The 57,671-nt window shown below is 54.8% G+C and carries 51 protein-coding genes and 1 pseudogene (2 of these 52 only partly in view); 28 read left to right on the forward strand and 24 right to left on the reverse strand.

Annotated elements, in window-relative coordinates; translation table 11 throughout:
- The 3 genes from R3C20_11215 to R3C20_11225 form a co-directional block, all read right to left on the reverse strand.
- Positions 1-1,660, reverse strand: partial view of a helicase C-terminal domain-containing protein gene (locus R3C20_11215; protein MEZ6041069.1) — the 5' portion only. It extends 356 nt beyond the left edge of the window; only the first 1,660 of its 2,016 coding nucleotides appear in the window; it begins with the start codon at positions 1,658-1,660; its stop codon lies beyond the left edge, outside the window.
- On the reverse strand, positions 1,657-3,411 hold the full coding sequence (locus R3C20_11220) for an FHA domain-containing protein (GenBank protein MEZ6041070.1): 1,755 nt from the start codon (positions 3,409-3,411) through the stop codon (positions 1,657-1,659). Before R3C20_11220 ends, R3C20_11215 begins: the two co-directional genes overlap by 4 nt.
- A gap of 68 nt (positions 3,412-3,479) precedes the next feature.
- Complete coding sequence (locus R3C20_11225; protein MEZ6041071.1) at positions 3,480-5,150, reverse strand: sulfatase; 1,671 nt, start codon at positions 5,148-5,150, stop codon at positions 3,480-3,482.
- Positions 5,151-5,458: 308 nt separating this feature from the next.
- Between R3C20_11225 and R3C20_11230 the strand changes: the two genes are divergently transcribed.
- Positions 5,459-5,848, forward strand: a complete 390-nt coding sequence (locus R3C20_11230) for a hypothetical protein (GenBank protein ID MEZ6041072.1) — start codon at positions 5,459-5,461, stop codon at positions 5,846-5,848.
- 213 nt (positions 5,849-6,061) lie between these two features.
- The gene (locus R3C20_11235) at positions 6,062-6,988 is read left to right on the forward strand and encodes a hypothetical protein (GenBank protein MEZ6041073.1); all 927 of its coding nucleotides are present in this window, start codon (positions 6,062-6,064) and stop codon (positions 6,986-6,988) included.
- Between the two features lie 62 nt (positions 6,989-7,050).
- Here the strand turns inward: R3C20_11235 and rfbA are convergent, their stop codons facing one another.
- Entirely contained in the window at positions 7,051-7,926 is an 876-nt protein-coding gene (gene rfbA / locus R3C20_11240; GenBank protein ID MEZ6041074.1) for a glucose-1-phosphate thymidylyltransferase RfbA, read from the reverse strand.
- 414 nt (positions 7,927-8,340) lie between these two features.
- Here rfbA and R3C20_11245 point away from each other — a divergent pair, with 414 nt between their 5' ends.
- The 5 genes from R3C20_11245 to R3C20_11265 all read left to right on the forward strand — a co-directional run bounded on the left by R3C20_11245 (position 8,341) and on the right by R3C20_11265 (position 17,291).
- Complete coding sequence (locus R3C20_11245; protein MEZ6041075.1) at positions 8,341-9,546, forward strand: hypothetical protein; 1,206 nt, start codon at positions 8,341-8,343, stop codon at positions 9,544-9,546.
- Positions 9,547-9,608: 62 nt separating this feature from the next.
- The gene (locus tag R3C20_11250; protein ID MEZ6041076.1) at positions 9,609-13,019 is read left to right on the forward strand and encodes a DUF4332 domain-containing protein; all 3,411 of its coding nucleotides are present in this window, start codon (positions 9,609-9,611) and stop codon (positions 13,017-13,019) included.
- Between the two features lie 218 nt (positions 13,020-13,237).
- Entirely contained in the window at positions 13,238-14,401 is a 1,164-nt protein-coding gene (locus R3C20_11255; GenBank protein ID MEZ6041077.1) for a hypothetical protein, read from the forward strand.
- Positions 14,402-14,432: 31 nt separating this feature from the next.
- Positions 14,433-15,551, forward strand: coding sequence for a hypothetical protein (locus tag R3C20_11260; protein ID MEZ6041078.1), 1,119 nt, complete (start codon positions 14,433-14,435; stop codon positions 15,549-15,551).
- Between the two features lie 54 nt (positions 15,552-15,605).
- Positions 15,606-17,291, forward strand: a complete 1,686-nt coding sequence (locus R3C20_11265; protein MEZ6041079.1) for a cation:proton antiporter — start codon at positions 15,606-15,608, stop codon at positions 17,289-17,291.
- A 264-nt stretch (positions 17,292-17,555) separates the two neighbouring features.
- On the opposite strand, the gene R3C20_11270 is transcribed toward R3C20_11265, so the two are convergent.
- Complete coding sequence (locus tag R3C20_11270) at positions 17,556-19,130, reverse strand: DUF1501 domain-containing protein (protein ID MEZ6041080.1); 1,575 nt, start codon at positions 19,128-19,130, stop codon at positions 17,556-17,558.
- A 202-nt stretch (positions 19,131-19,332) separates the two neighbouring features.
- Here R3C20_11270 and R3C20_11275 point away from each other — a divergent pair, with 202 nt between their 5' ends.
- Positions 19,333-19,557: an RNA-binding S4 domain-containing protein gene (locus R3C20_11275; GenBank protein MEZ6041081.1), complete on the forward strand. Its 225-nt coding sequence runs from the start codon at positions 19,333-19,335 to the stop codon at positions 19,555-19,557.
- Positions 19,558-19,639: 82 nt separating this feature from the next.
- Here the strand turns inward: R3C20_11275 and R3C20_11280 are convergent, their stop codons facing one another.
- From R3C20_11280 to fhcD, 12 genes and pseudogenes are all read right to left on the reverse strand, one after another.
- The gene (locus tag R3C20_11280; protein ID MEZ6041082.1) at positions 19,640-20,926 is read right to left on the reverse strand and encodes an A/G-specific adenine glycosylase; all 1,287 of its coding nucleotides are present in this window, start codon (positions 20,924-20,926) and stop codon (positions 19,640-19,642) included.
- A 9-nt stretch (positions 20,927-20,935) separates the two neighbouring features.
- The gene (locus tag R3C20_11285; protein MEZ6041083.1) at positions 20,936-21,979 is read right to left on the reverse strand and encodes a Gfo/Idh/MocA family oxidoreductase; all 1,044 of its coding nucleotides are present in this window, start codon (positions 21,977-21,979) and stop codon (positions 20,936-20,938) included.
- A 135-nt stretch (positions 21,980-22,114) separates the two neighbouring features.
- A complete protein-coding gene (locus R3C20_11290; GenBank protein MEZ6041084.1) occupies positions 22,115-23,212 on the reverse strand; it encodes an RluA family pseudouridine synthase in 1,098 nt (365 codons plus the stop codon).
- Positions 23,213-23,287: 75 nt separating this feature from the next.
- A complete protein-coding gene (gene nrfD, locus R3C20_11295; GenBank protein MEZ6041085.1) occupies positions 23,288-24,451 on the reverse strand; it encodes an NrfD/PsrC family molybdoenzyme membrane anchor subunit in 1,164 nt (387 codons plus the stop codon).
- Between the two features lie 155 nt (positions 24,452-24,606).
- Positions 24,607-25,584 carry a 4Fe-4S dicluster domain-containing protein gene (locus R3C20_11300; GenBank protein ID MEZ6041086.1) on the reverse strand — a complete coding sequence of 326 codons (978 nt, stop codon included), beginning with the start codon at positions 25,582-25,584 and terminating at the stop codon, positions 24,607-24,609.
- Positions 25,585-25,622: 38 nt separating this feature from the next.
- Positions 25,623-26,183, reverse strand: coding sequence for a hypothetical protein (locus R3C20_11305; GenBank protein MEZ6041087.1), 561 nt, complete (start codon positions 26,181-26,183; stop codon positions 25,623-25,625).
- A 225-nt stretch (positions 26,184-26,408) separates the two neighbouring features.
- Positions 26,409-27,350 carry a nucleoside triphosphate pyrophosphohydrolase gene (gene mazG / locus R3C20_11310; GenBank protein MEZ6041088.1) on the reverse strand — a complete coding sequence of 314 codons (942 nt, stop codon included), beginning with the start codon at positions 27,348-27,350 and terminating at the stop codon, positions 26,409-26,411.
- A gap of 215 nt (positions 27,351-27,565) precedes the next feature.
- Positions 27,566-28,546: pseudogene (locus tag R3C20_11315) on the reverse strand (formylmethanofuran dehydrogenase subunit B).
- Between the two features lie 12 nt (positions 28,547-28,558).
- Positions 28,559-28,906, reverse strand: coding sequence for a hypothetical protein (locus R3C20_11320; GenBank protein ID MEZ6041089.1), 348 nt, complete (start codon positions 28,904-28,906; stop codon positions 28,559-28,561).
- Between the two features lie 114 nt (positions 28,907-29,020).
- The gene (locus R3C20_11325; protein ID MEZ6041090.1) at positions 29,021-29,185 is read right to left on the reverse strand and encodes a hypothetical protein; all 165 of its coding nucleotides are present in this window, start codon (positions 29,183-29,185) and stop codon (positions 29,021-29,023) included.
- A gap of 446 nt (positions 29,186-29,631) precedes the next feature.
- Complete coding sequence (locus R3C20_11330; GenBank protein MEZ6041091.1) at positions 29,632-29,967, reverse strand: molybdopterin dinucleotide binding domain-containing protein; 336 nt, start codon at positions 29,965-29,967, stop codon at positions 29,632-29,634.
- 133 nt (positions 29,968-30,100) lie between these two features.
- Complete coding sequence (gene fhcD / locus R3C20_11335; GenBank protein MEZ6041092.1) at positions 30,101-30,994, reverse strand: formylmethanofuran--tetrahydromethanopterin N-formyltransferase; 894 nt, start codon at positions 30,992-30,994, stop codon at positions 30,101-30,103.
- A gap of 599 nt (positions 30,995-31,593) precedes the next feature.
- Here fhcD and R3C20_11340 point away from each other — a divergent pair.
- The 3 genes from R3C20_11340 (at position 31,594) to R3C20_11350 (ending at position 35,991) form a co-directional block, all read left to right on the forward strand.
- Entirely contained in the window at positions 31,594-33,183 is a 1,590-nt protein-coding gene (locus R3C20_11340) for a TolC family protein (protein ID MEZ6041093.1), read from the forward strand.
- Positions 33,184-33,304: 121 nt separating this feature from the next.
- A complete protein-coding gene (locus R3C20_11345) occupies positions 33,305-34,396 on the forward strand; it encodes a serine/threonine-protein kinase (protein MEZ6041094.1) in 1,092 nt (363 codons plus the stop codon).
- Positions 34,397-34,602: 206 nt separating this feature from the next.
- Positions 34,603-35,991, forward strand: coding sequence for a hypothetical protein (locus R3C20_11350; GenBank protein ID MEZ6041095.1), 1,389 nt, complete (start codon positions 34,603-34,605; stop codon positions 35,989-35,991).
- A gap of 73 nt (positions 35,992-36,064) precedes the next feature.
- Here R3C20_11350 and R3C20_11355 read toward each other — a convergent pair whose 3' ends face one another.
- Complete coding sequence (locus tag R3C20_11355; GenBank protein ID MEZ6041096.1) at positions 36,065-36,685, reverse strand: hypothetical protein; 621 nt, start codon at positions 36,683-36,685, stop codon at positions 36,065-36,067.
- A gap of 116 nt (positions 36,686-36,801) precedes the next feature.
- Between R3C20_11355 and R3C20_11360 the strand changes: the two genes are divergently transcribed.
- The 9 genes from R3C20_11360 to R3C20_11400 all read left to right on the forward strand — a co-directional run bounded on the left by R3C20_11360 (position 36,802) and on the right by R3C20_11400 (position 43,201).
- On the forward strand, positions 36,802-36,954 hold the full coding sequence (locus tag R3C20_11360) for a hypothetical protein (GenBank protein MEZ6041097.1): 153 nt from the start codon (positions 36,802-36,804) through the stop codon (positions 36,952-36,954).
- Positions 36,955-37,140: 186 nt separating this feature from the next.
- Positions 37,141-38,049, forward strand: a complete 909-nt coding sequence (locus tag R3C20_11365; protein ID MEZ6041098.1) for a hypothetical protein — start codon at positions 37,141-37,143, stop codon at positions 38,047-38,049.
- Between the two features lie 121 nt (positions 38,050-38,170).
- Entirely contained in the window at positions 38,171-39,175 is a 1,005-nt protein-coding gene (locus R3C20_11370; protein ID MEZ6041099.1) for a hypothetical protein, read from the forward strand.
- A 118-nt stretch (positions 39,176-39,293) separates the two neighbouring features.
- Positions 39,294-39,758 (forward strand): NADAR family protein, encoded by a 465-nt coding sequence (locus R3C20_11375; GenBank protein MEZ6041100.1) that lies wholly within the window; start codon positions 39,294-39,296, stop codon positions 39,756-39,758.
- A gap of 98 nt (positions 39,759-39,856) precedes the next feature.
- Positions 39,857-40,414: a hypothetical protein gene (locus R3C20_11380; protein MEZ6041101.1), complete on the forward strand. Its 558-nt coding sequence runs from the start codon at positions 39,857-39,859 to the stop codon at positions 40,412-40,414.
- 94 nt (positions 40,415-40,508) lie between these two features.
- Positions 40,509-40,871 (forward strand): hypothetical protein, encoded by a 363-nt coding sequence (locus tag R3C20_11385; protein ID MEZ6041102.1) that lies wholly within the window; start codon positions 40,509-40,511, stop codon positions 40,869-40,871.
- Between the two features lie 97 nt (positions 40,872-40,968).
- Positions 40,969-41,415 carry a hypothetical protein gene (locus tag R3C20_11390; GenBank protein MEZ6041103.1) on the forward strand — a complete coding sequence of 149 codons (447 nt, stop codon included), beginning with the start codon at positions 40,969-40,971 and terminating at the stop codon, positions 41,413-41,415.
- Between the two features lie 205 nt (positions 41,416-41,620).
- Positions 41,621-42,109: a hypothetical protein gene (locus R3C20_11395; GenBank protein ID MEZ6041104.1), complete on the forward strand. Its 489-nt coding sequence runs from the start codon at positions 41,621-41,623 to the stop codon at positions 42,107-42,109.
- A 624-nt stretch (positions 42,110-42,733) separates the two neighbouring features.
- Entirely contained in the window at positions 42,734-43,201 is a 468-nt protein-coding gene (locus tag R3C20_11400; GenBank protein ID MEZ6041105.1) for a hypothetical protein, read from the forward strand.
- Between the two features lie 222 nt (positions 43,202-43,423).
- On the opposite strand, the gene R3C20_11405 is transcribed toward R3C20_11400, so the two are convergent.
- Complete coding sequence (locus R3C20_11405; GenBank protein MEZ6041106.1) at positions 43,424-43,630, reverse strand: hypothetical protein; 207 nt, start codon at positions 43,628-43,630, stop codon at positions 43,424-43,426.
- 327 nt (positions 43,631-43,957) lie between these two features.
- Between R3C20_11405 and R3C20_11410 the strand changes: the two genes are divergently transcribed.
- Complete coding sequence (locus R3C20_11410; protein ID MEZ6041107.1) at positions 43,958-44,659, forward strand: hypothetical protein; 702 nt, start codon at positions 43,958-43,960, stop codon at positions 44,657-44,659.
- 203 nt (positions 44,660-44,862) lie between these two features.
- Here R3C20_11410 and R3C20_11415 read toward each other — a convergent pair whose 3' ends face one another.
- Complete coding sequence (locus R3C20_11415) at positions 44,863-45,021, reverse strand: hypothetical protein (GenBank protein ID MEZ6041108.1); 159 nt, start codon at positions 45,019-45,021, stop codon at positions 44,863-44,865.
- A 1,175-nt stretch (positions 45,022-46,196) separates the two neighbouring features.
- Between R3C20_11415 and R3C20_11420 the strand changes: the two genes are divergently transcribed.
- The 5 genes from R3C20_11420 (at position 46,197) to R3C20_11440 (ending at position 50,598) form a co-directional block, all read left to right on the forward strand.
- Positions 46,197-46,718 carry a hypothetical protein gene (locus R3C20_11420; GenBank protein MEZ6041109.1) on the forward strand — a complete coding sequence of 174 codons (522 nt, stop codon included), beginning with the start codon at positions 46,197-46,199 and terminating at the stop codon, positions 46,716-46,718.
- Between the two features lie 119 nt (positions 46,719-46,837).
- On the forward strand, positions 46,838-47,485 hold the full coding sequence (locus R3C20_11425; GenBank protein MEZ6041110.1) for an RNA ligase family protein: 648 nt from the start codon (positions 46,838-46,840) through the stop codon (positions 47,483-47,485).
- A 283-nt stretch (positions 47,486-47,768) separates the two neighbouring features.
- Positions 47,769-48,308, forward strand: a complete 540-nt coding sequence (locus R3C20_11430; protein MEZ6041111.1) for an RNA 2'-phosphotransferase — start codon at positions 47,769-47,771, stop codon at positions 48,306-48,308.
- Between the two features lie 493 nt (positions 48,309-48,801).
- A complete protein-coding gene (locus R3C20_11435) occupies positions 48,802-49,083 on the forward strand; it encodes a hypothetical protein (GenBank protein ID MEZ6041112.1) in 282 nt (93 codons plus the stop codon).
- 177 nt (positions 49,084-49,260) lie between these two features.
- Positions 49,261-50,598 (forward strand): sulfatase-like hydrolase/transferase, encoded by a 1,338-nt coding sequence (locus tag R3C20_11440; GenBank protein ID MEZ6041113.1) that lies wholly within the window; start codon positions 49,261-49,263, stop codon positions 50,596-50,598.
- Between the two features lie 56 nt (positions 50,599-50,654).
- On the opposite strand, the gene asnB is transcribed toward R3C20_11440, so the two are convergent.
- The 4 genes from asnB to R3C20_11460 all read right to left on the reverse strand — a co-directional run bounded on the left by asnB (position 50,655) and on the right by R3C20_11460 (position 55,734).
- Positions 50,655-52,607, reverse strand: a complete 1,953-nt coding sequence (gene asnB, locus R3C20_11445; GenBank protein MEZ6041114.1) for an asparagine synthase (glutamine-hydrolyzing) — start codon at positions 52,605-52,607, stop codon at positions 50,655-50,657.
- A 20-nt stretch (positions 52,608-52,627) separates the two neighbouring features.
- Positions 52,628-53,734: a glycosyltransferase gene (locus R3C20_11450; GenBank protein ID MEZ6041115.1), complete on the reverse strand. Its 1,107-nt coding sequence runs from the start codon at positions 53,732-53,734 to the stop codon at positions 52,628-52,630.
- Positions 53,735-53,787: 53 nt separating this feature from the next.
- Positions 53,788-54,621, reverse strand: a complete 834-nt coding sequence (locus R3C20_11455) for a phosphoribosylformylglycinamidine synthase subunit PurQ (GenBank protein ID MEZ6041116.1) — start codon at positions 54,619-54,621, stop codon at positions 53,788-53,790.
- 192 nt (positions 54,622-54,813) lie between these two features.
- The gene (locus R3C20_11460; protein MEZ6041117.1) at positions 54,814-55,734 is read right to left on the reverse strand and encodes an alpha/beta hydrolase-fold protein; all 921 of its coding nucleotides are present in this window, start codon (positions 55,732-55,734) and stop codon (positions 54,814-54,816) included.
- 296 nt (positions 55,735-56,030) lie between these two features.
- On the opposite strand from R3C20_11460, the gene R3C20_11465 reads away from it, so the two are divergent.
- On the forward strand, positions 56,031-57,029 hold the full coding sequence (locus tag R3C20_11465) for a PepSY domain-containing protein (GenBank protein MEZ6041118.1): 999 nt from the start codon (positions 56,031-56,033) through the stop codon (positions 57,027-57,029).
- A gap of 306 nt (positions 57,030-57,335) precedes the next feature.
- Positions 57,336-57,671: the beginning of a hypothetical protein gene (locus R3C20_11470; protein MEZ6041119.1), read on the forward strand. The gene runs 753 nt beyond the window's last position; only the first 336 of its 1,089 coding nucleotides appear in the window; its start codon is at positions 57,336-57,338; the stop codon falls past the right edge of the window.

The following is a 57,671-nucleotide window of genomic DNA, read 5'->3' on the forward strand; positions in this document are numbered from 1 at the left end:
CGAAAAGTACGGCTCGCGGATCGTTTCGAAAGCGGTCCAGCATGGCTGATCGTTGCAAACCCCTGCCCTGACAATAAAGGGTCATGTCGTTGTCAGCGAACCAGCCCGCCAGTCGCTCGGCACAGAACTGCATCATGGAATAGCTGGTAAAAAGGACAAATGCCCGGCCATTCGTTTCCTTTAGATGTCGCTGCATCCGCCGGCAGCACTCCTGTTCGAATGCTTTGGCGTGGGTTGCAGGGTCCGGCATGCCGGACGAGAGGATCAATCTGGCCTGGTGACGATAATCGAAGGGGCTTCCCAGGCGGATGTCATTGCCATCGGTCAGTCCAATGCGGGACCGGAAGAATCGGAAATCTTTCGAACCGGTGGCCAGGGTCGCACTGGCAAGGATCACCGACGGAACTTCATTAAACAGCTGATCCCGGAGAATCGCACCCACTTCAACCGGCGCGCTCATCAGCGTAATGCGTTGTTTGGTGGTCCCTGACCGATCGACCCAGTAAACGCTGTCGGTGGTACGTTGCTGTGCCCATGCCGCAATTGTCTCGGCCATCATCATGCAGCGGTTTCCAGCCGATGCCAGTTCAACCTGATCTCCTTCATTGACCATGCGTTCGCTGGCCAGCAGGATCATCTGTCCCAGCTTTCGCAGTTCTGCGGTCAGATCATTCGGTATGTCGACTGGGCGATCGAGGCGACCGTTGGATCGACTGAATCGTCGTGACCAGTCATCAACCGCGTAGAAGTACGTCTGAGCATGATGCTGAACGCGACGAACCTGTTGTTGGGCATCATTGAGTTTGTGAACGATCAGGATGCCGCGTTGGGACCGATCGTTATAGAGCTTGTTCAGCAGGTAGTCGACCTGGCCTTCTGAAATGCTGAATCCCAGATGATCTGCTGCGACGGATTCGATCGTGTGTGCTTCGTCAAAGATGACGGTGTCATAATCGGGCAGAATACTGGCACCGTCACGTCGGAGTGAAAGGTCCGAGAAAAACAGTGCATGGTTGACGATCAGTACGTCAGCATTCCAGACGCGGCGTCGAGCTTTGTAGTAAAAACAGTCGTTGTGCGAAGGGCATTTCTTGCCCAGGCAGTCACCGTGATCACTGACGACATCATCCCAGACTTCGGGCTGCGGCCGAAACGACATATCAGCGCGGCTGCCGTCTGTGGTTTTTTGAGACCACGCAAGGATCTGTGAGAGGCTGCGTTGTCCATCGCCATCGAACATGGTCCGCTGGCTGCTGCGTTCTCTGGCCTTGGCCAGACGTCGAAGACTGATGTAGTTGCCACGTCCTTTGACCAGCACTGCAGAAAACTCTGCGGGAAGAACTGCTTGTAAAAAAGGGATGTCCTGCTGAATCAACTGTTCCTGCAGGCTGATCGTGTGTGTGGAAATGATGACACGATGTTTCCTGTCTTCTGACATCGATGCGTGCTGGGCTGCCAGAATCGCCGGAACAAGATAGGCGAAGCTCTTGCCAACGCCAGTGCCGGCTTCAGCGATCAGATGTTTGCGACGTCGAATCGCGTCGTAGACAGCTTCTGCCATATCGAGCTGTTCGGTACGTGATTCGTATGCTGCCAGTCGCCTGGCAATCAGGCCCTGATCACCAAGCACGTCGCGAACGGAGAAGATTTGATCCGTCATTCGATTGCCTGATCGGCGCCTTCCGTTTCCGCGTCCATCAGAAGCTGATCAGCAGTGACAAATTTATCAGTCAACAAGTGAATCATTGCAATCACGGTCGGTTGTGAATTGCCGTCTTCCAGGGATGCAGCAGAATGAATCTCCATCGCCCGATCGAACGTAACCGGGTTTTCCAGCGCGACGCTCACGGCGGTTGCCAGCGAACTTGTTGAGCCGTTTGGTAGATGATTCATCTGCGAATGAAGAACATCGTTCATCAATAAGAGTGAGTCGCCCGGGGCCATCGTGACAGCTACGTCGGTGTCCATCGGCGTGAGAATACCCAATAGATCGCGATTGCCGTCTTGAGCCCCCTCCCCCTCCTGCTTCAGTGTGTGGTGATAAACACCAAACGCCCCAGTGCCGTACACCATAACCTGAGTGCCTGCCTCATTGAAGACGGCAACGACAACAGATTCAAAATTCAGCGGAGCCATCCTTGCCTGTGCCAGACTGAGTGCAGCATGAACACTGCTGGCCATCGCCAGTCCAGCCTGAATTGCTGAGAGGAAATTGCTGACGATGGTTGTGCTGTCGAGCGCTGAAGCAAGCGTGAACACAGTGGCAAAACGAACACCATGCGGGCTGACCCGGCTCCCGGAATAGACTCTCTGCTGCGCAGCTGGCGCGGTGAATGCGCGAAAGACGGTTCGAAATCCACTTCCGGAAAGCATATTTGCACTTGCTGGTCGAACTTCGTGATCTTCTCGCCCGCGTTGACCAGCCCTGATCATCACTCTCAGAGCAAATGCCGTTACGTGTCCCAGTACGGCAAGGCATTCGAGATCTCTGGGCTGAAATGGCTGGTTCTTGCGGCTGGTTTCCAGCTGAATGACCGAATGACACTGGTTGTCGCAATCCAGCATGGGCAGGCACATGATGAACCGGTGAGAAAGGTCCTCCATTCGTGGCGACGACAGGTCAGACAGATTCCACTCGTCCACATACAGGACGGCGTTGCGAGTCGTGGCGGCGTAGGTGATCAGCGGCACACAGAGGTAGTTCAGATCATTTTCGTATCGACTCTTCGATTGAAGAACACGGTAGCGGTCAGAATTCAGTGGAGTATGGACGACCGTAATGCGTTCCGTCGCCGGAATTTCAAGAAACAGCAGGCGAGAGAATCGGCTCAGTAAGTCTGTTGGATTTTCCGAACTGCATAGTTCTCGGATTGTGTTGAAGGTCGATTGAAGCTTGCGAGTGGCTTCAGCGGCAATAATGGGCGCAGATTCTGTGAGTGACATTGCCACCTGAACGGTGATGCGGGAATCGCGAACCCCTTCGCCGGCTTTCGCGGTCAACACAAGATCGCCACTCTGAACGATCTCCCTGTAAATGGACGAATCACCAGTCATGCCGTCCTTGACTTCAGTGGGGCCGACGGCAAATCCAACGCCGCTTTCCGATTCCTCATCCAGAACAGACCCGGTGAGATAGATGAACTGGATCGTCGAGAAACTGAGCAGGTCACCATTGCGCAGCACCTGACGGTCGTGAAGACGATAACCGTTCAGGGAGGTCCCGTTGCGGCTGTTGAGGTCCAGCAGGAAGTGGCGCCCCGCATCGTTTTCGATACGCGCATGGGTACGGCTCACTGCCTGAGACGAGATCACCAGATCGCAGTGTTCGTCCCTGCCAATCAGGATGGCTGAGCCTCGTAATTCAACTGTGCGACCGCGCTCTCCATTGGAGATCTCCTGAAGAACAGCCATTACGAACGCACTTTCCGTGGGAGTATCATCGCGGTGTTTGAAACTTAAAGTGCTGTTGAAGCGGGACGCTACTTCTTTTTTCGTTTTCTATTCGGATGGGGAACATCATCGGGTAATTCTCCGGCCATTGGCGGAGTTTCAAAAAAGGCACCGTCATCAATTGTCCGCGGGTCTCTGGTACTGGTGAGCACTTCCATCAACTGGTTGTTCAAACGTTGTCGAGTCTGTTCATACGCAGGATCCGCAGCAACGTTGACAACCTGATGAGGGTCTTTCCGCAGGTCGTAGAGTTCTTCACGTGGTCGCTTACCATACGCCATACTGTAGATCTGTTTCCACATGGGATCGTCCCGATTTGTAACTAACCATGCCTTTGTTGGACCTGCGTCCTCATCCGGGAATGTTACAAACGTGGATTCCGTAAGTTCCTCCACTGTAGGGGGAGTATTTGACCCCAGATTGTAGGGATCTCCCATAGGGTTCCGATCGGGCTTGAAATTGATGATGTACAGGTAGTCGTTGGTTCGAAGGGCTCTTTGGGGGTAAGGCAGGTAGCCAGCGCGTGCCATCTCCACGTGGCGCTCACGCCCGGTGACGACCCAGGTTCGATTCCTGTCAACCAGTCCGGATTCTGACGAAGAGAGCGTGGGCCACAAAGATCTGGCCGTCATCACACTGGGAATTTCGACACCGGCCGACTCAAGAAAAGTCGGCGCCAGGTCGGGTAGATTGACAAAATCGTCGACAACTCGATTCCCGGGCACTCCGGGACCGGCGATTGCCAGAGCGACAGAGGTCCCGAAGTCGTACAGATTGCATTTTCCATGCGGAAATCCAGGCGCGCCATGATCACCGCTGATGACAATCAGCGTGTTGTCGTAGAGATTTGCTTTCTTTAATTCTTCCAGAAACACACCGATGGCTGCATCAAATGCCTGGGCCTCGCCCAGATAGTCGGCCAGATCCTCGCGCACTTCGGGAACATCTGGAAGAAAAGGCGGCATTTTTCCCTTGAGGTCATCCGGCTCAATGTTCCACAGCTTCTTCCCGGATCCCTTGATCCATTTTCTGTGGACGTTGGTTGGACCGTACCAGAATGCGAATGGTGATTCGGATTCCCGGTCCTCAAGGAACATCTGGAAATTCCGGCGGACCTCGTTTAGTACCGACTGTTTTGCGTCTTCCAGCTCTGTTCCTTTTGCGACCATGCTGGTCACAGTCTGGGAGAACTGATTGACGCGGCCCCCAGCCTTCTGATACGAAAATTGCTGCCCGCCGAATGGAGCGTCGGCAGGGGTTCCCGGGCTCCAGACTTTGTACGATTTACCAATGTGGTACCCGGATTCCTTCAGAAGCAATGGCCACGCGGGTATTGAACTGTCCCAGACGGCTCCCTGCAGAATGGCTCCTCGACCCGTACGCCAGAAGTATTGCCCGGACAGAAGTGAGCTCCGGCATGGGGTACATGAGGGGGCATTGACGTGAGCATTTCGGAACAGAACGCCGCGTTTCGCGACGGCATCGAAATTTGGCGTACTAATGACGTCGTTGATTCCGGGGCGACCGTCTTCTTTTGAGTAAATCCCTGCGTAACGCCCCCAGTCGTCCGCGAACAGGAAGAGAATATTCGGGCGATCTGTTTTTGGCTCCGCAGCCGTCAGTACTGCGGGCAAACAGGTGATCAGGGCTGCCATAAGAACGGTATGGCGCAGAGCAGAACGGTTTAGAACAGCAGTCATCCAGGATCTCCTGGCAGCGGATTACGGTTCGACACCCTCAAAACAGGGACCGCATCTCCGAACCAAATGAACAGAAAGGCAATGTTGGAACTCTGTCAAAACGCGGCCCATTCAGCAAGTCCCGGGAAGATCATCATGGGATTGCGAGCCGTATTGCCCGTGGATCCATTGAGGAAAGGCCGTCAAAAATATTTGTAACAGATCTAAAGGGTCTCCGCTTAGCTCAGTATCAACAACACTGGGGAACGCAAGAGACCGGCAGACTTGCGAGACCCTTCTTTCAAACATGCCGGATCTGGAGAAGAGAAATGCTGAAGCGAATCCTTTTTGCAATGTTGCCAATGGCCATGGTTGTCGCAAACGTCAACGCGGACGACAACGATCTGAACATCGATGTTGCGTCGATTGCTGATGCTGATGTGAACGTCCTCGACACCGCACTCGACGTTGATGTCGATCAGTTGACCGAAGACGCGGGCACCGAAAGTGGCACGGACGCGGTGGAGGCATGCTTCCGGAGAATGGGTTACTCGTGTGGTGGATGGGGTTACCGAAATCACTGCTGGAACTCCTGCTACCGAGGCTGGAACTGCTGCCAGCCATACTACAACTACACGAGCTACTACTGCTACCGACCGCTGTACACCTGCAGCTACGTCGCGACACCCGTCTACAACTACTACTGGGGTTGTCACTAACAGCTGGCTGCAGGGCTCAGGAAGGCGACGCGTCTGACGGGTTGCTGGATCGGCCCTGTAACCAAGCCTGCTCAGCCGAGAACTCGGCGTTTCAAGCGAAGCCCGGCGAACTGCGTATGCGGCCGCCGGGCTTTCTTCGTTTCGCCGTCTGTTTGCTATCTGGTTCTGATACTTCATTCGTTGTTTTACGTCCTTTAAATCCAGGAGCCTGTCATGCGACTCGCCAATAAATGTTTTTCAATTGTGATCCTCGGATGCATGGCGGCCGCCGGCAACGAGGCCGCTATTGCCCAGATGCCGGGAGATTCGGGAATGCCGCCAGCCGGGCAACAGATCCCTGGCACCACAGCCATCACATCTGGTCCAGACGTCAGTCCGACAACGACCAATCAGGTGAACCAGCCAGTGGTTTCACCGGACGTTGTCCATTCAAATCGTTCGGATCAGGTTCTGGGTATCCCTTCGTCCTATTGTGGACATGTGATTGACCTGCTGATGAGAAACCGCATGCGACAGCAAATGGGTGTCGGCGGCGAACAGCAGCAAGTGCTCATGCCTCAATTTTCAGTACCAGTGTCGGTTGGAGATCTCTCGGTTCAGTCCGTCCAACTAGTCTCGGAAGGAACCCCTGACTGTGGACCGGTGATCCAGGTGACAATGCACAACAACAGCCAGGTACCGATCGGGAATTTTCGAGTCTCGGTTGTGGCAGTGCTGGGGACCATCCACGTGCATTCGCCCAGTGCGACAACGTTCGTTCATCGAATGGAACCCTGTGAACACCAGCAGTTGCAGATTCAGCTGCCAGCCTCAGCGATGAATATGCCGTTGGGTTCACAGCCGTTGGGTTCACAGTGGAGTCCGTTTGACGTGTTGGTCGTCGCTGTGGACAGCTTTGACGAATTGATCGAAAGTGACGAACTGAACAATGTGCAGATTCTCCGTCGATCAGAACTCCAGCCTGTTGTGGTCACAACAACGCAAGTGACACCAACTGCACCGGGGACAGGTGAATTGAATACCGTCCCGAATGCTGCGGCACCCGATCAGGCGCAGCCGAGTCCACCTGCGATCGACAGTATCGACGTCGACAAGCTGAATCTGGGGGACGCGGAGTCAGCCGCTTTATTCCGTAGGTGAAAGCCGCCGGTCGTTGTTTTTCTGAAGACGGGATGAGCCCTCGGCTGCGGTCGTGGGCTTTCTTACTTACCAGCGACGTGTTTCAGGTACTCGCCGTATTCATTGGGGAATTGACTGGACAGAGCGAGCAGCTGTTCACGCGTGATCAGTCCCTTCCTCCAGGCGATTTCTTCCGGACACGAGATCTTTAAACCCATTCGCTTTTCGATCGCCGCAACAAAATTTCCCGCGTCAAGCAGGGAATCGTGTGTACCTGTATCCAGCCACGCAAAACCTCGCGACAGGATTTCGACGTGAAGCCGGCCGCGAGCCATGTATTCCCGATTGACGTCTGTGATCTCCAGCTCTCCTCGCGCGGATGGCTTCAGGTTTTTTGCGATGTCAACGACTTCGTTGTCGTAAAAGTACAAACCTGGAACAGCAAAATTAGATCGAGGCTGCCTGGGCTTCTCTTCCAGTGAAATGGCTTTGCCGGTCTTGTCGAACTCGACCACACCATAGCTTTTGGGATCGCGAACTTCGTATCCGAAAATCGTCGCGCCGTGTTCAAGCGATGCAGCGCCCATGAGAGTGCCCTGAAAGCCCCGGCCGTAAAAAATATTGTCGCCCAGAACGAGAGCGACATGATCGTCTCCGATAAAATCGGCTCCAAGAATGAAGGCTTGTGCCAGACCGTCCGGCCTGGGTTGTTCGACATAAGTGAATGCCATTCCCCAGGCCGAACCATCTCCCAGCAGCTTTCGGAAACCCGGAAGATCCCGATGTGAGCTGATGATCAGCACTTCCCGAATGCCCGCCAGCATCAAAGTTGACAGTGGGTAGTAAATCATCGGTTTGTCATAAACGGGGGCCATTTGCTTGCTGATCCCAAGTGTCAGCGGGAACAAGCGGGACCCTGTCCCTCCTGCCAGAATGATTCCTTTGGAGAAGTAGCTCATGAGAACACGTACCGTTTGAAAGAAGGGGAAACAGGCAGCAATTCGGCATCATTTCGCCGTCAACACAACAAACACAACCTTCCATACGAAATCGGCCCCGTATTTCTGAACCGATCCGTGTTCAGGGCAGATCCGAAATCGCAGTGTGATGACGGGACTGGCCAGTTCAAACCGGCCCACACACCTGGCTGGAGTCCGGCAGAAACTGCCGAAATGCCCTAGCCTGAGTCCCGTGATTTGCATATCTTGCCATGGGCTCAGCAGAATCGCTGCCTGTGTTGGTGCAGGCAGGTCCGTTTGTCCTGACATCTTATCTCAGGATTCTTCGGCGAATTTGCTGCATTGGGATACTGTTTTTGCCTGGTGGCCGACGTGAAGTTTGTCGGCATCCTTTTTCAATGCAGGGAGGCATTGATGTCTGTAATCCGATTCTTACACTCCGATCACCTTCGCCTGGCTTCGCCATTGTCCGGGCTTGCCGATTGTCCGGACTGGCTTCGTCGGGCGGCTGCCTCTGCCGTGCGGCGATCCGTGGTCAGTCTCTTCGAAACTGCGGCGGCCGCCCGTTGCGACTTCCTTCTGATTGCTGGACGATTGACCGAATCGGAACAGGATCTTGATGCTGCCGTTCGCTGGCTGCTTCCCCATGCCGAACAGTTGCGCGGGGCGGGCATTCAACTGGTGCTGACTGGCTACAAACGCAGCGAACAGGCGGCCCTGCTGCCATTGGGGGCTATTCTGTGTGAGCCGCACGACGTGATTGAGGTATGGAAGAATCCGCACAACGAAATTCAGCACCATGTGCACGCTGTTCGTTCATATCGCGACTCGTCCGGCCATGCTGCGGGACTTCGAAGGACGGACAGGTCGTTCTGGCTGGAGAACCACACACAAAACTTCGAGACACCAGAGCGGTCCAACAGGGTGGCGGGAACCGGGGAACTGCGTTATGTGACGGTCTCCGGGATCAAGGCCAGTCCATCGCCCGGGGCTGCGGGGTCGGAACGGCTTTCTGGTGAGACTGCGACCGGGTACTCCACGGCGCGATCTCTTACCGTCACTGCCGGTGCGCCACAAGCTGTTGGCCCATCCGAACAGGGCGTTTTTGGGTGCCGCATTGTCGAGGCCGACACGATGCACCAGACATTGACGGCGCGATTCTGCGAAACAGATACGTTCCGATTTGTTCGGGAGACGATCAACAGCAGGCAACCCATGACATCGGCGGGGCTGGTTTCAAAACTCGCCGAATGCAGCCGTTCATTGACCAGTACAACGGGCAGAACACTTGTCATCGACTGGGTTGTTGATGGGTTGTTTCAGTCGGAAAATCGAAGACTTGGTGATCTGGACGAAACGTCACTACTGAAAGAGCTCCGCAATCAGATGCAGGCCGGGCATTCCGGAATCTGGCCAAGACGAATTCAATACAGCAGTGATGCGGCGTTCACTGCGGCCCCAGGAAGCTCACTGGCCGTTCAGGAGTTTCTGAAGGTATCGGCCGAACGAAACAACCTTCACGAAAACACTTTTGCCTCCGGAACAACAGAACTGATCCGCGGACGACATTCTGGTGCTGACACGGTGACGGGGCTGAACCTGCTGGCCCGTGTTGCATAGCCCGCGGTCGCAGCATTCGTTCCTGACGACATTCAACATATTGCGAAGGATGAGCCAAACTTATGTACGTTCAAGATCTGAACCTGAATCGCTTTGGAACATTGTCGGATATCCATCTGAATCAACTGTCACAAGGGATTACTGTTTTCTGGGGCCCCAATGGTTGTGGAAAGACCACGGTCGTACAATTTGTACGCGGATTACTTTCCGGCTTTCATGATGCCTCGGCGTTCAGTAACTCTTCGGTAGCCGAGGGTGGATCGCTTCGCTTCCGTTCGGGTTCCGGCCTTTACGATCTGAACCGAACGCGACATGTGGCGGGAGCAGAATCGTTCCGGGTGACAGAGCTGCCTGCCGGCCAGTTGGCCCCGCGGCAGGACAATCACCTTCCGGCATGGGTCAATGCCGACGTTTTTCGTGAAGTCTTCAGCGTGGGTTACGACGAGGCTGACCGCTTCGATCTGCTGACGCGACTGTGCCTTGATTCCGGCATGGGGACAATGTCACTGGAAAGCGAAATTCGATCGACCGAACTTGCACTGCAGCAGGCGATCAGCGAGCGAGACGGCTATGGCGCACAGGCGGGCATTGCCCAACGCATTGCAGAACTTCGCCGCAAACAGAATGGTTTACAGGATGAGCTCGCTCGACTTCGCCGCCCCGCTGCAGACCTGCCCGAACGAATTCAGGCGCTGATTCGTGAGATTGAGGGCCTGACGGCATCGATCGATCGGATTGACGTGCGTCTCCGAGAGCTGGATGCAGAGATTGACCGACTTGAAAAACTTCTGATAGAGCTTCGTCGCCGCAACACGCTGCCGCTGGATCGGGAAGCGATCGAGGCGCGAATTCGGACGCTCTCGTCGCGGCTGGATCGTTGGCGATCCATTCGCGAAAGCATCGCGCGTGAAACAAACGTTGCGCATTTCAGCAGCGAAACCGATCTTCGCCCGCACGACTCTTTGTTGTCGGTGCGGGCGCTTGTTGCGCGGCTGGAAGATCGTGTTCAGAGTCTTGCCGGCACCAGTCGGGAGGGTCAGTGGACGGAATCGGACTGGAAGCGTGAAGCGTCAGCAGTCCGCCAGCTGCAGGCGGAAACAGCAACGCTTTGCCGGTACCTTTCGCAGCATGAAAACGCGGTGGCGATGCATGAAGAATCACTTGAACAGCTGTTTGCTGAACGTAGTCTGACGAACGCGTCGCAAATGGAACTGCTCATTCAGGAACGCATTGCTGCCTTGCGAGCGGAGCTGAATCGATCAGACGATGTCCTGGCAGATGCTGCCATCCCGGTTTCTCCGGATCCCTGCCGCCATTCACTGCACCAGGATGCCTGGTCTTCTCCGCATGCTTATGGGACCCGGCTGCGGTCAGAAGACGATGTTGAATCAGAGCTGACTCGACTGCGTGCGGAGCGAACCCGACTGGTCGCCGACAGGGGTCAGCACGAAGAAACCCGGCATACTCGCCGTGCACTGCTGGAACGGCTGAGGAGCGAGCTGGCTGCAGCAGCAACACTGGAGCAAATCGACATGCTCCGCAGTCAGATTGCTGAAATCGACGCTCAGATTGAACTGCTGGAAGATCGCAGACGACAGCTCGATCACACCGAACGCAATCTGCGAGAAGTGATTGAACGACTGAAGGCTCGTTGCCAGCCCAGAGTTCTTGAACTGGCAACCGTCTATATCCGACGATTGACTGATGGACAGTGCTCGCAGTTGCTGTTGTCATCATCGCCCGGTCCGCAAATCATGGTTGCTTTCACAGACCGACCCGAACCGCTCAGCATTTCGCAGCTGAGTCGTGGAACTCGCCATCAGGTGGCTCTGGCACTGCGGCTTGCTCTGATCAGGGTGCGCAGTGAAACGAATTCACACGTGCCACTCATTCTGGACGATGTGTTTATCACCTCGGACGATGATCGGGCAGAAGCTGTTGTGGAGCTGCTGACGGAATTCGCAAAAGCAGGTCAGCAGATTGTGTTCTTCACATGTCAGAAGGATGTGCGAGATTTATTTATCCGCTTCCATGCAGACGTCCGGACGTTTGGGAACCGAGTTGTGCCGCCTGCACCTCAGCCGGTTTTGAAGGCTTACGTGGAAGAAGTTCGGCCGGTTCGAATGGTCGTGCCGGAACCGGTCGTCGTACCGCCTCCCGCTCCAGAAGCTGTCGTGGTTCCATCACCACCAGTGGCATCCACGCCCAGTGTTCCCGGAAGCACAAACTGGTTGTTTTATCTGGAAGTCGATCACGGGATTGATGACCTTGCTGGCGTGACCCTGGCAGAGCTGGAAGCCTTGCGAGCTGCGGGGATTCATCAGATCGACGATCTGTTGCAGCGGACGGTTTCTCAGTTGAATGATACTTTGCAGCAGGCGGGATATTCGGTTGCAAGCGAACGCCTGCAGGCGTTTCGGGGTCAGGCCGAATTGACTTGTCGCGTACCGATGCTTCGACGCAGCGATGCTGCTCTTCTGTTCGCAGCGGGAATCCGTTCCGTGGACGATTTGAAGTCGATGCGGCCTGAGACGGTTTACGATCGAATTGTGGCCTTCCAGCGTTCTGAGGCAGGCAGCCGCTTTCGGCGGGCCGGCCGATTAATTGATCGCCAACAGGCGATCAACTGGGCGCGATGGGGCCAGCATGCCCGATCGCTGTCAGAAGCGCGAGCTCAGCGTTCACGGTTCAGTCACCGAAGTTCGACACGCATCGCCCGAACTCCGGATAGCCAGGACGACGCTCAGCGGCTGGTTCGTCGGGACCGGATTCGTCAGGCATCTTCCACATCACGTCGCAGGCCGCTGCTCAGTACCGATCGCGATGTGAATCAGCGTCGGGCACGTCGGCTGGCTCGCCGCCGCCGTCTGGCCGCTCAATCGCGATCCATGCGCACGGGTTCTGAGAGCACACAGAGGGGAGATCAGGCACGAGAAACACAACGCGATGCCGGAAGATCTTCGGTCCGAACGACAACTGACCGCACTGCGGTGATTGAACGTCCAGTGATGCTGGCCAATGTCGAGGGCAAGGATCTTCGCTTCTTTCTGAGTCGATCGAGCGATGTCGAAGCAGCCCCGTCCATCGGTCCCCGGACTGCGGAAAGTCTCTACGCTCTTGGAGTTCGGACTGTTGACGACCTCTTGACGATCAGTGCAGAGACTCTTGCGATGCAGATGAATCATCGTCGTATTACCGGCTCGGTCATCGAATTGTGGCAGGCTCAGGCGCGGCTTATGTGCCAGGTTCCGGAGCTTCGTGGACACGATGTGCAGATACTGGTCGCGTGCGGAGTGCTGAGTCCGGAAGATTTGTCTCACCGGGTTCCGGAAGAGCTGCTTTCGGTTGTCGAACCATTTGCGAATTCACGGGAAGGTGAACGCATCATTCGCAATGGCCGCAAGCCGGACCTGGAAGAGGTGAGTGACTGGATCCGATGGGCGGGAAGTGCCCGAGCGTTTCGTGCTGCGTAGGCCTGATCCACACGCGCGGGCGTGACCGAACAGAATGACGTCGTACCAGAATGACGCCTTAAAAAAATGACGTCTGTATCAGGGACGTCTGTATCAGGGACGCCTGTATCAGGGACGTCTGTATCAGGGACGACAGTAGTGGATATTCGCGCCATCAGGAGCTCGACTGCTTGCTGCAGTCGGGCTTTTTTAAGCATCCTGCCAACCGGGGCTGCCTCATGTACAAAAACATAACTCGCCTGTTTCATTCGTTATCCGGGGTAAGGATGCTGGTGCTGATTCTGCTTGCGGGTTTAATCGACTCAGGTACCCGCCAGAACTGGGCGGATGAACGTCAGGAAGGCACTCCGCGATATTCGATTGAGTTCGACGTGCTGACTCAGCCGCTGCCAAATTATCGGATTCAGGCCCAGAAATGGGGCCGCGTGTTTCAGCAACTGGGCCTGAATGTAAAGTTCAGAGACGGACGACCTGGCGAAAGAACCCGCGTCGAGAACGTTGACCGTTCCGTTGGTCTTACCGCTTTGATCGTCGGTATTATGGAGCCTGACGGGCGAATTCTCGTCCGGGATCAGAAGTTCAGCATGACCGCCCCGGCCCCCCTTGTGGATATGGTTGAGCAGGTTCGTGTCTATGGCGCGGCGGGTCCCCCGGATCAAAATCCGACGTGGGGGCTAACCGATGAACAGTTTGCTTTTGTGACACGTCTGCTGGCTGAACCAGTCGCCGAACAGATCGAAACGCGCAGTGCCGTCGAAGCAATCGAATCCATGGAGTTGTCACCGGTCTTTCAGCTGAGGTTCGCAGACTCTGCGAGAGAAGCGGCTTTGACGCAGGCCGGAAATGACAAAATCAATGAGTTGCCGATGCAACTGACAGGAATGTCACGCGGAACCGCTCTTGCCGTCATTCTTTCGCAGTACGGCCTGGGATTTCGAACGCTCGCATCGCAGCAGCCAGGGAAATACGTCATTGAAGTGCATGCCGGGGGTGAAGACGACAACCTTTGGCCGGTCGGCTGGAAGACGAAGGAACCGTTAATTTCTGTGATGCCGGACTTGTTTAAGTCCATCGATTTTGAGCTCGATGCGGTGGAATTTGATGGTCTGGTCGAGGTCATCGCGGAACGAATCCATCTGAAACCATTTTATTCGTCCTGGGAGCTGAAGGCGGCTGGTATCGACGTGGGCTCACTCCAGTACTCCCGCAAACGCGACCGTCTGTCGCCATATCGAATGTTTCAAACGCTTGGGGACAAATTCAACATGGGGCTTGATGTGCGGTGCGATGAAGCCGGACAATGCTTCCTGTGGGTATCAACAGCGAATGAATCTCGTGCATTTCGTCAGAGATTTGCTCACGTGATCCCCGGGCGCCAATAATCTCCCTGCAACTTTACGAAAAGGCCCTGTTATGTTCCCGCCAGGCGAATTACTGATAACCGGACTGTTCAGTGTGGCCAATGTCTTTCTGACCACCGGGCCGCTTGTGGACGATGCGAAGAAAGTCGTGGCTTCGGCCGTCGTCGTTCAGGCTGAAGAGCCAGATGCTGATCAGCCTGCTGAGAAAACCGAGAAAAGCCAGACCAGGCAACTACGAATCCGCGCAGAGAAGCAGGAGAGGGAAGGCGGAACCAAAACCGTTCCGCTCATCGAAGCAAAGCCGGGGAGAATCGAAGTCCGTGTCATTCATTCAGAATCTGGTGACAAAGCGGAAAACCCACAAGCAACAGATGATGTAACTGAAGATTTCCAGAACGAGGTCCGTGAACTGCGCAAAAAGCTTGTTGATGCCATCAGAAACGATCGGCCTGATGAAGCGGAAGAGACTAAGAAACGCCTGTTGAATGCGATGAAGCGTCAGGCTGAGCAGCAACAAAATCCCGGCCACGAAATGCGAGTCATTGAGATCCGTCGTTCGAGCGAAGATCCCTCGGGTGAAGAAATTGTTGTTGAGGAAGAACGGGTCATCAGGGCAGCAGGGGAAACCCCGGCGAAGAGACTGCCGGAGATTGCGGAAGCTCAGCGTGCGCAGCTCCTTAAGCGACGGGCAGAACTGGAGGCTCGGGAAAAACACCAGAATGAGATCGCTCATCACGAACAGGAAATGGCCAATCACCGACGTGAACAGGAACGACGTGAACAAGAAGGGCGTGAACGAGAACAGATGGAGCGAGCACGTCTGGAGCGGGAACAGATGGAACGCCGCCGTCATGAAGCTGGTCACGAACCTCGTCACGAAGGAGATAGTCCGGATCAGATGATGCGTCGAATTCATGCGTTGCATGAGGCGGCCGAACGACTGCAACAGGGCGGCCTTCAGGACATGGCTCACCAGCTGCGGCAACAGGCGGCAGAAATGGAGCGCATGTTTGATCGTATGCAGCATCGGAATGGCGGACCGGACCATCCACCGGTCGAGGCCATTCACCATTTGTCGGAACAGATCGAACAATTACGCGGCGAAGTGCGTGAGCTCCATGAAAAACTCGAAAGACTGACTAACATGCTCGGCGAAGCGCGTACTCGCTGAACAATGCCCAATCGAATCGGCCGCAAATGAATCTGTCTCTCCGGGAACTCCGTCATGCTCGATGACGCCAACACACTGCTCATTCTTGGGGTGGTGCTTGTGGCTGGCACACTTGGCGGAGCGGCGGCCAAACGACTTAACCTGCCTTCCGTCACCGGGCAGATTATTGCCGGAATCCTGATGGGCTCATCCGTTTTGGGTGTGCTCAGCCACGAGAGCCTGCATCGACTGGATCCTCTGGTCGACTTCGCTCTCGGGCTGATGGCCGTGGCCGTTGGTAGTCACCTGAACTTCCGAAGGCTCAAGGTGGCTTACCGTCGGTTGTTCTTGTTGCTCATCCTCGAGGGAACACTGACTCCATTGCTGGTGTATATCGGGGTCATCGGGTTTTCGCAGATCACCTGGTCAACTGCGTTATTGCTTTCGGCAATTGCGGTTTCCACCGCCCCGGCAACAGTGCTCGCGATCGTCAAAGAGACGAATTCCAAAGGCGCGTTTGTGACAACGCTGCTTGCGGCAGTGGCGCTCAACAACCTGATGTGCATCATCCTGTTCGAACTGGCACGCACGATCGCCAAAGCCGCCATCACACCGTCCGGTGTTTTTGAAGCCACGGCTTTGATTGAACCGCTGGTACAGGTGGGGAAGAGTCTGTTGCTGGGCACGATCACTGGCGGCGTCCTGATAGTATTGACCCGCCATGTCGTGCGGTCCGATCGACTTGCGGCTCTTTCGTTGACGGCCATCCTTCTGACCGCAGGACTGACAGCGCATCTTGGATTATCTGTACTGCTGGCGTGCCTTTGTTTTGGAGTGACTCTTGCCAATGTTTCTCCGGACAAAGAAGAGATCGGGCACAGAGTCTTCGAAAGTTTCGAACTCGCCATCTTCGCTGTGTTTTTTACTGTGGCCGGGATGGAACTGAAGTTTGAAACGCTGGCGATCGGCGGATTGCTTGCCGTGATGACGTTCGTCATGCGAGCTCTGGGTAAGATCGGTGCTGGTTGGATCGGCATGAAACTTGCCGGAGCCACGAAACGGATACGTCGCTGGATTGGTGTCGCTCTGATTCCGCAGGCCGGGCTGGCTGTTGGGCTGATGCTGCTAATTACCGAGGATCAGGAGTTCGTTTCAATTCACGAACTGTTCCTTGCTGTTGTATTGACGATGGTCCTGCTGAACGAAACCGTTGGACCCGTGTTGACACGAATCAGTTTGCGAAAGTCCGGGGACTTCGGTCGGGATCGCGCTCGAGTGCTGGACTTTTTGTCCGAACACAATATCACTGTGAACCTGGCAGGACCGTCGAAAGAGGAAGCGGTACGCCAGCTGGTCAGCCTGGCCGTAAGCGTCAATAAATTATCGGTGGATACCGAAACGATCGTCCAGGACGTCATGAAGGCCGAAGGTGTGGTTTCGACGTGCGTGGGGGAAGGCCTTGCTCTGCCACATGCTCGACTGGACGAGGGTACGCATGTGGTTGGTGCCATGGGAATCAGCCACAAAGGCCTGAACCTGGATACACCGGACGGCCGACCTGTGCACTGCATGGTTCTGATTCTGACACCTAAAACAATGCCCGAACGCCACTTGCAGGTGCTGTCTGCCCTGGCATTTATTGCTCATGACGAATCCATTCAATCGACGCTCTACCATATTGATTCGCCCACGCATGCAGAAGAACTGCTTCATCTGGACGAACAGTTCGAGGGATGGAACCACTACCTCGAAGAGGACTAGTGCTTCGGCTGGTGAAGAACCTGATCCAGCGAGACTTGCCGACAGCGTGGTCAGGGCCTGCGTTTGTTCAGATCGGGAAAGCACCGCTAATAACAGCCCTGTTGAAAAACGGGACTGGCTCAAGCAGGAGACCTTAAAACACGACGGTTTCCAGTCGTCCTGCGTGTCTGTCCCGATTTTTCAACGGACAGCTAACGACCCGGATGAGTTGATGAACCAGGTACTTCGAATGCCGGCGATCACGAAGCCCGCTTCTGACGCATGTCAGCCATGACGGACAAGTTCTGGACGCAGCAGGATGTCAGGTATTACGCGAGGAGGCAGGATGCCGGTAAGCCGTTCTTCCAGGCCGCTTCGAGTGAAGTAGAGCTTTTGATGATGCAGTCCCAGCAGATGCAGAATGGTTGCGTGGAAATCATGTACACTGACCGGGTTTTCAACGACAGCGTGGCCGAATTCATCGGTCGCACCATAAGTGGTTCCGCCTTTGATCCCACCGCCCGCCATCCAGGATGTGAATGCCTGCATGTTATGATCGCGGCCGGAATAGCCGTTTGCCGACTTCTGCGTTGTTGGCGTTCTGCCGAATTCGCCCCCCCAGACCACCAGAGTCGAATCCAGCAGGCCCCGCTCTTTTAAGTCCCGCAGCAACGCGGCGACGGGTTGATCGGTTCGTTCGCAGGCCCCGCGGTGATTCGCAGCCAGATCTGCGTGGCTATCCCACGGCTGTTCTTCCATAAAGATCTGAACAAATCGCACGCCCCGTTCCACAAGTCGGCGAGCGAGCAGGCAGCGTCGAGCGAAAGAATCGGTCCATCTTCCGCCAACGCCATACATTCGCTGTACTGCAAGTGTCTCTGATGAAAGGTCCAGTGCTTCGCCTGCAGACAACTGCATTCGGGCAGCCAGCCCATACGATTCAATTCGCGCATCCAGATCGGGATAGTTCGGTCGCTTGCGGCGATGGATCTCGTCCAGCCTGCCAAGCAGCTCGCGAGCGGTTGCTGTCACATCAGATGGCTGTTCATACTGCGGCGTCAGGTTCAGGACGGGAGATCCTGTTGGACGGAACGGTGTCCCCTGAAAAGTGGGCGGCAAAAAGCCGGCTGTCCAGTTGCGCGTTCCATTCTTTGGTGGTCCCAGTGGATCATTCAGAACGACATACGCTGGCAAATTCTGGTTCTCGGTGCCAAGTCCATAAACGGTCCATGCACCGAAGGTCGGGTATCCCATAAACAGGCGGCCGCTGTGGATCTTGTAAAGGGCATTGTCATGGTTGGGGTGGTCCGTCCACATCGAATTGATCAGGCAAATGTCATCCACCATTTGTGATGTCTGTGGCAGTACGTCTGCCATCCACATCCCGGACTCGCCGTGCCGTCGAAATTTGTACTTGCCCGCCATCATTACGCCGATGTCGGAAGTCCCCTGGTTCCCGATATCTTCGACGTTGCCCGGATACGGCTGTCCGTCCAGTCGCTTCAATTCGGGTTTCGGGTCGAACAGATCCATCTGGCTGGGGCCGCCATTCATAAACAAATGGATGACCGACCGAGCCTGTGGCTCATGATGTGGAGCACGCGGCTTAAGGTCCTGCGGAACAACATGATGTTGATCCGCCGCCACGGCCGAAGCACCGCCAAAGAAATCCTGATTCAGTAACCAGGTGACCGCCGCTCCAAAAACACCATCACACGTTCTTCCGAAGAAATCGCGTCGCGAACCATGACGAGTCACTTCGGTCAGAGACGTATTTGAGTTTGTATTTTCCGGAATCATTCGAATGAAGCCCAGAGCTGGCTGTGAAGCGTATTCCCGTCTTTGATCCGGCGTTTGCATTCCCGCCGGGCGCCTTGTGAATCATCGACTGGATTGAATCAGGAAAATCAACGAATTCAGAATCCGACACACAGGAGATTCTGAGCATCATGCATGTATTGAGCAAATGGTTTGCTAAAGTTCTGTCCCCAAACCCTGCCGGAATCCGCCAAAAATCGGAGTGATGGCCGGGACGACACAGTCTCCAGGAAAGTTCATAGTGATGTCGAACGACAAGCCAGCCGACCCCTCCAGTGAAGAAACCATACCGCTCGATCAGTTTCTCAAGCTGGCACACGTCGTTCAGTCCGGGGGGGAAGCAAAACACCTGATTCGGGAAGGCGCTGTGACCGTCAACGGCGAAGTTGAAACGCGTCGTGGGCGAAAGCTGAGAAACGGAGACCGAGTTACCGTGAATGGAGAAGACTTCGTCATCGAGACGGACTGATGCACGCGAATGCGTCGCTCCTGCTCGCAACAGGATTCACGTCGTCGTCCAGCCACTCCCCAGGGTTGCGTTTCAAACGGACTCAGATGGACTTTGCGACCTTGCGGGCAGTTGTTGAAAGTGGCAGTGAATCGACCTGCTCTCGGGACATCCATTGATAGCCTGAATCGATGCGAAGTTCGCTGTCATCTGTCAACGCGTTCAGACATAGCAACTGAATATGATAGCGCGTAACGGTGTGGCGGATCCATTGTGAGAACTCGAATCGAGTGATCTGCAGACCTGTCCGTTCCTTTACCATCGCCGTCCAGAAGGGCGACTCAAATGTATGCACGCCGGTTTCGTGGAATAACGAGGGCTGCTCCCTTCCTCTCCTGACAGCCTTTTTGAGGTTTCTGCTTTCCGGCGATGGGATACCGAAGTTTTGGAGAGAGGAGGGTTCGAAGTGCTCCGCGGGAACCTGAAAACGAATGAAGTCCCACAGTCCGGTCCAGCGTTCCCCGGGTTGACATTCTCGCAGCAGCCATTGGTTGCCGTGCCGGACAGCAAGACTGATTTCATGCAGTTGAGTAAACTCAGGCCGCGGTTTTGCCACGGGAATCTGCGCCTGCAGCCCCGCTTTGACCGATCCGCAGAACTTCACAAGCGGACAGTTTCCGCAATCCGGATCGACCGGCCGACAAACGGAAGACCCAATGTCCATGACGGCCTGATTGAAGTTGGCTGCTTCAGGGTCGCGACTGCTTTTCTTTCCTGCTGTCGCAGGGGACGCAATCCATTCCGCGAATTGCCACAACGCTTTCTGCCCTGCTGTGGATGCGGTGGGTTCGCGAAGTGCAAGCAATCGTGCATACAGTCTGGCCGTGTTTGCCTCGACAATGGGTGCATGCTGATGAAATGCAAAAGAAGCAATGGCGCCCGCTGTGTATCTGCCGACCCCCGGCAGCGTCATTAAATCCTCCAGCGCCGCAGGGAATTCTCCTGCGTATTGGTCGACAATCATTTGGGCTGCTTTGTGCAGGTTCCTCGCGCGGCTGTAGTAACCCAGACCCTCCCAAAGCCGAAGCACATCAGCCTGCTCCGCAGATGCGAGTGAATGCACATCCGGAAAGCGGGAAATGAACCGATCAAAGTACGGAATCACTGCTGCGACAGTGGTCTGCTGCAGCATGATTTCGCTGATCCATATTCGGTAGGGAACCGCAGAAACTCGCCATGGCAACTGTCGCCCGTGGGATTTATACCACTTCAGAACTGCCGTCCGGAACGAACGTTTCCATGCCGCATCAAAAGTGTCGGGCAATGCACTTTTCAGCGAGCCATCGGCCAGCTCGAGTTGAGACTGCTTTGTCGAATGAGACTTCTTCAACCGATTGTCTCAAAGCCTGACCACGGAACCGGACGAGATGCTTTCGGCTTCGGCCCAGCACATCTGTAATGCGGACAATGCAACGTCTCCGGAAAGCGGACCTGCCGATTTGCCCGTCGCGATCGCATCTACAGCGACCTGAAGTTCATTTGTGAACGCCGCGCACCATTTGCCGGTACCGGGCAATTCCGGATGAGTGACTTTGTTGTCATTTGAAATGACACTCAATTGTCGATTCGTGACCCATTCTCCGGCGAACGTGCCAGCGTCAAACATCAGCGTGGCGTTCTCGAAATAAAGTTCGAAACCGTGCGCAAACTGCAGTCCGCTTGCGGCGATTCCACCACTCACACATGTCACTGCCGGGCCATTTCTGTAGACGTAGGACGTATGGACATGATTGACAAATCCGTCCTGCAGGAGACCAGTTGAAAACACGGCTTCCGGCTTACCACAGGCGTGAGCAATGAAGTGGTTGTCGTGAATGTGAAGGTCGATGCCCCATCCACCAAGCTTTCTGAAGTCGGCCATGTCGCCAGACCAGTTCGGTCGACAGATCACGCGTTTAAAATGTGCCGCCAGAAGTTTGCCATATCGTTGTGTCTGCACTGCTTCCGAAGCAAATTGAAATTCAGGGAAGAATGGAAGTACGTGTGCGACCATAAGTGGTACGCCGGCCGCCGCGGCCGCCTGCACCATTTCGCTGGCTTCGTTCAGATCGACCGAGATTGGTTTTTCAACCAGCGTCGCTTTGCCCGCGCGAATTGACTCCATCACAATCGAATGATGTTTGTCGGTTGGAAGACAAATATCGACCAGGTCAATCTCCGGGTCTGCAAGCAGTTCGCGATAGTCGGAGTAGCACTTCAGGTCCGAAACATCGACCTGGCCACCTGGAGGACCAAAGTTCCCCTGGATCGATGTCCAGTCGCCTGCCAGCTTTTTCGGGTCACGCGTTGCAATGGCAGTGACTTTCCCGCCGCTAATATCACGCGCACCTTCAAAGTGCGTGTAACCCATAAAGCCAATGCCGATGATTCCGATACGTATCACGATGATGTCCCTGTGAATGTCGTTTGCAACCCTGGCAACAGAATTGACTGTGCAGCTGAAATGACCCGCCAACAATGATCCAGCGGCCGAAATTCTGACGGTTGTGCCCACCTTTGTCGACGCTACCCGTGATGGCTACTTGCGACGCCTGCGTTTCGTCTGATCTCGACGACCCTTTGTATGGCCCCTGCGATCTCGCTCCTGGCGTTCTGCAGAAGGCTGGCCGCGGCGATCTGCGGAAGACCGTGCTGCAGACCCCCGTCCTGGGGAATCCCCGGCGTTGTCGATGAATCGCAGGAATTCGCTCATTTCGCGGGGCATCGACGATTCGAAACGAAGCGATTCGTCCGTAATCGGGTGTCGAAATCCAAGCGTCGCGGCATGCAGGGCCAGGCGTTTGAATGGCCATCCGAGATGCTGCCAGAGATCGGGCCGGTATCGCATATCTCCCAAAATCGGATGTCCGGATTCGGCAAAATGGACACGGATCTGGTTGCGACGACCTGTCTCCAGCTGCACATGCACCTGTGTCACGCCGGAACTTCTTTGTGTCACCTGAGAATACTGTGTCACCTGAAAATGTGTGATGGCCAGCTCGCCGTCGTCCTCATCGTCCGTCGAAAAGCGGTTCAGGTTTTTCGCAGTGCTCAGGTAAGTTCGAAACGAGCCTTGAGCTTCTTCGATACGGCCGGCGACAATCGCGACGTATTGTCGGTCCGGCTTTCTCTGGCGAAACTGTTGCTGAATCTGCAAAGCGTCTTCTCGTGTTTTCCCGAACACCAGCAGTCCAGAAACGCCGCGATCCAGTCGGTGGACAACGAACGCGCCCCGGCCCCGACCTTCGTGCCTGACATGCTCGTTGATTCGCTGCTGCAGAGTATTTCGTTCGCCAGCATCGGTCGGTACGGTCAGAAGCTCGGCCGACTTTTCGACCACGATCAGGTGCGAGTCTTCATGGATGATCGAAAACCCATGGTGCGGCTTCTTTGCCGCTTTCGGCTTTGGCGAATACCGACGATTCGCTTCAAATCGAACAGCCAGTTGATCGCCTTCGCGAAGGCTTCGTCCGGGATTGGACTCTCGTTGCCCGTTAATCGTCACGCAGTCGTGGTCGAACAATCCGGTGATGTGAGAACGTGAACCGCCAAGCAGTTGTTGCACGCCACGATCTGCCCGCATGTTAATCAGGTCAGATTCCGGAGCGATTGTGAGTTCACGAAACTGCAGGGCCACGTCAGTTCAGTCAAACAGGAGTTCAGTCACCCAGGAGTTCAGTCACACAAGGAGTGGGGAACGCGGCAGCAACGCTTACTTGTCGTGTGCAATTTCCGTTTCACCCCAGACGGGCAGCAGTTTCAGGGCAACCGCCAGAATTCCCAGCGGCAGTAGCAGCACGATGGCCGCAGCGACTAGACCTTCCCTCCCGCCAACATGAACAGGGTATTCAACGAATCCCCGGAAGCTCTTTGAAAACAGCTGGCCGCCAACGACAACGTTCCATCGCATGGCCAGAACCTGCATCAGTACAAGGATCGACGCAACGGAACTCAGGAATGCCATCAATCGAGGATTCAGCGAAGGAATGATGGCGATCGCGAGCAGGCTGAAAGGCACGATCGATCCCAGCAGCACCTGAATCAGCCCGAACGAAACGCTCAGATGCTCAAAGATCAGCTCTCGCAGTACGTGCCATTCGGATCCGGCTTCGTAGCCCATATGAATGAGCTCCAGCATCTCCAGCGTGAACGCGCAAATCAAAGCGACCCAAAGATAACGCGACATCGATCGCAGACACTTCACGTCTGCTTTCACGCCACGCCGCCAGCTCAAAAACAGATACAGCAGAATCAGGGCAGCGATCCCGGAGACAATGGCTGAGATCAGAAAAATGACGGGCATCAAAGCCGTTGACCACCATGGATTTGCTTTGACCGCTCCAAAAAGAAATCCGACATAACCATGCAGTACGCACGCGGCCGGAATTCCGATGACGGCCAGAATACCGATGAGCCAGTGGTCCACGGCCAATGATTCGGGTGTGGCCTCTTTTTCGCCGAGTGCCAGAATACGATACAGCGTTCCCAGTTTCCCGGAGGTCTTACCCGCCAGAGCAATGAAGTCGGCTCGAAAGATCAGCCAGACTTCGACAACCAGTAACAGCATGTAAAAGTTGTAGATAAACCCAAAACCCGCCATGGCCGACGTCCCGCTGGGCGTGATCATGACATTGAAGGCGCGCTCTGGATGATGCAGGTGTAACAGTAACGGAATGGTTGCACAGGAGCAGAAACACAGGGCGGTTACGAGTGCCAGACGGGCGACGGGTTTCAGATCATCACGGCGAAACACATGATGCAGCGCGGAGACCACAAACGCACCAGCGACCAGCCCGGTCACATACGGATAGAGCACAATCATGATGCTCCATGCCGGGTGATGGTCATTTGGAAAGACGAAACCAGTTTCGCTCATGACTCTCTCTTCTCGTGAATCGGCCCTGTACCCATCGAATGACCTGCCGGCCTGCCAGACAACCCGGTGAAAAACGGGACTGGCTTGAGCAGGAGATCTTGAAACACGATGGTTTCAGTCGTCCTGCATGGCTGTCCCGGTTTTTCAACGGACCGCTAGACAACCTCGCCGGAAAGTCCGACGTAAAACAGCTTGGGGTGCGTTCCCAGATGTTCTTTGAGTACGTGGGTCGGAATTTCCTTCAGACGTTTGCTGATTTCACTGTTCGGGTCATCCAGCCGTCCAAAGATGCGAGCGCCGACGGGGCAGGCTTCGACACAGGCTGGTTTTTCATCTTTGGTGATCCGGTGGTAACACCACGTGCACTTGTCTGCATTGCCGGTGTCCGGGTTGATGAATCGCACACCATACGGACACGCCTGGACGCAGTAAGCGCATCCGATGCAACGATCCGGATCAACCAGTTCCACGCCCTCGGGAGAAGTAATCGACGCATGCACCGGACACACCTGATTGCAGGGAGCGTCCTCGCAGTGGTTGCAGAGCTTCGGTACAAAGTAAGCGCGATCAACGTCGTCCGGATTGATCGCCGCGATTTCTGAACCTTCAAATCCTGTTTCAGGGACCAGATCGACCTGAACGCGCCCGTCTTTAAAGTGCACAAACCGTTCAACCCATGTGCGAGCATAACCTTCGGGAACGTTGTTCTCCACTCGACATGCGGTCAGGCATTTTCCGGCGCCGATGCATTTTTCGGTGTCGACAATAAACCCGTAAAGAACATCCGATCGTCCAACCCCGGATTCCTCACCAACGGCAGCAGCTGCAGAAGCGGCATTTTCCAGCGTCAATTCGTCAACATTCGAACCGAGCTTGTCTGCGACGGCCTGAGCCACAGGAAGCACCGTCAGACTGAGGCCGCCAATTGTGACGGAGGTGGCTCGTGAAAGAAATTCGCGGCGCGTGGCTTCCGCCTGTGCGCTCATCGGTCCATGCGATGGAGCCGGGCTGCCGCACCCACACCCGCCACTGCCGTGAGATTGGTCGTGCGACCCACAGCCACCACTGCTGCAAGCCCCACTGCTGCAACCGCCGCCACTGGTTTCATTCAATATGTTCAGCAGAAAAGACATAACGTTTTCCTTGTGCAGGCAGAAGCCATTCAGGAATTTTAAAGGCCCGGGCTGTGACCGTCATGACACTCAAAACATACGTTGCGACCATTGACGTCTTCCGCGCCTTGTTCTTCCAGGTGTTCTGCAACAATGATGCTCCTGAAAGAGGCGGGCATCCCGACGACTCGCGTATGGCATGACAAACAAGTCGCGCGATCCTGTGTGACAAACAGATCCAGATGTGTCCGAAAGTCGCCGTCCCATTCCGCCGCCGGTGGAATCGCCACAGAATCGTCTTCTGCGTGAGCCAGAGCCAGCTTCATATGTTCGTGGCCGTTACCGTGGCAATGCATACAGGCAACGGCTTTGTGCGGAGAATCTTCGCGAGCCTCCCCCACGTCGGAATGGCACTGCAGACACTTGTTGTCCGCCGTGAAAATCATGGGGTCCGATGCAATATCATCCAATGCCGAAGCGCGATAGGGCCCCAGGTCGCCATAGTCTGCGGGAACGAAAATTTCCCTCGCGAAAAAAGCACCGGCCCCGGAAGCAACAATCAGAAACCCCAGGATCCAGAGATGCCGCGCATGTCGCGAAAACAGTAGTCGCAGGTTCATATCAGGACTTTCGTACGTCGCGATCTTGTCTTGTCCGTGTCACAGCAGCGGGCGAACACTCACCCTTTGCACGGGGCTTTGTCATGGCAACGTACTGAACTTAAGTGACGGATGCGATGTAAATGGGCAGGAAGAACCGAAGGGAAGGAAAGTGGTGGGGAGGGAAGGAACCGAGAATCCGGGATGATTCTACCTGTTCACTCTACCCGGCTGCGAAAACGATTGTCAAGTTTCGCTTTTTTCCTGTTTCTTGGCCGCCTGGTAGGCCTGCTCCATTTGTTGTAGTGTTGCATCAGCAATGGGCAATCCCTGTTGGGCCATGGCTTTTTCGATTGCCTGAAAGCGCCGGCTGAATTTCGCGTTGCTCTTGCGAAGAGCTTCTTCCGGATTGATGCCCCACCGGCGACCAATATTCGCCAGCACGAACAGGATGTCGCCCAGTTCGGATTCTGCCCGTTCAAATTGCGCAGAATCAGTGATGGGCGCATCGGGCACGACCGCTGAATCGACGGATGCTGCGATATGAGGCACCGATTCGCTGCCAAACAGCTCAACGGACAGCTCATTCAATTCTTCCGTCAGCTTGTCGAACAGCATCCTTCGATCCGGGAAGTCGTATCCAACCGCAGCAGCGCGCGCAGTAATACGAGCGGCACGCGCTAATTCCGGCAGCGCAGCCGGAATCCCGTCCAGCTGCGATTCGCGTTTCGGCTTTTCCTTCTGCTTAATGGCATACCAGTTCTTCCTGACGTCCTCGGTTGTATCGGCACGGACGTCTCCAAAGACATGCGGATGGCGTGCGACCATCTTGTCTGCGATCTGCCGGATCACTTCCAGCAGACCAAATCGTTCCTCGTCGGCCGCAATCTGAGCATCCAGCACAACCTGCAGCAGGACGTCGCCCAGCTCTTCCTGAATGGCCGCATTGTCGTCCGAATCAATCGCTTCCAGAAGTTCATACGTTTCTTCCAGCGTATACGGCTTGATGGATTTCATGGTCTGTTGACGATCCCACGGGCACCCGTCCGGTGCGCGCAGACGGGCAACCACTTCAACCAGGCGTTGAAATTCCGGCAACAGGGTTTTGAAATCCGGAGGCGTACCGGGAGATCCTTCCGCTTGTGAGGCCGCCGGAACAACAGAACGGGGTTCAGAATCAGTCGACATCTGTGCCAGATTCTCTAATGGTCAAGCCGGAATCTCTTGGAACGATGCACGCACGGTGCGCGCGATCTCAGGAAGCCCGAACGGCGGCTCGAGCAGGCTGTTGACCTCCCTCCCGGCGCCAGATGTGACCCGGCAGACGCAATCCCGGATCGTCGGACAACCGGTCCTTGTACCCGGAATCGCGTTCATCTGCCACCGGTGGCTACAGCGGGCCGTTACACCTGATTGGTGATCATCTGCGGCTGGCTTCCGTCCGGCATCCAGAACGGCTTTGCCGCGATGGCTTCATTAATGCGCCGCACGACTTCTTCATCGCTCGGATACGGAGATTTCAGAGCCGGCTTCAGCGGCAAAGGAAGTTCGTCCATGCGATAGGCCGTTCCCGGAGCCGCAATTCCCTGAGGCGCCGTGGTAATGTGAACTCGCGCCAGACGACTGGTGTGAGTCACATGCGGATCCAGACAAATTGTCGGAATGCGTTTCAAATGATCGATGGCTGGTTGAGGCATAGTCGCACCGGGATCAGCACCGATGATGAACGCCGCATCACAGTCGCCACGCACCAGCACGTCCACGGTGGAGAATTCGCCCGGGTTGTACCGCGGATAACCACGATTAAACGTGATGCCGAATGGATACCCGGTCTGCCAGCGCATAATGACGTCGGCCCCGGTGACATTTCCATGACCCCGCATCGGCATGGCCACGAACTTGGTAAACGCATTCATTTCGGCAGCCAGCGTCAGCAATGCCGCGCTGTTCATGTGCTTGCCGCGCGTCATCGACAGGCCCATGCCAAAGAACATGCAACCAAACTTGCAGCTCTTCATGCGGTGAACAAGATCGTCCAGTATTTCCCGGGTCAAACCGGTTTCGGCAATCGCTTCATCGCGAACGGGCTGGTCCTTAATCAGAGCTCGCAGAATCGTGATCAGTTCAAAATCTTTTCCTGGCCGCACCTGCAGAAAAATGTCGGCGGCTTTCGCGCTTTTGGTTTCGCGAATGTCGACCAGCACCATCGTGCGGTCCTTGCGCCCGCGGGGCAGAAACTTTGATTTCTGCATGATGGTGTATTTCGTGAAGTGGCGAGGATGGCATTCCGCCGGGTTACCTCCCCAATACACGATAAAGTCGGCTCGCTGTTTGACTTCGCCCAGAGTACACGTGACTTTGCCACCCAACTGGGCGGCGATTTCGGTTGGACCGTGTCAAAGCGATGTGTGACTGTCGAGCAGCCCTCCCAGCATGTCGGCCATCGCAACGCACTCTTTTTGTGCTTCGCACGTCGTGTTGCTCATACCGTAAACCAGCGGCATGTCGGCTTCGTGCAGCAGCGTCGCCGCCATCTGAATGGCGTCTTCCAGTGCGGCTGGCTGACCGTCAATCAAGGCGGCCGGGTATTTTTCTTCGGCCGTGTGATTCAGAAACCATGACGTCCCCAGCACGCACGCTTTCCTGGCTTCGTGGATGCGAACTTCGTCATGATGCAGTTGAATATCGTCACAAACGCAGCCACAAAAAGTGCAGGTGGCGTTATTGATGATTTGAAGAGTCATAGGTTCGCAGCCATTCACGAGGGGAGGCAGTTGGACAGGGGCTAAGTGCTTCGCGAAGTGTTCTCAGCCTTTACATTCGGTGTCGCCTGGACCAGACGACGGAACGGTGAAGGTTCAGCCAAGTGCTCGGCCGGGATTGCTGCCACGGGTTCGTCGCGGCATAAATCGGCCTTCTTCCACTTCAGTCCAGGGAGCCACATTTTCGGTGGCGTCGTTTTCCGTTGAAAAGTGAGGGCTCTGTGGCCCGGCCAGCCTGGAATTGATGGGTTGTTGTTTCATGGCGGGATGTTCGTGTCCGGGGTGGGGTGAAAATTTTGAGTGATCAGCAACTACCTGATTCTTCGGCAAATTGATCATCCGGATGAATCAGATTCGGGTCAAGTCTGAATGGACCGGCCAACAGGTGACGCGGGCGGAGTGTGAGTTTAACATCCTGTGCTCTCAATGCCGCGAGAAATTCGTGATTACGAATAACCCGACCCAATTTACGTTTGCCCGGGTGTCGAATACCAGCCCGGCATTCCACAAACAATCGCGCGATCAGGAATGCCGGATATGCTGGGACGAATCATTCTGATTCGATCTGCCAGCAGTCCGTTGCAAAACGGGCCTGGCTCGAGCAGGAAACCTCAAAACACGACGGTTTCCAGTCGTGCTGCGGGCCTTTCCCGATTTTTCAACGGACAGTTAGCTGAACTTCGGGACAGGTCAGCCTGGTTTCGATCCTACAGTGGGATGACTTCGACTTCCCAACCCTTCGACATGGGCATCCCGGTCCCGTCGGTGTCGCCGCCCATCAGCTTGCAGGTTGGTGGGCCATAGGGAACGAAGATCATTCCCTGAGGAATCTTCCCCGATTCACAACGAAACTGCGCTTCGCCGAATTCTGTCCGGACGATAGCCATCTGGCCTTCACCCAAACCAATTGATGCCATGTCACCAGGCTCCATGGTCATCGTATTGGTGAGCTCCTGATATTCTGCTGAATCTTTGCCAACGTTGATCAGCGTTCCCTGCTTTGCAGAGCGTGCCGCGTTCAGGATGAATCGTCGTGAAGTCATTGGGGGTACTCTGGTTCTATGAGCTCAGGCGGTGTCAGGCAGCTTTGGGTACGAAGCCGTGAGGCGCCGCAGAACAACAGTGTGCGTTGAACAACAGTGTCAGTTCAGTATTAGTGTCATCTCAGTATTCGTGTCAGGGAGGTAGTCGGTGCAGGTGGAAGTGATGCGGACCCAGTTTGCCACCATAGTTGCCGGCTGAAATTCGCAGTACACCGGGCATTTCTGAAACCGTCTCCAATCCGAGCTTCATAGCGGTGGCGACAGCGGCCTCGCTGAATCCATCAATTACAATTTCGTAGACGGCTCTCTCGCCCTCCTGCAGCTCTGTTTGAGTCTGTCCAGTCAGTGTCGGGCACCATTTGTCATTCGTACTGGCTTTCAGTTGCGGGTACTTCGAACCTACTTTTGAACCACTGCGCACGATGCCAGCCGGAAACGGCAGGATGACGTCCTTCAGTGTACTGATGGCTGCTACGGCAGCTCGCACGGCCGCCAGCGTTTCGGACTGAGTCCGCCCGGCCACAAGCAGGTTTCCGCCACCGATTCCTTTCACTGTGCCGAATACATCCTCGCAAAGAAATTCGCCATCCATCACCGGAATACGCCAGAATCGACGATTCTCAAGCTTCTTTGCAATCTGAAAGCCGTCTCCAAAATATCTGAGCTGAGCACCCACTTTGATGCGGTCCTCTTTGGGGCAGTCAATCAGTCCGGAATAACAGGCCGTCGTTGGGCAGGTCAGCACATTCTGGCCGACCCGGGCGGCCATGGCCTTCTCCAGCCCCTTCCGGCTGAATGCGAATGCCAGCACGGACACACCAGGACGACCGTCGGGCGTTTCGTCTTCCTCCAGAAATCGCTCGACCCCGGCCTCTGTATCACAGCCGATGACGCTGGACGCATTACCGCAAAACTCCTGAGCGGCGATGAACACGAGGTCCAGATCGATGGCCGTGATGATCATCCGCGTTCCGACCATCGGAAATGCTTCGGCAAAAGTATCATCAATGATGGGGTGTTCAGACATGTGGGTAGGCGTTCGATGGACAGACAAGCGAGTGCAGAGTTACCAGACTCAGAAGTCTACCAACCCCGTCTCAATTCGCCACGCGTTCAGCGGTATCACTCGAATTGCTCCATCCAAATCCCGTGAAAAGCCAATCCTGTGCACGGGAACCGAACTCCGTCGCTGTCCCGCTTTTCAACGGACAGCTAACCGTCCGTTCAAACGCATTTGCGCACCTTCACGGGACATTCCTCCCTCGCAAACGCAGCAGGTTGCCATTCGCCAATGGGTAGTTAACTGTTCATTTTCTGATGGCTTGTGACAGATGTGACGGCATCGCGGATCATGCCAGCAGATTGGGTTACTGGTTCTGTCAGGCGTCCTGAAAGCTTAGTCAGGTTGAAACGTTAACTACACCGAAAACGTTGACAGGTGGCAGAACAGGAGGTCCCGTTGCCACTCTGCGAAAAGTCAAAGGCGGCAAGGAGGCCGGTAAAGTGCCACGACGATCATCCTGGTTATCGATACAGTTTTGTGCGAGTCTTACGCTCGCCTGCGGCCTTGCTGGATGTCGTACGCCGGCCGTTCAATGCTGCACGACTACCTTTCTCGGCCGAGCAATGACTCCAGCCGACAGTACACCGGTTGACGAGTCGGCAGAAATTGCCGATGCGAACGCTGGCAGTTCGACGCCGATGGATCCACAGGACGATCAGCTGTCCCCGGGAATCGACAACAATACCGGCGATGTTGCGGTCTCCCTGATTTCTCGACAGAAGAATTACGAGGCAGACCCGGGCGAAGCCCTTGTAACGCCGGGAAGTTCGTCACCTCAGGATGGACTCCGGTTTGAAATCCCTCGTGACTTACCTGGCTCCGATGCCGCTCCGCTCAGGGTGCCGCCCATCGATCCAACCGTGCCGGCGGATCAGCGCCGGTCAATTGTCGAATCGCTTTTTCCGGATGTTGCCCCCGTCGTGGATAATGTCGATCCTGCGGCCGAGGACCGACTCTCACTGGCATCCCTGCAACAGATGGCGCTGAACAACAGTCCGGTCATCCGTCAGGCAGCCGCGGATGTGGAGAAGGCTCGCGGAACAGCCGTGCAGGCCGGTTTGTATCCCAACCCAATCGTAGGCTATGAAGGAGACAGCATCGGGACCGGCAAAACGGCTGGCTACAACGGGCTGTTTGTCACGCAGGAATTTGTGACAGCCGATAAGCTCACCCTTGCACAAAGTGCGGCGGCGATGGAAATGCGAGCCGCTGAGGCCGAATTGCGAAAGGCTCGCATCACTCTGGCCAGCAACGTTCGCCGCGCGTATTTCAAGCTGCTGGTGGCTCAGGAACAGGTTCGGTTTAATCGGGCCATCGCGAAACTCAGTGAAGAAGTCTTTCGAGCCCAGATTGATTTGGTCAGCGGTGGCGAAGCAGCACCTTACGAACCGCTGCAATTGCGGGTGTTTGCGGTCCAGGCTCGCAACGGCGTCGTTCAGGCTCAAAATCATCTGCAGGCTTCGTGGCGACAGCTCGCTGCGACCCTGGGTACACCTCACCTGCCGCGACACACCGTTGCCGGTTCGGTCGAAATGAGTATTCCTGACCTGGATTATGATCAGGCTGCCGGGATTCTGATGGTGCGACATTCTGATATCTCCGCGGCCCGGTCGCGTATCGCCAGTGCTTCCTGCAACCTGCGTCTGCAACAGGTCACTCCTATTCCAAACATCACCGTGTACGGAACGTTTCAGCACGATGACACAACTCCGCTGTCTGATTTCGCTTCCAATTTGCAGGTGTCGGTTCCTGTCCCGGTTTTCAACAAGAATCAGGGCAACATCGCTACTGCTCATGGTCAGCTCGTGCGTGCCAATAACGATCTGTCGCAAACACAAAATGATCTGCTGGCCCGGCTCGCAGAAATTCATGCCCGTCGCTCATCTGCCCGCGTGATTGTAGACAGCTACCGCAAAGATCTGCTGCCGGATCAGGTTCGCGTGTATCGAGGAGTTTACGAACGGTTCCGTCTGGATGGTGGCTCAATCGATTTTTCACAGTTGGTTGTCGCTCAGCAAACGTTGTCTCAGGTGGTCACCAGCTACCTGCAGGCATTGATGGAACAATGGGATGCCACCGTCGACATCGCAGAAATCATGCAGGTCGATGATATGGTGACCATGGATGGACTCGCGACCATGCCCCGAAACTGAGAGGATTGTTGAAGACTGGAATCCAGGCAGACGCGGGGCTACCGTACCTTTGGCGAGCCCACTGACCAGTTAGATTCAGCGACTTTGATTCAGCGACATTGTCGCCACGGAGACGAAAACCGTGCAGCCGGTTTTATTGTCCAGTTTTCAGCAGCAGCAGTTGACTGATGAAAATGGAATGCGAACCCTGTACCGAGCGGTGGATCCATCCGGGCAGCCCGTGATTCTGTGCGTGTTTGGCAGTCAGGCCTCCAGGAATCCCGAGTTCCGGCGGCTGCTGAAAATGGATCTGCAGATGCTGGAATCACTCCGTCATCAGGCGGTGCCGGAATTTCTGGGCGCGGGGGAATGTGAAGGATGCATCCTGACCTGGCAGCAGGATGTAGACGCGACAACTCTGCATCAGCTGTTTCAGCAGGGCAGGGTGTTTTCACTTGAGGACATTATCGAAATCGGCTGGCAAGCCTGTTCAGCCCTTCAGCACGCTCACAATTTCGGATTGTCGCATGGTGGATTAAGCGATCGCTGTATTCTTCTCACGGACGATCTGCGCGTGTTTGTGACGGATTTTGGGCAACCACGCTGGTTGGCTGCCGTTGACAGTACTTCTGTCCATCCCAGTCCCACGGCAGGAAGAGATTCCACGGCAGCGTTAAGCCGCAAGCCAGATTCCCCGGGGGCACCGGCAACCGAAAATTCGACCGGCGTCAATAACTGGCGCCGTGAAGTCTCCGGTGATCTTCGCAGTCTCGCACGCGTCCTGAACGCAGCCATTCGTCGAGAACGGGAAATGGCCACAGCCAGCCAAGCGCAAAGCTCTCCGGAGATTATGGGCACCCGTGAAAGGACGACTCCACAACCTGTTGAAGAATCGGGTGTTTCAGCCCATTCTCTGGTTCGGCTGCTGACGCGAATTGAACAACATGACGAACAGGCTCATCCGATCAGTGCTCGGGATTTTCAGGGAAGACTCGGGGAAATCCTGATCGGCGAAGAAAACGATCAGATGGAGCTCCTCGATCAACGGGAGAATGCGGTGCGATCCAGCCGGTCCATCGTTTACGAACTGTTCGACGACGTTCGGTCGCCCCAGAACAATCTTCGCAAATCCGATGAATCTGCCGGTTCCCGCTGGAAGGCGCGGAATCTGCTGATTCTCGTTCTGGCCGTCTTCAGCCTGATCTCGCTGATCCTTGCCGCTTTGTTTTCCTGAGCGGCGAATCACGCCGAAGCACGTTTTTGGTTCCCGCCAAAGTTCATTCGTGTCGGAAACTTGAGTCAACTTCCGGTTCACTCGCTGCGGTTGCGAGCCTACCCTCTCGCTCCTCTCTCATGACGCGTCGAAACCTCCAATCATGGTTTTGCTGTCGTCACACCCCTCTGAACTCTCCCCCCCAATCTCTCATCGCAGGATGTCCTATGAGACGCTGCATCAAACCATTGCTGCTCGCCCTGACTGTGCTGACCGTTGTTTCCAACAGCGCCAACGCATGTATCTATTGTCCGCTGCTGAATCCATTTTCCTGGTTCCATGATCCGAATCCCTACGCGACGCGAAGGGTCATCGACGACTGGCTGGGCTACGGCTACCTGCGTGGAAATCAGGATGGAAGCCTCGGGCATTATCCAGGTCGGCCATTCAGCTGCTACACGCCATGGTTCTCCGGACTGACCAGTCCGCCCCCGGCCATGAATCCCTGCTTCGTGCCTCGCACAATTCCACAGCCAGCTCCGGTATGGCGGCCGCCTGCATTGCTCGGCCCCCAGATGATGCAACCACAGATGATGCCTCAGCCAGGCTTTTCTCAGCCTGCTTTTTCTCAGCCAGGTTGTTCTCAATGTTCGCCCATGATGGCCGCTCCGTTACAAGCTCCCCTGATGCAGGCACCCGTTATGCCATGGGCTCCGGCTCCCGCATTCAATGGCGATTGTGGATGTGGTTCATTTCCGGTCAATGACCCTTGTTGTGGTCAGATGCCGGCACCTCCGGTTGCGGTTCGTGTCCCTGTGACGACGTATCGCCCTGTGACTGTGGACCGCGGCAGTTACCAGATGGTTTGGGTACCGCGACCCGTGACTCAGATGATGCCTCAAACTTCCTGGACAACACAGTATGTTCAGCAACAGCCAACCATGATGGCTCCGTCAATGAACTATCAAATGCCTTCGCCGGCGTATTCATATCCGTCCGCTCCCATGATGATGCCCGGATCAACGGGCTGCAGCGACTGTGGATCGGGAAGCGTTTCCCTGCCTGAAGGATTGCCCTCAACAACAACGGTTCCGTCAACAATGACTGTGCCCGATGCCACAACGTGGGCTCCGGCTGGATCCGGAATCCCGGCGCAATCCTTTGGCACTTCGGCATTCACCGCTCAGAACTGGCAGTATGCTCCCCGCTATCCGACTCCACAGTACAGCATGATCCCGCAATACGGGATGGCGCCGGCGCAGCGAGCGTATCCGATGCCGTATGGTTTTCAGCCCGGCGGGATGCCAGGTTACAACACGGCCGCTCTGTACCCATCCACGATGAACTACAGCCAGCCAGTGCCACAGATGGCAGCGCCACAATACGTTGCGGCGCCGGCGCAATCGGCAATACCCTATTACTCGGGTGATGTGATGGGCGATCACGAATACGATATGATCGTGCCGACACCGGCGACTCTGCCACCGTCCAATACAGCGATGGCTCCGGTGTTGCAGAACTCGTTCCGATCCCGAAACGTCCCTGTTCGCACGATGTCCTATGCGTCTCCGTTGAGCCCGGCGTCAGCCCGTAAATACCCCAATGCGGTCTGGTAATCACTGAACGCTGCTGTGCATTGTCCGCGCCAGCGAAGAAATGTGTCCGTCCATCCCTCTATTCTCGGGCCTGTCAGCCGGTTGAATGCCTGTCCTGCGTGCTGGCGGCCACGCGTTCGTGCACCGCCAGACCACTCAGGAATTCTTTGCCCCCACGATTCGTCTGGTTGTGAAACAATGTCGGGCCCCAAATGCCGCTGAAGAATGTTCGACCCTGGCGACTTGCGCGAGTTCCATACGTGGCGCACAGGGCCGTACTCGCATCAGCTTCGCATCCATTGAGGGACCGGGATTTCTTTGGGTCCATTCTTCCGATCCGTATGGCATCGTCTGTCACGTCCAGATTGGTTGACTTCGCGGCAGTCGTCTGACCGGTTCGGCGATCGCGATTGTCTTGCACCGGACGTCCAAGCGTGTGACGAATCTCCGTCAACTCCACCGTGATCCTTTCGGATGAATGATCGGGATCACGGATCTGCTGGTAGAGTTCGAGTGCCTGCACGACCAGCAGGCGCACAAAGGCAGGCTTACCACTGTTGCGCCATGTTTGAAGAAAACGGATCCGTCTCGATACGTTGACTTCGATGGTTTCTTCGGGCGGCTGATGAGTCCATTGGGAGCATCGACTCAACCAGTGCGGAAACCAGCGTGCGTCTCCCTCGTTCAGGTGAGCTGCGCTGACGGCATGTTCCATGCGCCTGCAGCGACATCGCCCCACCCTTCTTGTACGAATTTGTACGAACTTTGTGTGGCCTCAGGCAGCGACACATTGACACCCGTAAGCCATGTGGGTATTGTGATACCCGTCGATTGGACGTCAATCGGCCATCGTACTTTGTGGTCGCCGGGTGTATCATTGTTCGTAATGCCCCGAATGAAGCCGACGGTGATGACTGGTACGGCTGCAGCAGTTCCGAAGGCGAAGAGGCACTAATTTCGCTGGGGCTGCCGACCGAAATCTAGCGGAGATAACCGGCGAACCAGGCGTTGCACGCGAGCGGGCGGCAGCGTCGGTTTTGAAGTCAATGTCAAACGCGCCCGCCGCGTGAACTTGGTCGTTATGCCCCCAAAACGCAGCTTTCTGTGATCTGGATTCGTGCTGTCAGCGTTGTCACCATGTACGGCAACTAATTTATGGAGACCACAAGTGTGACACACGAACGGAAACACGGTATTCGTCAGTCTTTATCCGACACTGGGCACTCTTTGCGGGTGACGCTAAACGCGCTCTACCATCTTTCTCCCGGCATTGCGGTTATCGGAACCCTGCTGGCTGCTGGTCTCGTCTGGCTGACCATGCAGTGGACCGCGTTAATGACTGGAACAGCCGTTCTACTGATCCTAGCCCTTTCGCTCGCGATATTTGCCATTCGCGGAAACTTCGGCGAAGCTCTCTTGTCTCTCGTGGGCGGGCTCTTGTCGGTGTTTGCCTACGAATGGACGCCAGAAAGATACGTTGCCTTTTCCGTTGCGTGGATTGGGTTCGCACTTTTTGCCATGCTAATCGCAAGCGTCAAGATCGCCTCCAAGAACGAAGACATTTTTAAGCAGGCGGCAATCCGCATCGTCGGCCCAAAGGCGTCCGACGAACTGCTCAAAGAAATAGAAACTCTACTCACAAAACTGGGGCGGCAGACTTCAGCTATGCCGATGCTTGGCCCAATCGAACGGGCTGAAGTTATCCGAACCTTCGCGTTTCGCGGGTTACCGATCGCTCTTTTCGCTGCCGGCATACGTGCAACGGAGGCGCTGTCAGTGATCACCAAATGTGACACCCAACGCGTCGCACTTTTCGTGGCAGACTTCTTTCAGTCAATCCATCCAAAGGACGACTCTGAAGCAACTACGATTACAGACGCACTGTACTTCTTTATCCAAAACACACCGGTGCCCCCTGAAGACTTCTTTGCAGCTTTCGAAAAGTCGCGCCGATTAATCTTGTCGCAGCTGATTGAACCAAGTGTGTTCCTTGACGAATTGCAAACGTGCCTTTCCAAGGGCGTACCCATCGAGGACGTGTGCAAAGAGATTCAGGCAAAACACGAAATAGGGGCATAACAAATCGGTGCACGCGGCGTTGCGGGCCGAGCCGAATCTGAATTCAAAGTCGCTGGCCGCAACCCGGTGACCTTGGTCGTTATGTGGCGGACGGTGTTGGCGTGCCACTGGAGACTCACAATTGGTTGACGACGATTGGAATTACGAGCCTGTACCCAGTTCTGCACAGCGTCTCTATCGCATGTGTTGGCAGCTTGAAACTTGGCTCCGCACTATCGTCTACGTAGAATTGCGTGCCGCACGGATCGACTGGGAATCGCCAATTCAGAAGCACGTCAATGACTGGCCACCTCGATCACTTGCAAGCGACAAACGCCTGCACCACATGGCCACCCCTCACCAAGCCGCGTTGTCATACCTGACTTTCGGCCAACTTTGGTCTGTGATCGCGGATCGAGCCAACTGGCCGCTCTTCGAGCCGTACTTTCCACCAAAAAACAACACGGACGCCCGCATCGAAGAAGTCAAAGCAATCCGTAATCGTATTGCGCACTTTCGCGAACCACATCAAAATGACGTTGATCGGCTTGCTCTCTTTGTGCGTGATCTAGATCCCGGCATCCGTCGTTTCTGTTCTCGTTACACCACCGGCAAAGTCCCCAAGGACGCCGCCGCCGATCTCGTGTCAGCGGAACTTGAAGCGAATTGGGAACACAATGGCTACGGTATTGAACTGATGCGGCCAAACGGTTGGCTATACGCACCTGATCCGCATAGGATGCAACCGCTCATGAATGCCCGATTGGCAATGCTCTCCCACAAACAATACGAACGCGGCTCAACGGCAGGTGTTGTATATGCTCTTAACATTCATGGTAAACGGGATCGCCTTGATACGGTGGGCTTCTTCGAATCGACGAGAAAGCTGCACGGACACATCATCCACATAATGCTGTCCTGTATGTTGAATGAACTGACCGTCACAATACCGGCCATATACGGTCCAGCAGCAACCGCTGATCTGATATTCAAGTTCCTTGAGGCTGGGCTCAACTGCTCGCGCGGATCAAGCTGGCGTCCGGTCATCCGCGATCAACTTGAATGGCCCGAATACGTACTTTGGCCTGACCATTTGCTAACGTTCTATTGTGATGATATTCAGCAGTCGGTACTCGACACTGATTAGTCCACATAACAACAAAATGCACCGGAGTTGCCGATCCGGGCCGAATTTGAAATCAACGTCGCTGGCGGCACCCCGGTGATTTTAGACGTTCTTTTGCTAAGCCATCGCGATCCTACCGATGACAATTTACTTTTACAGTCGAACAGATGAATACGGAGACTTTTGCAACTTCTCGTCGCACGGGTTTGAACTCGATGGCGTCTATTGGCGAACGGTCGAACATTACTTCCAGGCTCAGAAGTTCGCTGGTACCGAACACGAAGCGGCGATTCAACGTGCTCGAACTCCCGGTGACGCGAAATGCCTGGGGCGATCTGCGAAGTATCCGCTACGTGACGACTGGGAAGACGTAAAAGACTCGATCATGCATCGAGCCGTAACACGTAAATTCGAAACGCACCCCGACATTCGGAGGCGACTTCTCGACACGGCCGACGAAGAACTGGTTGAGAATGCCCGAGGCGACTACTACTGGGGCTGTGGTGCCGATGGGACAGGGCAAAATAAACTTGGTAAGATACTCATGGATGTCCGTGACAGATTGCGGGCCTCACAGACCGGCGACTCGAACGACGCAAAATAACCATCGCATGCACGGGAGTGACGGTGGCTGGCGTTTTTTGAAAACAACATCAACTCCCGCCACCCCGTGATGCGGGTCGTCATGCGAAAAGGAACTTGATGAGCGTCCTTACTGAGGCAGCAGCGAAGATTCACGCTGATCGGCGGTATACAGTCAACGCCTCAGCTCACGCATTTCTAACAGGCCTCGGTCTTCCGCTGGCAATATCTGAGGACATCTGTGCTGCTACCTTCGACGAACCGTTGTGTTTGTACCAGGGAGGAATCACAGTCATTCCTTCATCCGCGCTGGAATCACTGAACAATGACCTACTTTACCTTCCCTGGTTGCGCGATGGATACATAACAATTGCTTCAGGGGCATGCGGAGATCCCATTGCAATCGACGTAAAGACGACTCGAATGGCGTATGTCTTCCACGACGAAATGAACCATTTGGCACCAGACCTTGTTCCGTCAAAGCACGTGGTGCATACGCCACTTTCCTATCATGACTTTTGGCATCTTGCTACAAGATACGATATTGCCCTTCATGATCCTCAGGTAGGAGAGTCTGGTCTGGACACGTGGCTGTCACTTTCGGGCTATGCCGGAGTGCCAGTTGACTCTGACCAGGCTGAATCAACATGGGGACGTGGTATGCGAGTAAGCGCATAACAATGCAATGCACGCCGGGCTGCGGTGGTGCGTTTTTCACACTTTACCAAGTCGCTCGCCGCAGCCGGGTGATTGCAAGCGTTCTGTGCTAACAATGAACCCAGCACCGATCAGATTCGACTTACTCTTCGACGCTGACGAATATCACCGATCGGGATACTGCCCGTGGACGTTCTTCGCATACCCAACAAATCTCGCGGACGAAAAAGGACTACCACCAGACCATGAAGCATGCGACCTTCTTGCTCAACTTCAGGAACGCAGGATCGATGTTGCCATCTGGGTGAACGGCATCGCCGAAGACGCGACCTACTTTGCATGCCGCAGGGAAGACATACAGAGATTAGATGACGCGATTCGGGAACTTGAAGATTCCGGCCGGATCAAGAAGGGGTTCTGCAATGAAAGAACAGAACGCCTCTTCGCGGCATCCGAAAAGCACAGAACAAAGCGGTGAACGGGAGCCGCCGATATCGTGGGTTTTGAAATCATAGTTTTTTTGGCGGCGGCCCCGTTACCGCAGCCGTTATTTGCACATTACAGGACCAGCCACCTTGTCTGCAAAACCAAGATCTCCGTTTCTGGCTTGGGCTCTCGGTATTCTATTTGCATATAACGCTTGGCAGTTCCTTACAGTTGGGTTCTATTGTGCAGTTTCAGTATTTGTGATACAGCGAATAGAGCTGAATGAAACAACATCGAGGGAGCTGGAAGCATCCGGTAGAACAGTGGCTGAATTTCAAAACATCAACAAGAATCTCATTCGCTTTCTTATTGCACATACCGCAGTTCGTGTATTTCTACTGGCAAGCGTTACGGGCCTCTTTTTCTGGAGGAGAATTGCTTTCGTGACTCTGATGCTCGGCACTGCGTTGATCTACGTCGTAAATCTGTGGGGCGGTGGCTCACCGCTCTCTGAATCGGTGGATCTGCTGCTATTCGCCAGCGTATCGGTTGCTGTCTTTTGGCTCCGGCCAATTCAATGGACTCATTTTGAATAGTCGCGTTAACCAGGATCTGTTCGCCAATCAAGTTACTCGGAACGGCTTCGGTGTTTCGCAAGGCCTGCGGGAGATCTGCAAATAACGATCTGGTGCACCAGAGTTGCCGATGGTGCGGTCCTGACGAGCAAACGTCACTGGCGGCAACCCGGTGATCGTGGCCGTTATGCCGCAGAAAATGTATGGCCCATTGGGTGCACCTCGAATGATCGAACCATTTTCGATTGATTACGAATTGCGTGGATCTGGCTGGGCACTCGGCACCGTTTCCCACGCGAGTCAACGCGTCCCCTTCGTTGCCTCATATCTAAATGATCCACTCAGCGAACTTGCCTTCTCGGCACATCATCTTTTTCAGGGCGGGGATACTGCTGCGGTTGTGTTCATGAACGAACCCGGAGAACACCATTTGGTCTTTACGCGAATATCCGATCTTGAGTGCCGCTTTACACTGACATGGTTCAACGAAAACGTCAGTTACGGCTGCAATTTCCTCCCGGGATCTGTGTTGTTGATGGCAGGCACACTTCTCATACGATCGCTGGTAGATCAGGTGCACGCCCTTCTGACGCGACTGCTTGATCTACATGGTACGGATGGATACAAAAAACCTCTGGCCCAGTCATGGTTTCCTCATTCCAGAGTATTCTTTGCTGCGCAAGAGCCGAATTGCAGCATCGCAATAGCGGCATAACAAAATGGTGCACGGGGGTTGTGCATCAACTGCAATTTTCAAATCAAAGCCGTCCGGCACAATCCCGTGACCGTCGGCGTTATCCGATCATGACGCATCACGAGTGCCACTATGATGAAACTGCTTTTGATGCTTGAAGATGACCATGATCGCATCCGTCGATTTAGAGCGATTGTTGCGCCATCACCCAAACGCAATGCTTAAGATCGCGAGAACTGCACCTGACTTCAAAACTGAATACTGGTCGTTAACTGACACGCCTGACGATCTGTCTCGATCACGACTTGTTCACCGACTCACCAGATGATCCAGATCCCGGTGATGGCCGCGACGTTTCTGCATTCCTGATTACACGGCTGGCAAAATGTCCTGCACTAATACATTCAACAAACGCCCAGGCCGCTGACTCAATGATGTTTTCGATGCGTGACGCCGGATGGACTGTAGATCGAATTGCACCGATCGGAGATGATTGGATTGAATCGTATTGGTATCCTGTTGCTCTGGAGATGATCGCACGCGGAACAGACAGCGACGACTCAATCGAGATGTGACCGCAAAATACCGGATAACAACGCGGTGAACGGGAGCCGCCGACAACGCGGGTTTTGAGATCATAGTTACATGGCGGCCGCCCCGTTATTGCCGTCGTTATCCGACTGGGCGAACACACTTGGACGTGCCATGCCGATGACCCCCGCGATGCGTGATTGGCTCGGGCCGCGAGAGATCGCGAGATTCGATTCAATGCGTGACGCCGATGGCGACCTGCCTCCTCCGTGGCGAGTCTTCCCTGAATATCCACCAACTTCTATGGGTTGGCGAATGGGCGGTGGTGAAGCTTACATGTCCTACTGGCACTGCATTTACGATGACCTCTCAGATGCAGATAAGAAACGCTACCGTAGGAAGCATCCTCGTCCACTGTATTGGTTCTGGTTCTACTGGAAACTAGAATCCGTTCCTGTCGCCATTATCCTTATTCCGATTTCCTTGCTCACATTCCCGCTGCGTGTATTCTTGCATTGGGGACTTCGATTGTTCGGTCCTGAACGCATTGACATCCCGTCGCTTCCCGAAGACAGAGGATAACAAAGGCATGAACGCGGAGCCGCCGATGGCGCGTTTGACGTCCCACCGGTAATTTTTGCAATCTTCGGATCAACTGCCGCAGTGATCGGCTGGATCGTCCGCGAGGCAACCGACCGCCCAATTCTGCGTCGGCTATGCGGACTATTGTTTACGATTCTGGTTGCAGTCATTGCCACTGTCGTCGTAGGATTAGACATCTCATTTAACAGCTCGATTTAATACTCAGGAGAGACCAGGAAGTTCGTCGACGCGCTCGTTACGGCCATTGATCGCGGTCATACTGAACAGGCACATGAAGAACTTCGCAAATTCAACGGCGAAGCGATTCAAACATACGAAGGCGGCGCTTTTCTGCGGTGGTCCGCTGCGTTTGGCAATCTCGAAAGAGTTCTGCGAATCCATCGTGAACTGTCCTTCAGCGGCATTCATCTCTAACTTTCCGTTGAAAAACCGGGACAGCGACGGTGTTAACAGAGATCAAGTTTCAGATTGGCGATTCTCGTTTCAATTGCCACCGCTCAATGGCATCTGATTCCATGGACTTGGCCTAATGAGATCAGTAATGGAGTGCGTTCGGCACTCACTCTGCTGTTCCCAGTTGTGGCATACGTAGTTACGATTCTTGTTGATCGACGAACCAGGCGTTGAACGCGAGCGGGTGATCGCACCGATTTTGAGGTCACAATCCATCGCGCAGACCGACGTGATGCTGTAAGTTTCTGGCAAGGACCCTGCGCAGTGTGTCGCAAATTCTCCATGGCTCTTCTCTTTCAGCTTGGCCTTGTCGCCAACTCTTGCATTGCCCAGCAGTCAAATCTCGCTTCATACACATTGACACGTGATCAAATTGTTGCGATTCGAGATCTTTCACGAGATCATGGCACTCTTACGTTTGTGTGGGATTGGAGACCAAATGATCCGTGGAACTGGCATGACGAGTCACAGCCTGAGCCTTCGCCGACCGAAGGAATCCTATACGGATTTGACGGTGATTCGTTCTACACGACTGAACACACGCTGAAAGCCCTGGCAGCCTTTCCGGAAACATCACATGTGAACCTGGCTTACTGCTTTCGGTGCTCGGACAAGGGCATCGAGCATCTGAAAGAGCTGAAGTCACTCAGAACACTTGTTCTGTACCGCAACGCTGCTCGCTATTCCGGAACCTTCCCTTTTCCGGTCCAGAAGCCAGAAGAGATCAAGCAACTCATTACAGATCAAGCGATTGAGCACATTGCTGCCTTTCCTTCGTTGGAGGCTCTGCATCTGGGCGACAATCAGTTTTCAGAGGCAGCAATTCTTCGGCTTGGTTCACTGAAAACTCTAAAGCTCTTGTCGCTGGATGATTCGCAAATCTCTGCCAATGGCCTCACAGAGCTGAAGGCGTCACTTCCCGACTGCACGATCGAAATTTGGGGTGGCCGCAAGGCAGCCAATGCAAACAGCACACGAAGATAGCATAGCAAGGCGATGCGAGCCGAGTTGCGGTGGTGCGTTTTCACACGAGACCTGGTCACTTGCCGGAACCGGGTGAGCGCGTACGTGAAGCTGCAACCATGACGAGAGGACTGCGCTAACGGGAACTTCTGATGCAATCAGACGAAACATCGCGGAATACAGACAGATCGGTCTCTCCGTATTCACCGCCATCTGAATCTTCTTCAACTACCACGGGTACCGGCCCCGAGTCGACTTCGCTGTTCCACGATCGCGTACGCATTGTGTGGGCCATACTTTGTGGCGTGAGCATTGTCGTACTTCTCTTCTACCGTTCCGCCCCGGGCATGGCCCCGACATGGTCGGCAGAGAGATGACGGCATTTCTGTCTCCGCTTTTACTCGCGTTGTTTGTTTCGTTCATCTATCTCGTCCCAACCGCCGCCGGCCATTCCCGGGGCAAACTTCTTCTCTACACTGTAATGTTGATGGTCGCAGAGTTGTTCCTTTACGGTACCGTTCTAATGCCGTGATTTTTCGGCAGGTACATCGCAGGATAAGGAAACGGTGCACGGGAATTGTGCACCAACCACAATTCTCAATTGAAAGCCGTCCGTCACAATCCTGTGACCGTGGTCGCTCGCCATGTGAGAATACGCAATGTTCAAGATTGATGGCACTGATTCCAGGGTCGCCCGGAAGAAGTCGCGTTTCAGACTCCGTGTTGCCAAGGATGGCTCTGGGAAGATCAACACAGACATCTATGGCGACAAAACGTGCATGAGGCAGATGCCGACAGACGAACGGCGCTCGATTGCCAGTTGTCTCTTGTCACTTTGCCCACACCCGCGTAAGGACCACGCTAACCGGGTTAGCGTGGTCCTTTGCGGTTAATCTTCACATGGAGTTGGTGTGGGCACTCATATTGACGTCCTGTTCCCGCCTCGCTCTTACATGACTGCTGCAAGTCTTGCCGAACTATTGACGCAGACGTTTTCGGCAACTGCGTCGTCGTAACTGACAATCAAAGAACACGCATGGTATTCGATCGAACTCGACCCCCGACACCTAATGACCATCCCTACTGATTCTGGTGAGCCGGCGTGTATTGAGGCCGGTGGGCCGTATGGATTCGACGTCAACCTGTATGATCAAGTCTGTTTCCCTGGGCTTGCTGAACGATTCCGGCGGCTGCATGCTTCGGATTCGCCACTATCTGGTCCGTTGCAGAATGTAGTTCGCTCCGTTGTTGTCGCGCTAACTGGTCTGCTTCTTTCGCCTGCGTTGCCGGTGGCATGGGCGATTACGATCGAACGCTGGATTTGGCATACTATGACGTTGCTTGTTTTACCGATGTCTGCAATCCACTTGCGACAAAACTCAGCGACCGGCGAATTCGTGGTCTGACCTGCACGTCCATCGCTGGCTTTTGCACGCACAAGAGACGGCGAACCGAGCGTTGGACGCGGAGCCGCCGATCAAGCGTTTTTCACATGGTTGACTGGTTTGTGGCGGCCCGATCAACGCCGCCGTTCTGAGGCTAAGAAGGCTCGCAACTGGTGGCAAGTATTTCACCGCTACACGTCCTGATCGCGATCGCAGTGTCCATCACCATCGTCGTGCCGCCAATGGGACACATAATGATGATCATTCCATGGATAATGATTGTTGCCATCGCGTCAAAACGAGAATCGAAACGCGGTCGCGGGGGGATCACTATTGCAACCTACATTGTTGTGACTTCGTTCGTCATCGTTGCGGCAGTGCTTGCACCGGTAAAAACAACGGAGCGTGTGCTTGAGAATCCATTGGTCTTACCAGGTACAGAATTGACCCTGGCTGAAATGGACCGGGAGGCCGACTTCGAGAGCACGCAATGGCTGCCACGATACATTTACGTTGTCACAACCTCGGAGAATGCTGACAAACAGATTCGGTTTCGGACGACCGACATCACCCTTCGTGAATTTGTTGATACAATCGAATCGCAATCCGATCTTCGCCATCGCTTCATGCATTGCGGCAACGGATCGTCAATCCTATTCGGTGGCGACTGTTGCTTTGGATTGCGACTGCGGTGAATAAGCTTCAGAACAGAAAATGCACCCGAGCTCCCGATCGTGCGTTTCCTGAATGTAAAGTCTCCTGGCGGCAATCGGGCGGTTTTAGACGTTTACTACCAAAGACAAGTGTAAATTCTGTGGCTCGTACGAATCTTGTCTATCCGAAGATGCCCGGCAGCGGTGATGCACCGCCTGGCAACTGCATTGCATTCGAGAAGTACGATGGCACCAACATCCATTGGGTCTGGGACGCTACGCTCGGTTGGTATGCATTTGGCACACGTCGAGATCGGTTCGACCTTGATGATCAGGGAATCGCAGCATTTAACTCAGCGCATCCGGGCCTCGAGGAATGCTCGCAGGTCTTCCTCGGTGCCTTTGCGGAACAACTGTCTTCAGTTCTGTCCGGTCTTGAATACTACGGCTCAAACGAACTGATCGTCTTCACAGAGTTCCTTGGTGACCACTCTTTTGCAGGCAGGCACCTGTCGACTGACGCGAAGCGTCTGGTGATCATTGACGTGCAAACTGCGCACGGTCTTCTTTCGCCAGCCCAGTTCGTACAGGATCTGGCTACTCTCCCGATTGCACGGACGGTCTATCGCGGTAAGCTAACCGGCAAATTTGCGGACGATGTCCGGGACGGCCGATTTGGCGTTGCTGAAGGAGTGGTTTGCAAGGGTGAGTCCGACGGAAAGGTCTGGATGGCAAAGATCAAGACCAATGCATACATGCAGCGTCTGAAGGAAGCGTTTGCGGATAAGTGGGAAGACTATTGGGAGTAGCGGACTAAGCGTTGAACCGGAGTGTGGCTGACTTCCGGTTTCGAAATTGGTGCCGGGATTCAGTTGCACCCGCAGAACACAGCTGTTGTATTCCAAATCTGATGTCGCACCCAATTCGCGATTACAGGTCTTCGCGTTATCCTGAATGCGAGCCAGTCCCGTACGTACTCCGGGATTCGTACCGTTCCCGGAGCACTCGGGTTGGTTTTCCTGAGATCAAAACCTTCCGTTTTTGCCCGTTGAGGGCAAGCGTTGCCCAGAGTCGAAGCAGGCGAGAATCGCGATGTCCTCAGATACAGAGATCAGCAAGTTCCTCAGCTATGCCCTCCGGCACGCGCCCGGCAAGGTTGGTATCGAGCTCGACTCCGGAGGCTGGACAGAACTCAACACCTTGCTCGCCAGACTGCACGCAAACGGCCTGAACTGCGACGAAGCCCGCATTCGCAGGGTCGTCGACGAGAGCCCCAAGAAACGATTTGCCATCTCCGAAGACGGATCGAAGATTCGTGCAAACCAGGGGCACTCAATCAATGTCGAACTTGGACTCGAACCCCTTGCGCCCCCTTCAGTGCTGTATCATGGGACCGCACTTACCTCACTACCTGCCATCAGGGTCGATGGTCTGAAGCGAATGAAGCGACACCATGTCCACCTGTCCTCGGACAAGGCAACTGCATTGGCAGTTGGACAACGCCACGGAAAACCCGGCATTTTGTCGATCGATGCTCAGGGCATGTACGCTCGTGGCTACGAGTTTTTCTGTTCCGAGAATGGTGTCTGGCTGACGGCTTTGGTTCCGGTGGAGTTCATCGTCTTTCCGTAGATCCGGGTTTCAATCGTCGCGTGTGACGATGTCGCGTGCTGCGATGTCTTGTGATTCTTGCCGTGTGTTATGAGATGAGTTTGGCCGGGGGGTGAGTCGGTTTGTTTGAATTACTGGATAGCATGTTCTTCCGGACCGCGGGTCTCGCAGGTTCCGAAACCAATATCGATCGCCGCGGCGCGGTGATCGGTCGCGTTGTGCAGGATCAGTAAGGTGACTAACGACATCGAGCCGTTGCGGCCTCAATCGCTCGTTGATGCCGCTTTCTGCCGGCCAGGCATGTACACTTGTCATGGGACGATTGCGGAAGTGTTTGCATTTCTTGAAGGCTATTACAGTGGATTGTGCGCCCATTCGGCGAAGAATATTCTGCCGACGCGGGTTTTGAATTCCGATTGTCTGGTGGCCGCCCGGTCTGGGTTGTCGCTATTCGATCAGCACGACATCGTTGTCATTTGTCAAATTCACTCACATCAGCCGGAGGATTTTCATCATGGACCCGGAACACGTCTGTGAAGTCTACATCCTGTACTTGATAGGCAGGCTGGACGGTACAACAGAGAAACGCTTTATGTCGACGCTTCAGGCAATGAATGCACCGTATGCTTCCATTGACGAATTCATGCAGGAATACGAGAGGGAAGAGTCGATATATGTCGATCTGATCGAATGGGTCAAGGCGGAGTGGGCCAACGCCCTGAAAGAGAACCCGGAGACGAACGCCAAACAGTTTGCGAAGGACAAGGTACCGGACTTCTTGTCCAGCCTTTCATAGAGAGAGAACAGCGATCTGATGTACTGCCTGCAGACGCTGGATGTTCGAGCTGAGTTTCGTGTCATCGCAACATGGATCCGTGTTGATTAGAATTGCCTGACCACGCCCGGGAAATTCCGTGGGATTCTTCGGCCGTTCACGGACCCGATTGCCACTTTATCCGACAGGTTTGAAATCGTGCAGAGACTTCTGATTGGTGTGAGTGTTGTCGCAGTATGGCTGGCGGGCGCAATATGCAATTCCGCATTTGCAGAGAAACCCAACATCATTGTCATCATGGTGGATGATTTTGGTTTTGAATGCGTCACGGCAAATGGTGGCGAATCTTATCAAACGCCCCACATTGATCAGCTGGCGTCAACCGGGATGCGATTTGAACATTGCCATGTTCAGCCTCTGTGCACTCCGACACGGGTGCAGTTGATGACGGGCATTTACAATGTCCGCAATTATATTGAATTTGGTCTGCTTGATCCTAAGGCCACAACGTTCGGGCATCTGTTGAAGAAGCAGGGCTACGCAACAGCAATTGCAGGCAAATGGCAACTGGGTCTTCAGGCCGATCTGCCGCAGCACTTTGGATTTGATGAATCGTGCCTATGGCAGTTAACCCGTCGACCACCTCGTTATGCCAATCCGGGACTGGAATACAACGGCGTCGAGAAAGATTTTGCAAAGGGCGAGTATGGTCCTGCGCTGGTGAACGATTTTGCTTTGTCGTTCATTGAGCGACACCGGTCCGAACCGTTCTTCCTGTATTATCCCATGATTCTGACCCACGACCCCTTTCAACCCACCCCTGACAGCCCGGACTGGGATCCTGCGACAACCGGTGAAAAAGCAAAGCGCAGTGTGAAGAACTTTGCGTGGATGACTCAGTACATGGACAAGATGGTTGGTCGGGTCGTCGCCAAACTGGAAGAGTTCAAGCTGCGTGAGAACACGCTGATCCTGTTTCTCGGCGATAACGGAACGCAGGTGACAGTGACCAGCCAGTTTCGCGGCCAGCCTTATCAGGGGGGTAAGGGGCAGGGCAACGCGCAGGGTACGCATGTGCCCTTGATCGTCAATTGGCCTGGTCATGTACCGGCGGGTCAGGAGAATTTTGATCTGATTGGCAGCGTTGATTTTCTGCCGACCATTTGTGAGGCGGCGGGCGTTACTGTTCCTGCTGAACTGGCGATCGATGGAATCAGCTTTCTACCTCAGTGCCTGGGAAAACCGAGCACACCTCGACAGATTCATTATTGCTGGTACGCCCGTGATGGCGGTGCCGAAGCCAAAGTGGAGTTTGCGATGACACGGGAAATGAAACTGCATCGCGACGGCCGACTGTTTGATCTGACCAGCGATCCGCTGGAATCTCAGCCACTGTCATCGGACCAGCTCACATCTGCTCAAAGGGAGGCTCGAATCCAACTTTCTGCAGAACTGGAGAGATTTCGGGAGGCGCGTCCCGCCCATCTTGCCAAACGGAATCGTTCAGAAAAGTCAGCAAAGAAAAAACGACAATAATCGAGCGGGTAAAGTCGTATCATTTCCGCAGAACGACGTTGCATCCCGGCAGCTGTTTATGGCAGCGCGTTGGGCGCCTCTGTTGGCGGAACACTGTCCAGATACATGCGCTGCCAGATTTCAAGACACAGCAGATTCCAGAGTCGGTAGGCATGGTCGACCTGTCCACTGGTGTGTTCGCTGACAAGTTGGCGCACGGAATCCGGGTTCAGGAGGCCCCTTTGTAAACATCGATCGGACAGCAGGATGTCGTGAAGCAGATCCTTGAGTTCATTGCGGAACCAATGATCAATCGGTACGCCAAACCCCATCTTGCGGCGTGTCTGGATATCGGCAGGTATCAGGTCCGCAAATGTGTCCGTCAGCACCATTTTTCCGCGCTGGACGCTTTGTTTGACCTCGATGGGCATGGTTGCTGCCAGTTCGACCACCTTGTGGTCCAGCATGGGACTGCGAGCTTCCAGGCCGACCGCCATACTTGCGATGTCTACTTTTGTCAGGATGTCGCAGGGCAGATAGGTGTGAAGATCGGTTGCGGTTGTTCTGGTGATAAAGTCGCGATTGGGATAACGACCGTAAGCGTCAAAGATGCATTCTGCAGGTTCCTGTTCATTCAGCAGATGCCTCATGTCTTCGCTGACCAGCCACTGCAGCCTTGCTGAATTGAAGATGGTGATCCAGTTCAGGTATCTTCGTTCGGGTTCCTGTCCCAGGGTTTCCAGCAGCCGTTTGAGTCGTCGACGAAAAGATTTCTGTTCGACGGATGTTGGGATGGCAGCGACCAGTCTGGAATTCCAGATGTGGCGCACCCACGACGGAAGTCGATCCGTAAGGCCTGCGATGCGCGCGGCCTTGTAACGATCGTAGCCGCAGAAGAGTTCGTCGCCCGCGTCTCCGGTCAGGGCGACGGTCACGTTTTCGCGAGTCATCTTTGACAGATACATGGTTGGAATTGACGAGCTGTCTCCAAATGGTTCGTCGTAGTGCCAGACCAGCCGCGGCAGCATCTCGATGGCGTCGGGCTCAACGACGGCTTCGTGATGATCTGTGCCGAGCATCTGGCTGGCCTGTCGCGCGTAGCTCCGTTCGTCGAAGGCGGCGATCGGAAAGCCGATGGAGAATGTCTGTACGGGACGATCCAGCTGTTTCTGCATCAGTCCGCAAATGACCGTCGAATCGATACCGCCGGAAAGGAATGCCCCCAGCGGTACGTCACTGCGTAAACGTAATCGGACAGCCTCGGTCAGTGTGTCGCGTAGTTCATCCTGCCAGTCGGCAATCTTTGCTCGATGCAGTTGTGGCTGATCGTACGGGGGTGACCAGTAGGTTTGCAGGTTCAGCTGGCCATCCTGGAGTACTCCGATGGTTGACGGCGGCAGCTTGTTGAATCCCTGAAGGATGCAGTGCGGATGCGGAACATACTGAAGGGTAAGGAAACGCAGAACGGACATACGGTCCAGCTCGCGCGGCATATCCGGAATCTGTAGCAGCGATTTCAGTTCGCTGGCGAATGAAAGACGGCCCGATTCGAGCCGATAGAAGAGCGGCTTTTGTCCGAGTCGATCGCGGACCAGTACCAGCCGCTGGTGTCGAGCATCCCAGATGGCGATGGCAAACATGCCTCTGAGATACTGCACAAAATCCAGGCCATATTCTTCGTACAGATGCACGATGACTTCTGTGTCTCCGTCCGTTCGAAACTGATGGCCTCTGGCAATCAGATCGGGGCGAAGTTCCTGATAGTTGTAGATCTCGCCATTGAAGACAATTTGTATCTGGTCATCTTCGTTGCTGAGTGGCTGCGCACTGCCGGCCACGTCAATGATGCTGAGCCGTCGATGTCCGAGCGCGACGCCCAGGCTGGGCGAGGCGGTATTGTCGGCTGGGCGGAAATAGTGGCCATCTGCGTCCGGTCCGCGGTGGCGAATGCTGTCGGTCATGCGCTGCAGAGTCTGCGCGCTGACCGCCCTTTCATTTTGCCACCAGATGGCCCCGGTAATTCCGCACACGAGTTCGAGATTCCTGTCTATCAGATGATGCCGGATTCATACAACTGGCAATGCCTGGCCACCATGTGTTCGACGCAATGAGATTCCGTAATTTTCTGTTGACCTGCATCCGCCAGTTTTTCTGCCAGATTCATATCATCGAAGAGTCGCTTCATGGCCATGGTGAGATCGGCTGACTTGCCCACCGGGTAAAGCAGCCCCGTTGTTTCGTGTTGGATCAATTCCTGATTGGGGGCGATATCGCTGGCGACAACGGGCAGCCTCAGAGACATCGCTTCCATCAGGCTGTTCGACATGCCTTCAAATTCACTGGGCAACACAAAAACGTCAAACGCTGCTGCCAGTTGGTACGCATCGGATCGATGACCCGCAAAGTGAATCAGGTGGCGACAATCCAGATTGATGGCAAGTTCTTCCAGCGCGACACGTTCCGGACCATCGCCAATGAGTACCAGTTTGCCATTCGTGATGGTCTGACGCAGCAACTGAAATGACCAGATCAGGTCCTGCAGGCGCTTTTGGCGGGCCAGCCGTCCCACGAATCCAACGACCCGATCGTCTGAACGGAGTCCGAGTGTTTGTCGGGCTTTTTGACGTTCCGCTGCAGGATCAACGGGTTGCTTCGGGCGGGGCATTCCGTTTGGAATCACGGTGATGAAATTCACGGGCACGCCGATTGACATGTAGAAATCTGCAACCCCTCGGGAATTCGCAGTCATCGCCCAGGTTCGGCCCAGCATCCATCGGTCAATCTTTAGTTGCCATGCGCTTTTCCACGAATCCACGCATCGCTCGCAGACAATCACTCTTGCCCGTGGCGGGCAAACTGCGGGCAGGCGAACATATGCATTGGCGGCGAACAGGTACGACTGAACGAAATCCGGGCAGAATTCTGCCAGCCCACGACGCAGGCGGATCCACGTGAGCAGATCGAAGCGAAATCGCTTCTCCAGCACTTCCACCTCGATACCGTGGTTTCTTAACTGGTCGGCATAATGACCGCCACGATTCAGCGCGAAGACTTTGACGATATAACGATCGCGTGGCAGGCCGGTCGCAAGCAGAGTCAGCTGACGTTCTGCGCCGGATTGATCGAGCGTTGGAATCACAAAGGCCACGCGAATCACAGATCACTCAACCCCGCTAATGAGAGTGCCGGGCCATGGTGGCCACGCGTAAACTAACCGGCGAAGTATTCGACGGCGTTTCGGAACATGCGAATGCCATCACCCTCACCTCTCAGGTTTAATCGTGTCCATTGGGGGTGCTGCGTCGCGAACAAAAATCGTTCGGGGTGCGGCATTAATCCCAGCACTCGACCGGTGGAGTCACTTAGTCCGGCGATGTTGGCCAGAGAGCCATTGGGGTTGAAGGGTTCGGGCAGAATCCCGATGTCCGTTGGATCGCCCGATGCTTCTGCCAGGGTGGTCGCTTCCGGTGACCAGTAACACAGGGCAATCGACTGTTGATCGCGGAGTGTCTGCAGCAGCTCTGGTTTTTTCAGAGCAATGCGACCTTCTGCGTGTGCCATTGGAACGTCAAATTCGTCAATGCCTTTCAGGAAAACGCTGTTGCTGCTGGTAACTTTCAATCGTACCCACCTGTCGGTGTATCGGCCGTTCTGGTTCCATGCCAGCGTGACCTGATCTTCCCAGTTCTTCTCTGAGGTATCTTCGATGCCGCGTCGCATGATCAGCCCGGCTTTCAGAATCGTTTGAAAACCGTTGCAGATTCCCAGCACCAGTTTGTCGGCGGTCAGGAATTCTCTCATGGCGTCATTCAGCTGCCCGCGTAGCTGGCGAGAAAAAATAACGCCCGCGCCGAGGTCATCGCCGTAGCTGAATCCACCAGGCACGCACAGAATCTGGAATTCCGATAGCCGTCCCGGATTTTCCAGCAGACGAAACAGGTGAACTCGTTCTGCTTCCGCTCCAGCCAGCTCAAAGGCGTGTGCCGTTTCGATATCGCAGTTGGTACCAGGAGCACGCAGTACGCAAACTCGGGGAGCAGCCATGAGTAAAATTCAAACCCGGAAATCTGCCCAAAGGCAGCAGGAAAGGAGGATTGCCATCGGTTGTTCCGGGCCACCCCGGCGACGCACCGCAAGTTTTAGCAGGCCCAACAGCCTCTTTCATCCACCACCGCAGACTTCTGCCACTTTCCCCACGGACCGTAAGCGGGGGAACAGGTGTCCGGATGCTTAAAATTACCTCACCAGAGCAAAGTTCTCTGCATGGAATTGGATGATTCGTGCGGCCTGTCGCGAGTAGATTTCCATTGCGCTGTGCGGGACGCCTTCCACGATCAGTCGTTCGTAGGGGATGCCCAGCGAATCCAGAAACTGCATGTATTCGAGGTTGTTTTGATAGTTGAAACCTTTGGTTCCGACGTGAATCAGAATCTTCAGTGGTGGTTGTTTGGTCCTGGCGTACTGTCGTGCCAGGTCATAGGTGTTGTCGCCCGGCTGAAAGATCAGTTCGTCCGATTCTCGACCGTTGTCTTCGGAAATTCGTTTCTCGGTCGAATGCCCGGCCCCACCCGGTGCGGCTGAGCAAAACAGTTCCGGGTAACGAAACATCAAACGGGTGGTTCCCCGACCGCCTTGCGAGAACCCCTCAATTCCCCGACCTTCACGTGAAGCCACGGTTCGGTAGGTGGCGTCGACGTGCGGAATCAGCTCCTTAATGAAGACATCCGCCCCCATGGCATTTTTGCGATCCGGCATGTTGTAATGGCTGACCGGGCCGCCATTCACGAACACATAGATCATCGGTGGCACAGCCCCATCAGCCATCAAGGGATGAATCTTTTCAACGAGCCTGACGCTCTTGAGTTCGCTTCCCGGCCGTCCTCCGTGCAGGTAATACACGACAGGGAATCGTTTTTCCGGGGACGACTCATAGGCTGGCGGAAGATAGATGCAGTATCCAACATCGATCCCCATCGATGGGCTCCTGAACGTGGCGTGTTTGGTGGAGGGGAGCGCCTGTCGAAGTGGGTTGACCCATCGAAATGTCGCCTGAGCCGCCTTCTTTTGCTGAGCGAATGTGCGATGCTGCCCGGCCCAGAAAAGAAGTGCCAGCAGGACCAGCAGTTTGCGTTGTGCCATCAGCATATTGAGGCCCATGGTGAATCTTTCCTTGTGAGTACTGGGTTGGGTATTGTCACAGAGACGACGCGCAGGCGGTCGTTTTGGCAGGCGTTTCGGATGTTGTGGGTCCAGCTCCAATCCTGACGAATCTTGTGGATAGATTATTGGCAACAGGCTTTTGCCCGTGATAGTGTTCCGATCACTGAACCCGTCGATTTGTGGACCGATGAATTTGAGGCCTTTCGAGCTCGTGGTCTGCAGTGTTCGTGGTCTGCAGTGTTCAAGGTCTGCAGATTGTGCGAATAACCCGGCCCATTGGAAGTGAATCTCGAATGAACGAACCAACTCCATCTCCAACGGCTCTGCATTCCACGGTTTCGGCGACTGGCTCCGCGGGCACTTCCGGCTTCGTCGAAAGTCCGGCGTTGGTGCGTGGCCGCAGATGGTCGACGTCCATTGGAATTCTGATCCGAAGGATCCATCTTTATTCAGGGCTGTTTCTGGTGCCCTGGGTGGTTCTCTACGGCATCACCGGAGCGATGTTCAATCACGTGGGGTTGTTTCCGCGGGTTCAGATTCGGGAAGTGGATGGCGATGTCGTCGCGAAGACCCAGCTGAGCACTTTTCCGTCGGCTCAGGAACTGGCTGATCGGGTCATCGAAACACTTCAGAAAGACCTGCCGGACCACAGAATCGAACTTACCGATCAGAGTCGCGCGGAATTTACGGGCGACTTGATGTTCGCGATAAAGAGCGATGAAGGCCAGCATGTCGTTCATATGGATCCGGTCAGTCGGGATTCCTGGATCGGCCTTCAACCGCCGAATGAGGAAGAGCCCGAGGCATTGTTGCCGGGGAAGAAGACGATTCGGCTGCCGGACGATCCTCACAATACGGCTCGAGCAGCAGCGGCGGAAATCTTTCGGCAGTCCGGATTACAGGCTGACAATGTGCAACCGCTGGGCTGGACGAAGCTGAATTTTCTGGCCAGTGTGGATGGCGAGCCAGCTCGAGTGACCTATGTACTGAAGGATGGTCACGTCGATGTCGATCGATTTACAGGTGAAGATGGCATGCCTTTGCGCCAGTTCCTGCTTCGGATGCACACATCGCATGGGCAGCCGCCCTACTGGAATGGTCGTATGTTCTGGTCGCTGATCGTGGATACGATGGCAATTGCCATGGTGACATGGGCGGTCAGCGGCATTTATATGTGGTGGCAGATCAAACGCACACGCTTGATCGGTGCCGGCATCATTGTGCTCAGCCTTCTGGTGGCGGCTGGTCTTTGGTTCAGTCTGCAGAACTTTTACGCGACGACTCGGCTTTGAGTTCAGACAGTGGCTTTGAGTTCAGACATCGCAGTGGTACGTTGCTGCGATTCCGGCCGTGTCAGACAATGACAGGCAGATAATGCCGAATCCGCTTCCGAAAGGACTTTTGTCAGATGCGCTGCAGCAGGAAAAGTCCGAACTCCACTTAAGTCGAACGGGCCTGGCAGGCATACTCTGAACGCCTGCCTCAAGTGCCCCGGCGACCGTTTGTTGGCGGACTTGCAGGCGACCAATTCGTTCAGGCGATGGAAGTCCCGGACGATTCGTTCGATTGCCTATTCGATTCACGGAAGGATCGCACAGATGTTTTGCTTCCGCAGATGGATTTGTTCGGTGGTGATTCTTGCAGCTTGCGCTTCTTCAGCGTTTGCCGAAATCGAAGCCGTCAAAGGAAAACGTTACACGCTTTCTCGTCAGCATGGCCCATGGATGATCATGGTGGCAAGTCTGAGAGATGTTGAGGACGAGGACCGTCGTCTGAAGTCTGGAATGACTGCCTGGGAAGCTGCCGATGAACTGGTTTTTGAGCTTCGGAAGAAGGGGATTCCGGCCTACACGTTTTCGGTAGAACGCAAGGTGGAAGACCTGTCGAAGGAGACCGGAATCACTGGTTTCGAACACAGACGCATTGTCGCGCAG

It is taken from the genome of Planctomycetaceae bacterium, assembly GCA_041398825.1.
Classification (GTDB): Bacteria; Planctomycetota; Planctomycetia; order Planctomycetales; family Planctomycetaceae; genus F1-80-MAGs062.

Bases quoted from the DNA above. Each gene is read 5' to 3' on its own strand.
- R3C20_11400 (MEZ6041105.1), top strand. From the start codon at position 42,734: ATGGCGGCCGCCCCGTTATTGCCGTCGTTATCCGACTGGGCGAACACA.
- R3C20_11380 (MEZ6041101.1), top strand. From the start codon at position 39,857: ATGAGCGTCCTTACTGAGGCAGCAGCGAAGATTCACGCTGATCGGCGG.
- R3C20_11460 (MEZ6041117.1), bottom strand. From the start codon at position 55,734: ATGGGCCTCAATATGCTGATGGCACAACGCAAACTGCTGGTCCTGCTG.
- R3C20_11325 (MEZ6041090.1), bottom strand. From the start codon at position 29,185: ATGAAACAACAACCCATCAATTCCAGGCTGGCCGGGCCACAGAGCCCT.
- rfbA (MEZ6041074.1), bottom strand. From the start codon at position 7,926: ATGAGCTACTTCTCCAAAGGAATCATTCTGGCAGGAGGGACAGGGTCC.
- R3C20_11410 (MEZ6041107.1), top strand. From the start codon at position 43,958: ATGGCTCTTCTCTTTCAGCTTGGCCTTGTCGCCAACTCTTGCATTGCC.
- fhcD (MEZ6041092.1), bottom strand. From the start codon at position 30,994: ATGTCTGAACACCCCATCATTGATGATACTTTTGCCGAAGCATTTCCG.
- R3C20_11225 (MEZ6041071.1), bottom strand. From the start codon at position 5,150: ATGACTGCTGTTCTAAACCGTTCTGCTCTGCGCCATACCGTTCTTATG.
- R3C20_11220 (MEZ6041070.1), bottom strand. From the start codon at position 3,411: ATGGCTGTTCTTCAGGAGATCTCCAATGGAGAGCGCGGTCGCACAGTT.
- R3C20_11455 (MEZ6041116.1), bottom strand. From the start codon at position 54,621: ATGGCTGCTCCCCGAGTTTGCGTACTGCGTGCTCCTGGTACCAACTGC.
- R3C20_11300 (MEZ6041086.1), bottom strand. From the start codon at position 25,584: ATGTCTTTTCTGCTGAACATATTGAATGAAACCAGTGGCGGCGGTTGC.
- R3C20_11265 (MEZ6041079.1), top strand. From the start codon at position 15,606: ATGCTCGATGACGCCAACACACTGCTCATTCTTGGGGTGGTGCTTGTG.
- R3C20_11435 (MEZ6041112.1), top strand. From the start codon at position 48,802: ATGGACCCGGAACACGTCTGTGAAGTCTACATCCTGTACTTGATAGGC.
- R3C20_11350 (MEZ6041095.1), top strand. From the start codon at position 34,603: ATGAGACGCTGCATCAAACCATTGCTGCTCGCCCTGACTGTGCTGACC.
- R3C20_11430 (MEZ6041111.1), top strand. From the start codon at position 47,769: ATGTCCTCAGATACAGAGATCAGCAAGTTCCTCAGCTATGCCCTCCGG.
- R3C20_11250 (MEZ6041076.1), top strand. From the start codon at position 9,609: ATGTACGTTCAAGATCTGAACCTGAATCGCTTTGGAACATTGTCGGAT.
- R3C20_11305 (MEZ6041087.1), bottom strand. From the start codon at position 26,183: ATGAACCTGCGACTACTGTTTTCGCGACATGCGCGGCATCTCTGGATC.
- R3C20_11415 (MEZ6041108.1), bottom strand. From the start codon at position 45,021: ATGCCGTCATCTCTCTGCCGACCATGTCGGGGCCATGCCCGGGGCGGA.
- R3C20_11355 (MEZ6041096.1), bottom strand. From the start codon at position 36,685: ATGGAACATGCCGTCAGCGCAGCTCACCTGAACGAGGGAGACGCACGC.
- R3C20_11245 (MEZ6041075.1), top strand. From the start codon at position 8,341: ATGTCTGTAATCCGATTCTTACACTCCGATCACCTTCGCCTGGCTTCG.
- R3C20_11260 (MEZ6041078.1), top strand. From the start codon at position 14,433: ATGTTCCCGCCAGGCGAATTACTGATAACCGGACTGTTCAGTGTGGCC.
- R3C20_11385 (MEZ6041102.1), top strand. From the start codon at position 40,509: ATGAACCCAGCACCGATCAGATTCGACTTACTCTTCGACGCTGACGAA.
- R3C20_11375 (MEZ6041100.1), top strand. From the start codon at position 39,294: ATGACAATTTACTTTTACAGTCGAACAGATGAATACGGAGACTTTTGC.
- R3C20_11395 (MEZ6041104.1), top strand. From the start codon at position 41,621: ATGATCGAACCATTTTCGATTGATTACGAATTGCGTGGATCTGGCTGG.
- R3C20_11405 (MEZ6041106.1), bottom strand. From the start codon at position 43,630: ATGAATGCCGCTGAAGGACAGTTCACGATGGATTCGCAGAACTCTTTC.
- R3C20_11235 (MEZ6041073.1), top strand. From the start codon at position 6,062: ATGCGACTCGCCAATAAATGTTTTTCAATTGTGATCCTCGGATGCATG.
- nrfD (MEZ6041085.1), bottom strand. From the start codon at position 24,451: ATGAGCGAAACTGGTTTCGTCTTTCCAAATGACCATCACCCGGCATGG.
- R3C20_11330 (MEZ6041091.1), bottom strand. From the start codon at position 29,967: ATGACTTCACGACGATTCATCCTGAACGCGGCACGCTCTGCAAAGCAG.
- R3C20_11270 (MEZ6041080.1), bottom strand. From the start codon at position 19,130: ATGCAAACGCCGGATCAAAGACGGGAATACGCTTCACAGCCAGCTCTG.
- mazG (MEZ6041088.1), bottom strand. From the start codon at position 27,350: ATGTCGACTGATTCTGAACCCCGTTCTGTTGTTCCGGCGGCCTCACAA.
- R3C20_11340 (MEZ6041093.1), top strand. From the start codon at position 31,594: ATGACTCCAGCCGACAGTACACCGGTTGACGAGTCGGCAGAAATTGCC.
- R3C20_11320 (MEZ6041089.1), bottom strand. From the start codon at position 28,906: ATGACTCTTCAAATCATCAATAACGCCACCTGCACTTTTTGTGGCTGC.
- R3C20_11465 (MEZ6041118.1), top strand. From the start codon at position 56,031: ATGAACGAACCAACTCCATCTCCAACGGCTCTGCATTCCACGGTTTCG.
- R3C20_11255 (MEZ6041077.1), top strand. From the start codon at position 13,238: ATGTACAAAAACATAACTCGCCTGTTTCATTCGTTATCCGGGGTAAGG.
- R3C20_11275 (MEZ6041081.1), top strand. From the start codon at position 19,333: ATGTCGAACGACAAGCCAGCCGACCCCTCCAGTGAAGAAACCATACCG.
- R3C20_11230 (MEZ6041072.1), top strand. From the start codon at position 5,459: ATGCTGAAGCGAATCCTTTTTGCAATGTTGCCAATGGCCATGGTTGTC.